At 69.0% G+C, this 57,431-nt stretch carries 53 protein-coding genes (2 of these 53 cut by a window edge); 32 read left to right on the plus strand and 21 right to left on the minus strand.

The window, feature by feature from the left end:
* The 3 genes in view from KY500_RS05765 to csrA are tightly spaced (at most 19 nt apart) and all read left to right on the plus strand, a layout consistent with a single transcriptional unit that may run on beyond the window.
* Positions 1–603, plus strand: the 3' end of a protein-coding gene (locus KY500_RS05765; protein ID WP_255579920.1) for a flagellar biosynthesis protein FlhA. Its footprint begins 1,395 nt before the window's first position; the window shows 603 of its 1,998 coding nt (coding positions 1,396–1,998); the start codon falls outside the window, past its left edge; the stop codon is at positions 601–603.
* Positions 604–622: 19 nt separating this feature from the next.
* Positions 623–1,948 carry a hypothetical protein gene (locus KY500_RS05770; protein WP_219902714.1) on the plus strand — a complete coding sequence of 442 codons (1,326 nt, stop codon included), beginning with the start codon at positions 623–625 and terminating at the stop codon, positions 1,946–1,948.
* A 4-nt stretch (positions 1,949–1,952) separates the two neighbouring features.
* On the plus strand, positions 1,953–2,216 hold the full coding sequence (csrA, locus tag KY500_RS05775) for a carbon storage regulator CsrA (RefSeq protein WP_219902715.1): 264 nt from the start codon (positions 1,953–1,955) through the stop codon (positions 2,214–2,216).
* 62 nt (positions 2,217–2,278) lie between these two features.
* On the opposite strand, the gene KY500_RS05780 is transcribed toward csrA, so the two are convergent.
* From KY500_RS05780 to KY500_RS05800, 5 genes are all read right to left on the minus strand, one after another.
* Complete coding sequence (locus tag KY500_RS05780; protein WP_219902716.1) at positions 2,279–3,355, minus strand: glycosidase; 1,077 nt, start codon at positions 3,353–3,355, stop codon at positions 2,279–2,281.
* A gap of 2 nt (positions 3,356–3,357) precedes the next feature.
* Complete coding sequence (locus KY500_RS05785; protein ID WP_219903309.1) at positions 3,358–4,191, minus strand: carbohydrate ABC transporter permease; 834 nt, start codon at positions 4,189–4,191, stop codon at positions 3,358–3,360.
* Between the two features lie 65 nt (positions 4,192–4,256).
* Positions 4,257–5,216: a carbohydrate ABC transporter permease gene (locus KY500_RS05790; protein WP_219902717.1), complete on the minus strand. Its 960-nt coding sequence runs from the start codon at positions 5,214–5,216 to the stop codon at positions 4,257–4,259.
* Between the two features lie 5 nt (positions 5,217–5,221).
* Positions 5,222–6,556 (minus strand): extracellular solute-binding protein, encoded by a 1,335-nt coding sequence (locus tag KY500_RS05795; protein WP_219902718.1) that lies wholly within the window; start codon positions 6,554–6,556, stop codon positions 5,222–5,224.
* A 76-nt stretch (positions 6,557–6,632) separates the two neighbouring features.
* Positions 6,633–7,703: a LacI family DNA-binding transcriptional regulator gene (locus KY500_RS05800; RefSeq protein ID WP_219902719.1), complete on the minus strand. Its 1,071-nt coding sequence runs from the start codon at positions 7,701–7,703 to the stop codon at positions 6,633–6,635.
* A gap of 142 nt (positions 7,704–7,845) precedes the next feature.
* On the opposite strand from KY500_RS05800, the gene KY500_RS05805 reads away from it, so the two are divergent.
* A complete protein-coding gene (locus tag KY500_RS05805; RefSeq protein ID WP_219902720.1) occupies positions 7,846–9,345 on the plus strand; it encodes a lipase maturation factor family protein in 1,500 nt (499 codons plus the stop codon).
* On the opposite strand, the gene KY500_RS05810 is transcribed toward KY500_RS05805, so the two are convergent.
* The 8 genes from KY500_RS05810 to idi are packed head-to-tail and all read right to left on the minus strand — an operon-like array spanning position 9,339 to position 15,452.
* Positions 9,339–9,707, minus strand: coding sequence for an RNA-binding S4 domain-containing protein (locus KY500_RS05810; protein ID WP_219902721.1), 369 nt, complete (start codon positions 9,705–9,707; stop codon positions 9,339–9,341). The two genes, KY500_RS05805 and KY500_RS05810, sit on opposite strands and share 7 nt — an antisense overlap.
* A gap of 44 nt (positions 9,708–9,751) precedes the next feature.
* A complete protein-coding gene (locus tag KY500_RS05815) occupies positions 9,752–10,663 on the minus strand; it encodes a prenyltransferase (protein WP_219902722.1) in 912 nt (303 codons plus the stop codon).
* Positions 10,660–11,010, minus strand: a complete 351-nt coding sequence (locus KY500_RS05820; protein WP_219902723.1) for a lycopene cyclase domain-containing protein — start codon at positions 11,008–11,010, stop codon at positions 10,660–10,662. Before KY500_RS05820 ends, KY500_RS05815 begins: the two co-directional genes overlap by 4 nt.
* Positions 11,007–11,333, minus strand: a complete 327-nt coding sequence (locus tag KY500_RS05825) for a lycopene cyclase domain-containing protein (protein ID WP_219902724.1) — start codon at positions 11,331–11,333, stop codon at positions 11,007–11,009. The genes KY500_RS05820 and KY500_RS05825 overlap by 4 nt, the downstream gene beginning before the upstream one ends.
* A gap of 7 nt (positions 11,334–11,340) precedes the next feature.
* Positions 11,341–12,960 (minus strand): phytoene desaturase family protein, encoded by a 1,620-nt coding sequence (gene crtI / locus KY500_RS05830; protein ID WP_219902725.1) that lies wholly within the window; start codon positions 12,958–12,960, stop codon positions 11,341–11,343.
* Positions 12,957–13,865, minus strand: coding sequence for a squalene/phytoene synthase family protein (locus tag KY500_RS05835; RefSeq protein ID WP_219902726.1), 909 nt, complete (start codon positions 13,863–13,865; stop codon positions 12,957–12,959). Before KY500_RS05835 ends, crtI begins: the two co-directional genes overlap by 4 nt.
* A complete protein-coding gene (locus KY500_RS05840; protein ID WP_219902727.1) occupies positions 13,862–14,908 on the minus strand; it encodes a polyprenyl synthetase family protein in 1,047 nt (348 codons plus the stop codon). Before KY500_RS05840 ends, KY500_RS05835 begins: the two co-directional genes overlap by 4 nt.
* A complete protein-coding gene (gene idi / locus KY500_RS05845; protein WP_370626898.1) occupies positions 14,901–15,452 on the minus strand; it encodes an isopentenyl-diphosphate Delta-isomerase in 552 nt (183 codons plus the stop codon). The genes KY500_RS05840 and idi overlap by 8 nt, the downstream gene beginning before the upstream one ends.
* 83 nt (positions 15,453–15,535) lie before the next feature.
* Between idi and KY500_RS05850 the strand changes: the two genes are divergently transcribed.
* Both KY500_RS05850 and KY500_RS05855 read left to right on the plus strand, forming a co-directional pair.
* Positions 15,536–16,132 carry a MarR family winged helix-turn-helix transcriptional regulator gene (locus KY500_RS05850; RefSeq protein WP_219902728.1) on the plus strand — a complete coding sequence of 199 codons (597 nt, stop codon included), beginning with the start codon at positions 15,536–15,538 and terminating at the stop codon, positions 16,130–16,132.
* Between the two features lie 22 nt (positions 16,133–16,154).
* Positions 16,155–16,682: an adenine phosphoribosyltransferase gene (locus tag KY500_RS05855; protein ID WP_255579830.1), complete on the plus strand. Its 528-nt coding sequence runs from the start codon at positions 16,155–16,157 to the stop codon at positions 16,680–16,682.
* Between the two features lie 122 nt (positions 16,683–16,804).
* Here the strand turns inward: KY500_RS05855 and deoC are convergent, their stop codons facing one another.
* Entirely contained in the window at positions 16,805–17,518 is a 714-nt protein-coding gene (gene deoC, locus KY500_RS05860; protein ID WP_219902730.1) for a deoxyribose-phosphate aldolase, read from the minus strand.
* Positions 17,519–17,617: 99 nt separating this feature from the next.
* Here deoC and KY500_RS05865 point away from each other — a divergent pair, with 99 nt between their 5' ends.
* Complete coding sequence (locus tag KY500_RS05865) at positions 17,618–18,082, plus strand: NUDIX domain-containing protein (RefSeq protein ID WP_219902731.1); 465 nt, start codon at positions 17,618–17,620, stop codon at positions 18,080–18,082.
* On the opposite strand, the gene KY500_RS05870 is transcribed toward KY500_RS05865, so the two are convergent.
* A complete protein-coding gene (locus KY500_RS05870; RefSeq protein WP_219902732.1) occupies positions 18,063–18,929 on the minus strand; it encodes a DUF1295 domain-containing protein in 867 nt (288 codons plus the stop codon). The genes KY500_RS05865 and KY500_RS05870 overlap by 20 nt on opposite strands.
* Positions 18,926–21,550, minus strand: a complete 2,625-nt coding sequence (locus KY500_RS05875; RefSeq protein ID WP_219902733.1) for an ATP-dependent DNA ligase — start codon at positions 21,548–21,550, stop codon at positions 18,926–18,928. The genes KY500_RS05870 and KY500_RS05875 overlap by 4 nt, the downstream gene beginning before the upstream one ends.
* 101 nt (positions 21,551–21,651) lie before the next feature.
* Here KY500_RS05875 and KY500_RS05880 point away from each other — a divergent pair, with 101 nt between their 5' ends.
* The 5 genes from KY500_RS05880 (at position 21,652) to KY500_RS05900 (ending at position 25,250) form a co-directional block, all read left to right on the plus strand.
* A complete protein-coding gene (locus KY500_RS05880) occupies positions 21,652–22,590 on the plus strand; it encodes a Ku protein (protein ID WP_219902734.1) in 939 nt (312 codons plus the stop codon).
* A gap of 61 nt (positions 22,591–22,651) precedes the next feature.
* Positions 22,652–23,230 (plus strand): CDP-alcohol phosphatidyltransferase family protein, encoded by a 579-nt coding sequence (locus tag KY500_RS05885; protein WP_255579831.1) that lies wholly within the window; start codon positions 22,652–22,654, stop codon positions 23,228–23,230.
* 146 nt (positions 23,231–23,376) lie between these two features.
* The gene (locus KY500_RS05890; protein ID WP_084021395.1) at positions 23,377–23,790 is read left to right on the plus strand and encodes an FHA domain-containing protein; all 414 of its coding nucleotides are present in this window, start codon (positions 23,377–23,379) and stop codon (positions 23,788–23,790) included.
* Complete coding sequence (locus KY500_RS05895) at positions 23,790–24,488, plus strand: MerR family transcriptional regulator (RefSeq protein ID WP_066595048.1); 699 nt, start codon at positions 23,790–23,792, stop codon at positions 24,486–24,488. The genes KY500_RS05890 and KY500_RS05895 overlap by 1 nt, the downstream gene beginning before the upstream one ends.
* 210 nt (positions 24,489–24,698) lie before the next feature.
* Positions 24,699–25,250 (plus strand): MerR family transcriptional regulator, encoded by a 552-nt coding sequence (locus KY500_RS05900; protein ID WP_066595049.1) that lies wholly within the window; start codon positions 24,699–24,701, stop codon positions 25,248–25,250.
* A 105-nt stretch (positions 25,251–25,355) separates the two neighbouring features.
* Here KY500_RS05900 and KY500_RS05905 read toward each other — a convergent pair whose 3' ends face one another.
* Positions 25,356–26,168 carry a ParA family protein gene (locus tag KY500_RS05905; protein WP_219902735.1) on the minus strand — a complete coding sequence of 271 codons (813 nt, stop codon included), beginning with the start codon at positions 26,166–26,168 and terminating at the stop codon, positions 25,356–25,358.
* A gap of 77 nt (positions 26,169–26,245) precedes the next feature.
* Between KY500_RS05905 and KY500_RS05910 the strand changes: the two genes are divergently transcribed.
* From KY500_RS05910 to def, 3 genes are all read left to right on the plus strand, one after another.
* Positions 26,246–29,650, plus strand: a complete 3,405-nt coding sequence (locus KY500_RS05910; protein ID WP_219902736.1) for a pyruvate carboxylase — start codon at positions 26,246–26,248, stop codon at positions 29,648–29,650.
* Positions 29,651–29,705: 55 nt separating this feature from the next.
* The gene (locus KY500_RS05915) at positions 29,706–31,130 is read left to right on the plus strand and encodes a MinD/ParA family protein (protein ID WP_255579832.1); all 1,425 of its coding nucleotides are present in this window, start codon (positions 29,706–29,708) and stop codon (positions 31,128–31,130) included.
* Between the two features lie 105 nt (positions 31,131–31,235).
* Entirely contained in the window at positions 31,236–31,727 is a 492-nt protein-coding gene (gene def / locus KY500_RS05920; protein WP_066595054.1) for a peptide deformylase, read from the plus strand.
* A gap of 51 nt (positions 31,728–31,778) precedes the next feature.
* Here def and KY500_RS05925 read toward each other — a convergent pair whose 3' ends face one another.
* The gene (locus tag KY500_RS05925) at positions 31,779–33,623 is read right to left on the minus strand and encodes a long-chain fatty acid--CoA ligase (RefSeq protein WP_219902737.1); all 1,845 of its coding nucleotides are present in this window, start codon (positions 33,621–33,623) and stop codon (positions 31,779–31,781) included.
* 202 nt (positions 33,624–33,825) lie between these two features.
* Here KY500_RS05925 and KY500_RS05930 point away from each other — a divergent pair, with 202 nt between their 5' ends.
* The 3 genes from KY500_RS05930 (at position 33,826) to KY500_RS05940 (ending at position 36,989) form a co-directional block, all read left to right on the plus strand.
* On the plus strand, positions 33,826–34,773 hold the full coding sequence (locus KY500_RS05930) for an ROK family glucokinase (protein WP_219902738.1): 948 nt from the start codon (positions 33,826–33,828) through the stop codon (positions 34,771–34,773).
* Between the two features lie 54 nt (positions 34,774–34,827).
* Positions 34,828–35,517 (plus strand): 1-acyl-sn-glycerol-3-phosphate acyltransferase, encoded by a 690-nt coding sequence (locus KY500_RS05935; protein ID WP_066595060.1) that lies wholly within the window; start codon positions 34,828–34,830, stop codon positions 35,515–35,517.
* A 101-nt stretch (positions 35,518–35,618) separates the two neighbouring features.
* Positions 35,619–36,989 carry a class II 3-deoxy-7-phosphoheptulonate synthase gene (locus KY500_RS05940; RefSeq protein ID WP_219902739.1) on the plus strand — a complete coding sequence of 457 codons (1,371 nt, stop codon included), beginning with the start codon at positions 35,619–35,621 and terminating at the stop codon, positions 36,987–36,989.
* Positions 36,990–37,114: 125 nt separating this feature from the next.
* Here KY500_RS05940 and pknB read toward each other — a convergent pair whose 3' ends face one another.
* Together pknB and KY500_RS05950 are read right to left on the minus strand one after the other, a co-directional pair.
* Positions 37,115–39,061, minus strand: a complete 1,947-nt coding sequence (pknB, locus tag KY500_RS05945) for a Stk1 family PASTA domain-containing Ser/Thr kinase (protein ID WP_255579833.1) — start codon at positions 39,059–39,061, stop codon at positions 37,115–37,117.
* A 122-nt stretch (positions 39,062–39,183) separates the two neighbouring features.
* Positions 39,184–40,539, minus strand: coding sequence for a LysM peptidoglycan-binding domain-containing protein (locus KY500_RS05950; RefSeq protein WP_219902740.1), 1,356 nt, complete (start codon positions 40,537–40,539; stop codon positions 39,184–39,186).
* A 149-nt stretch (positions 40,540–40,688) separates the two neighbouring features.
* Between KY500_RS05950 and KY500_RS05955 the strand changes: the two genes are divergently transcribed.
* Positions 40,689–41,057, plus strand: a complete 369-nt coding sequence (locus tag KY500_RS05955) for an Rv2175c family DNA-binding protein (RefSeq protein WP_219902741.1) — start codon at positions 40,689–40,691, stop codon at positions 41,055–41,057.
* Positions 41,058–41,079: 22 nt separating this feature from the next.
* Here KY500_RS05955 and KY500_RS05960 read toward each other — a convergent pair whose 3' ends face one another.
* Positions 41,080–42,189, minus strand: coding sequence for a polyprenyl synthetase family protein (locus tag KY500_RS05960; RefSeq protein WP_219902742.1), 1,110 nt, complete (start codon positions 42,187–42,189; stop codon positions 41,080–41,082).
* A 73-nt stretch (positions 42,190–42,262) separates the two neighbouring features.
* On the opposite strand from KY500_RS05960, the gene KY500_RS05965 reads away from it, so the two are divergent.
* From KY500_RS05965 to KY500_RS06025, 13 genes are all read left to right on the plus strand, one after another.
* Positions 42,263–42,643: a DUF3040 domain-containing protein gene (locus tag KY500_RS05965; protein WP_066595074.1), complete on the plus strand. Its 381-nt coding sequence runs from the start codon at positions 42,263–42,265 to the stop codon at positions 42,641–42,643.
* A gap of 380 nt (positions 42,644–43,023) precedes the next feature.
* Positions 43,024–43,455, plus strand: coding sequence for a division/cell wall cluster transcriptional repressor MraZ (mraZ, locus tag KY500_RS05970; protein WP_066595076.1), 432 nt, complete (start codon positions 43,024–43,026; stop codon positions 43,453–43,455).
* A 163-nt stretch (positions 43,456–43,618) separates the two neighbouring features.
* Complete coding sequence (gene rsmH, locus KY500_RS05975) at positions 43,619–44,611, plus strand: 16S rRNA (cytosine(1402)-N(4))-methyltransferase RsmH (protein ID WP_219903314.1); 993 nt, start codon at positions 43,619–43,621, stop codon at positions 44,609–44,611.
* A complete protein-coding gene (locus KY500_RS05980) occupies positions 44,608–45,204 on the plus strand; it encodes a hypothetical protein (RefSeq protein WP_219902743.1) in 597 nt (198 codons plus the stop codon). Before rsmH ends, KY500_RS05980 begins: the two co-directional genes overlap by 4 nt.
* 48 nt (positions 45,205–45,252) lie before the next feature.
* Positions 45,253–47,016, plus strand: a complete 1,764-nt coding sequence (locus KY500_RS05985; protein ID WP_219902744.1) for a penicillin-binding protein 2 — start codon at positions 45,253–45,255, stop codon at positions 47,014–47,016.
* A 13-nt stretch (positions 47,017–47,029) separates the two neighbouring features.
* Positions 47,030–48,598 carry a Mur ligase family protein gene (locus KY500_RS05990; RefSeq protein ID WP_219902745.1) on the plus strand — a complete coding sequence of 523 codons (1,569 nt, stop codon included), beginning with the start codon at positions 47,030–47,032 and terminating at the stop codon, positions 48,596–48,598.
* Positions 48,599–50,026, plus strand: a complete 1,428-nt coding sequence (gene murF / locus KY500_RS05995) for a UDP-N-acetylmuramoyl-tripeptide--D-alanyl-D-alanine ligase (protein ID WP_219902746.1) — start codon at positions 48,599–48,601, stop codon at positions 50,024–50,026. It begins immediately after the preceding gene.
* Positions 50,020–51,114, plus strand: a complete 1,095-nt coding sequence (gene mraY / locus KY500_RS06000; RefSeq protein WP_219902747.1) for a phospho-N-acetylmuramoyl-pentapeptide-transferase — start codon at positions 50,020–50,022, stop codon at positions 51,112–51,114. The genes murF and mraY overlap by 7 nt, the downstream gene beginning before the upstream one ends.
* The gene (gene murD, locus KY500_RS06005; protein ID WP_219902748.1) at positions 51,099–52,655 is read left to right on the plus strand and encodes a UDP-N-acetylmuramoyl-L-alanine--D-glutamate ligase; all 1,557 of its coding nucleotides are present in this window, start codon (positions 51,099–51,101) and stop codon (positions 52,653–52,655) included. Before mraY ends, murD begins: the two co-directional genes overlap by 16 nt.
* Positions 52,624–53,928 carry a putative lipid II flippase FtsW gene (ftsW, locus tag KY500_RS06010; RefSeq protein ID WP_219902749.1) on the plus strand — a complete coding sequence of 435 codons (1,305 nt, stop codon included), beginning with the start codon at positions 52,624–52,626 and terminating at the stop codon, positions 53,926–53,928. The genes murD and ftsW overlap by 32 nt, the downstream gene beginning before the upstream one ends.
* Positions 53,925–55,010 (plus strand): glycosyltransferase, encoded by a 1,086-nt coding sequence (locus tag KY500_RS06015; protein ID WP_219902750.1) that lies wholly within the window; start codon positions 53,925–53,927, stop codon positions 55,008–55,010. The genes ftsW and KY500_RS06015 overlap by 4 nt, the downstream gene beginning before the upstream one ends.
* 173 nt (positions 55,011–55,183) lie before the next feature.
* Positions 55,184–56,593, plus strand: a complete 1,410-nt coding sequence (gene murC / locus KY500_RS06020; RefSeq protein WP_219902751.1) for a UDP-N-acetylmuramate--L-alanine ligase — start codon at positions 55,184–55,186, stop codon at positions 56,591–56,593.
* A gap of 25 nt (positions 56,594–56,618) precedes the next feature.
* Positions 56,619–57,431, plus strand: the 5' portion of a protein-coding gene (locus KY500_RS06025; protein ID WP_219902752.1) for an FtsQ-type POTRA domain-containing protein. The gene runs 282 nt beyond the window's last position; the window shows 813 of its 1,095 coding nt (coding positions 1–813); the start codon lies at positions 56,619–56,621; the stop codon falls past the right edge of the window.

Here is a 57,431-nt window from a genome sequence, read left to right on the forward strand (position 1 = left end):
CTGCTCACCCGCGAAGACGTGCGGGTGCTCACGGATGGTGTGCGCCAGGTGAGTCCCTCCGCCGTCGACGACCTGGTGCCCGCCCTGCTCTCCCTGGCCGAGGTTCAGCGGGTGCTGCAGGGCCTGCTCGGCGAGCAGATCCCGATCAACGACCTGCCGCGCATCTATGAGGCCCTCTCGGTGCGGGCCAAGGTGTCCGTGGACCAGGAGGGGCTGGTCGAGGCGGCCAGGCAGGCGCTGGGCCCCGCGCTGACCGCCCTGTATGTCGACGGCGGGGTGCTCCGGGTGATCATGATCGAACCGGGGCTCGAGCAGTCCATGCTCGAGGGTATGCGGCCGAGCGACCAAGGCAGCCAGATCCTCCTGGACCCGGTGCGGATCGACGCCATCCTCGGCTCACTGCAGAGCGCCATAGCCACCGTCGAGGCCAGCGGACGCACGGCGGTGCTGGTCTGCGCGCCGGCCTTGCGCCCCGCCATCCGGCGCCTGGTCTCGGCGCAGTCCGGCGGCCTGCCGGTGCTGTCCTACGAAGAGGTCACCTCCGCCCGCGTGGCCATCGAAACCGTGGGGGTGGTCCGTGGAACCGCGACGATTCCGGCTTGAGGGTGCGTCGCTTCCGAAGTTGCGGGAACGTGTACGCGCCGAGCACGGGCGGGATGCCCGCATCGTGCGGGCCGAACAGATCACCGTCGGCGGTATCCGCGGCTATTTCGCCAAACGGCACGTGGAGGTGACGGTCGAGGTTCCCGTCGAGGTATTCGTGGAGGTGCCGTCCGCCGGCCGGCGCCGCGGCAGGGATGAGCTCACCACCAGGCTCGGCATCGCGGCCCTGCTCGACGACGCCGACGCGGCCGAGTCCGAGTTGATCGGCATCGGGACAGGCCCAGACCGGGCGGGCGCGGGGGCGACCGGTGCCGGTTCCGCGGGCGCCGGCACGAGTGGCGCCGGCTCTGCCGGCAGCGGTCCGGCGGGCAGCGGTGCGAACGGAGTGGGGTCGACCGGAGTGGGCCACGGAGCCGCCGGCGCGACGGGTGCCGGCGGGGCGGATGCCGCATCGAGCGGTGCCGCACAGCCGGGGGAGACCGAGAGTCCCGTGGACGTCGATCCTGCCGGACAGGCCGCGCCGCGCCGCGCCGCATCCGCGCGTGAGAGGCGGCCGGAAGCGGTGTCCACCGGCACGCCCGACTTCGCCCGGCTGATGGACGACCTCACCTTCGCCACCTCACCCGGCCGCGGCGGGCCGGGTCAGACGGCCCCGAAGGTCGCATCCGGGCCCGGTACCGGCTCCGGTACGGCCTCGTCGGGCATCGAGGCACCTGAGCTCCCTCTCGAACTCAGTGTTGCGGCCCCTGCACTGCTCGCCGGCCCGGGCGACCTGGTGCTGCTGGTCGGGATACCTGACGACGTGCTCGAGGTCGTGCGACTGCTCTCGACAGCTCCAGGCGCGCCGATCTTCGCCGCCAGTGACCGGATCATCGACCGGCGCGGCGCGCTGGCCGCCCGGGCCAGGGGAGTGGAGCAGGGGCGGAGCATCATGGTCGCCTGCCCGGCACCCGGCCCGTTCGCGCTGTCCGGTCCCGGTGGTGCGACCGGAGCGTCCGGCGCCGACGTCGCCGCCCTGGCAGCGCTGGGCGCAGACCAGGCCTGGGCCGTCGTGCATGCCGGACGGAAGGCCGCCGACACCGCCCGGTGGGTGAGTGCCGCGCGGGCCACCCTGGACATAGACGCCCTCGCGGTGGTGGGCGCCGAGTCCACGGCCACCCCGGGCACGGTGCGCCGGCTCGGCCTTCCGATCGGGTGGATCGCCCCGGCCCAGCGATCTCCGTCGGGCCCGGTGGGCACGCAGCAGCAGGCCAGGACCCCGGTGCAGGAGCGGCCCGGCACGCCCGCCGACTCACGTCTGCAACACGGCCCCGAGGGGCCGAACGACCCGTTCGCGATAGGCTGAGCGGATGCTGGTTCTCACGCGCAAACAGGGGGAAAAGATCCTCATCGGTGACGATATCGTCATCACCGTGCTCGACGTCCGCGGCGACAGCATCCGCATCGGGGTGGACGCCCCGCGCGGTATCTCGATCCAGCGGGCCGAGATCCTCACGGCCGTCACCGAGGCCAACCTCGAGGCGAACATGGCCGCCGGCCGGTCCGACGAGGCCGCCGCCGACCAGCTCAGGTCCAGCCTCGGCCTGCCTGCCCCGGTGACGCCCGCCCCGTAATCACCGGCCCGACGGCCCCGTCCCAATTGTCCGGTTCGGGACCAGTTCTGGGTGGGGGCGGCTCAGTCGAGCGGGCGGCGGTCCATCCGGGCCACGCCGATCTTGGAGTCGGCCATACCGTAGAACACGTAGAGCTGACCCTCGATCTCCTCGATCGCGGTGGGGAAGACCACATTGGGCACGATCCCGCTGGTCTCATCGGGCGTCTCGGCCTTCAGCAGCGGTTCCTCGGTGCGTGCCAGCACGATCGTGGGGTCGTCCGCGTCTAGGATCATGGCGCCGGCGGCATAGTTCACCTTCTGCTGCTGGTCGAACGCGCTGTTGATCACCCCGGTCACACCGTGGTGCAGCAGCAGCCAGCCCTCCGGAACCCGCATCGGAGCGGGGCCGCCGCCGATCTTGAGCTCTTCGAAGGCAAACTCCGGTCCGGCCAGGAACCGGTGCCCGCGCCACATCGTGAGGGCGGAGACATCCGCCAGCACCTCGGACACCGGGATGTAGCTGATCCAGATGCTCTGGCGCTGGTCGGTCACCCCGGCCGGCACCCGGATACCCTCGCCGGGGCGGGTCTCGCCCAGGTCCCACATGGGCCGGTGCAGCACCGCGAAGCTGGCCACGCCGTCCGGGGCGGTCACCGGCTCCGGGAAGAAGACGGTGTCCTTGTTGTGGAACAGGTTGAGGTCCATGTCGAGGGCGTCATCGTAGGCGAACAGGGCCGGGCCCAGTCGCCGCCATTCGCGGAGATCCTCCGACACGGCCACCGCGGTGCGCGGACCGAGCGGCCCGTAGGCCACGTAGGTCATCACGTGCAGCCCGAGGAACGGCACGAAGGTCACCCGGGGATCCTCCACGCCGGCATTGTTGGCGCCGCGTTCCCAGCCACGGTCGGGGGCGAGGACGACGCCCTCGCGTTCGACGCCGGTGGGTACACCGTCCTCGATGATCAGGCGCGCCAAGCCGACCCTGGAGACGTTGCCGGTGGCGACCAGGCGGGGGAGAAGGTACAGGGTGCCGTCTGGCGTGCGGCCGGTCGCCGGGTTGAGCACGCCCTCGGCCTCGAGCTCATTGCCGTCTTCCGGCGTCATGATGACGCCCATCCGGGTGAGGGTGTACGGGAATGCGGTGCTGACGGTGTGCATGGCTAACCTTTCACGCCCGAGCCGATATTGCTCGAGACGAAGTGACGCTGGAACAGGATGAACAGGAGCACTGCCGGGCCGGCCAGAACACAGGCGCCGGCCAGGATGGCTCCGAAGGGGTTGGCCGCCGTGGCGGCGACATTGCTGAGGTAGTTCGCCAGGGAGACGGCGAGCGGTTGCAGCGAGGCTTCCTTGGTGATCAGGAACGGCCAGAGGAACTCGTTCCACGGGCCGATGAAGGTCAACAGCACCACAGTGAGCAGCGCGGGCCGCACGAGCGGCAACGCGATCCGGCGCAGGATCCGCAGCTCCCCGGCACCGTCGATGCGGGCCGCATCGAAGAGTTCCTTGGGGATCTGCAGGAAGTACTGCCGGAAGATGATCACCGCGGTCGAGTTGATGGCGAACGGCAGGATCATTCCCAGGTAGTTGTCGGCGAGGCCGTAGTCCCTGGCGATCATCACGTAGAGCGGGATCATCAGGAGCTGGAATGGCACCACCTGCACCAGCAGCGCCAGCGCAAAGGTCACTCCGCGGCCGCGCCATTGCAACTGCGCAAGGGCGTACCCCACCAGGACACCGAACACGACGGTGCACAGGATCACGCCGCCGGTGAAGATGCCCGAGTTGAGAAGCCCCTGCAGCAGGTTGATCCGACCGTTGATGTCGGCGTAGTTGTCGAGAGTCAGGTTGGCCGGGTTGGGGAAGGCCCCCGCGATGGTCGAGTCCGGCTTGGTCTGGAGCGATCCGATGACCATGTAGTAGAACGGGAACAGGAACACCAGTGCGCCGACCAGCAGCACGACGCCGCGCAGGATGTTCTGGCCGCGGCTCATACCGTCCGCCCGGTGGGTGCGGTCGGGTGCCTCAGCGGTGCTGGGCCGCTCGGTGCGTGTGCGGCTCATGATTCGTCACCCCCGGCGAGCTTCCGCTGGATGAAGGCGAGGATGAGGACACCGATCACGAGGATCACTCCGATCGCGGCCGCCGTGTCCGGCGAGCCCTGTTCGATACCGCGCTGGTACATGATCAGCACAGGGGAGGTGGAAGCGCCGTTCGGGCCGCCGCCGCCGGTGAGCAGGTACGGCTCGGTGAAGAGGTTGGCGCCGGTCACGGTCGACAGCAGCAGCACGAGCACCGTCGCCGGGCGCACACCGGGCACGGTGACCGAGAAGAAGCTGCGGATCTTGCCCGCACCATCCGTCGCGGCTGCCTCGTAGAGCTCCTCGGACACGTTCTGCAGCGCGGCCAGGTAGAGCAGGATGAAGAACCCCAGGCCCTTCCAGGTGACGAAGATCGCGATGGTGGGCATGGCCCACTGCTCGTTGATCAGCCAGGCCGGATCGGGGGCCAGTGGGCCCAGGATCTGGTTCACCAGCCCGTTGCCGCTGAACAGGAAGATCCACACGCCCACGACCGCCACGGATGCGGTGACATACGGCACGTAATACGACACGCGCAGGAAGGTGCGGAAACGCACCGCCTTGTTCAGGGCGCTGGCGAGAACGAGCGAGAGCACCACGGTGAGCGGCACGTTGATCAGCAGGAAGATCCCCACGTTGCCGAATGACCGGATGACGGCGGGATCGCTGAGCACCTCTTGGAAGTTGGCCAGCCCCACGAAGGGCCGGTCGACCTGGGCACCGGGAGCGGCAAAGAAGTAATCGTGGAACGACATCCAGAAGGCGAACACCAGGGGATAGGCGAAGACCGCGAGCACGAAGATCAGGTACGGTGCGCTGAGCAGGAGCCCGAACGGGTTCTTGCCCAGCCACTGGCGCTTGCGGCCCGGGCGGGCGCCCCCGCCGGCAGGCGTTGCAGGCCTGGCGGCGAGGGGTCGTTTCGGGGTGACGGTGGACATGATGGCTACGGCTGCGTGATCAGGTCGTTGATCTTTGTGGCCGCGTCATCCAGGGAACCGGCCACATCACCGTCTCCGGTGATCACCGACTTGGTGTACGCGTCGCGGAAGGCCTGCCACACGGCGACCGAGTTGGCGACGCTGGGCACCTCGACCGTGCGGGACGCCTGGTCACCGAACTGCTGGTACGCGGGGTTGGCCGTGAAGTAGTCCGGGTACACCGTGGTGAGGTCGGCTCGCAGCGGCATCTGGCCGGTCAATTCGAGGAGCTGGCCGTCCTGCTCCTCGCTGGTGGCGAACTTCAGCACATCCCAGGCCGTGGCCTGGTTCTCGCAGGCGGTGAACATGCCCACGTTCTTGGCGTCGCTGAAGGTGTAGGTGTCCTCGGCCGGGATGCCGGCGCTGGTGGGGACGGGAACCGCTCCCCAGTTCACGGCGTCCTTGTAGACCGACACCGCCCACGGGCCGACGATCGACATGGCCGCCTGGCCGTCGGCGAACGAGTCACCCTGGTACTGCTCCTTGCCGGCGAGGCCCTCCGAGTACAGGGTCTTCCAGAACTCGGCCACCGCGGCACCGTCGGCGTCGTTGAAGGTGGCTTCGCTGTCCTCGACGAGCTGTGTGCCGCCGGTCTCGGCCGCGTAGAGCGGGTAGAAGTCGAACCAGCTCTGGAAGAACTGGCTGGTGGGGGCCGGATAGATGGCGTTGGGGGCTGCGCCGCTGGCGACCAGGGTGCGCGAGGTGGCGAGGAAGTCATCATAGGTGGACAGCTGCGGGTTCTCGGGGTCGAGCCCGGCCGCGGCGAACATGTCCTTGTTGTAGAAGATCATGACGGGGTTCGACTTCCAGGGCATCTGGTAGTAGTCCCCGTCGGCGTCCTGGTACTGCGACGACGCCTCTCCGGTGCGTTCCTCGATGTAGCTGGCGCCGTCCTCGAAGCTGCTCAGATCGACCAGACCGCCCTGCTTCTGGAACTGTGGCACCGCGACGGGGGCGGTGTTGAAGACCAGGCAGGGCGCGTTGCCGGCCGTGATGGCGGCTCCGATGACCTCTTCACTGCTCTTGCCGGCGGGGATCTCCTGGGCCTTGACCTGCTCATCGGGATGGTCGGCGTTCCAGGCCGAGACCATCTGCTTGCCCCAGGCGATCTCGGTCTCGTTGTTGGAGTACCAGATGGTGATGTCGCCGCGGGAGTCCGAGCCGCCGGAAGAGGCGCCTCCGCTCGAGCAGGCGCCCAGGGCGACGATCATGGCGGCGGAGGTGGCTGCCGCGGCGAGGAGCCTGGCGTTGCGGCGCCTGCTCTGGCGGTTCGTGCTGGTGATGCGGGTGCGGGTATGCATGCGATTCTCCATTCATGAATCCGCAGCGGCTCTGCTGCGGAACGGTAGTGCGGGGCATGTCCGGCGGGACACGTCCCTAGTAGGACGGTGGGGCGGATGCCGATCCCCGCACGATCAGGCGGGCAGCGGGCAGCTCGACATCCTCGGCGCTGCCGGTGCGGATCAGCCCGAGAAGCGTGCTCGCCGCGGCTCGGCCCCAGACCATGGGGGTGGCGCCGACGGTGGTCAGGGCCGGGTAGACATACCGGGCGAACTCGATGTCGTCGAAGCCGGTGATGGACAGGTCGTCGGGGACCCGCACGCCGAGCTCCTGGGCGACACCGATGCCGGCAATGGCCATCGGGTCGTTGGCGAAGACGATGGCGGTGGGCCGTTCACTCTGGCTCAGCAGCCGCCGAGTGGCATCCGCGCCGGCCGCGATCGAGAAGTCAGTTTCGACGACCTGCCCCTGGCCGAGCCCGGCGGCCTTCATGGCCTGCGTGAACGCATCCCGCCGCCGACTCCCGTGCAGCATGGCCGGGCTGCCGGCGACATGGGCGATGCGGCGGTGGCCGAGGGAGCTGAGATGCCGAACGGACTCGGCGATGCCCTGGGTGTCGTCGATGGACACCGCGGGAAACGGGCTCGGCTGGTCCGGCCGGCCCAGGGTCACGGTCGGCAGGGCGAGCTCGGTCAGGCAGGGGATGCGCGCATCGTCCCGGCGGAGGTCGCTGACGAAGACGCCGTCGACCCGGCCGTCGGCGACGAGGGTGCGGTAGGTGGCCAGCTCGGTCTTCTCATCGGGAACGACGCTGAGGACGAGGGCCAGCCCTTCCGGGGCCAGGATGGTTTCGACGCCGGCGATGAAGGAGGTGAAGAAGGGGTCGGAGCCGAGGACCTCGGGGTCCCTGGCGATGACCAGGCCCAGGGCGAACGACCGCTGCGAGGAGAGCGACCGGGCCCGGAGCGACGGCGTCCAGCCGAGCCGGCCGGCGACGGAGAGGATACGGGCCCGCGTCTCGGCGGAGACTCCCGGTCGGTCGTTGAGGGCGAACGACACCAGCCCCTTGCTGACCCCGGCCTGACGGGCGACGTCGGCGATGGTCACCTTGGCCGCGTCCTTCGACGCTGACGCAGCGGGTGTGCTGGAATCCGGGTGGGAATCCATGCGGAGCCTCCTCGTTGATGGCGTTCCCGGTTCGGCGGACTGCTGTGCTGAACCGGTTTAGAGTCAAACTATACCGGTTTAGCCGATGACGTCAAGGGTCTCCTTGTCGGGCAACGCGGGTGCGCCTAGGGTGGGCAGCACCATGGAGTGGTTCGGGACCGGCGACTACGACATCGCCCGCGAGGTGCTGCAACGGGGGATCGCCGCGATCTTCCTGATCGCCTTCGTTTCCGCGCTCGCCCAGTTCCCGGCTTTGTTGGGCGACAACGGCCTGCTGCCCGTCCGCCGGTTCACCCAGGTGGTGAGCATGCGCCGGGCGCCCAGCCTGTTCCAGTGGCGGTATTCAGACAGGTTGCTGCGCCTGGTCGCCTCGGGGTGCGTCCTGCTGGCCGCGTCGGTGCTCCTCGGCCTGCCGCAGGCCGGTCCGGCCTGGCTGCCGATGCTCGTCTTCCTGGTGCTCTTCGGGGCCTACCTCTCCATCGTCAACGTGGGGCAGACGTTTTACGCCTTCGGCTGGGAGAGCCTCCTGGTCGAGGCGGGCTTCATCGTCGCGTTCCTCGGCTCCGATGCCGTGGCCACACCGCTGCCGATCCTGCTCTTCCTGCGCTGGCTGGTGTTCCGGCTCGAGTTCGGCGCCGGACTGATCAAGATCCGCGGCGGCCGGGAGTGGCGGGACCTCACCGCGCTGTTCTACCACCACGAGACCCAGCCGATGCCCAATCCGGTCAGCTGGTTCGTGCACCACCTGCCCCGGTGGTTCCACCGCGGCGAGGTGTTGGCCAACCACGCCGTTCAGCTGGTGTTGCCGTTCCTGCTCTTCGCTCCGCAGCCCGTGGCGTCTGTCGCCGCGGGCATCATCGTGCTCAGCCAGCTCTGGCTGGTGCTCACGGGCAATTTCGCCTGGTTGAACTGGATCACGATAGTTCTGGCCGCCTCCGCGATCAACGACGCGTCGTTCCGCTGGCTCGGCGGATGGGTCGTGCCGGCCCTGCGGGAGCCGGCACCGTTGGAGGCGCAGGGGGAGCAGCCCCAGTGGTTCGTCGTGGTGGTGCTGGCCGTGACGACCCTGCTGCTGGTGCTCAGTTACTGGCCGGCCCGCAACCTGTTCCGGCGGCGGCAGCTCATGAACGCGAGCTTCAACCCTTTCCACCTGGTGAACGCCTATGGGGCCTTCGGCACGGTCACCAAGGAACGCTTCGAGGTGGTGGTCGAGGGCAGCGCGAACGAGGATCCCCGCACCGAGGACGGGTGGCTGGCCTACGAGTTCCGTGGCAAGCCAGGCGCAATCGGCCGGGTACCCGGGCAGTTCGCCCCGTACCACCTGCGGTTGGACTGGCTGATGTGGTTCCTGGCCCTTGGCGCCCGTGACACTGGCTGGTTCGAAGTCTTCCTGGCCCGACTGCTGCAGGGAGATCGGGCCACCCTGCGCCTTCTGGCCGGCAACCCGTTCCCGGGAGCGCCGCCGCGCTTCGTGCGGGCGCGGGTGTTCCGCTACCGGTTCAGCACCCCGGCCGAGCGCCGTGCCGGGCAGGTGTGGTGGGTGCGCACAGAGGCCGGCGTGCTGGTGCCGCCGGTGACCCTGCCTCCCCAGGGGCCGCCCTCGGCCTCCCCGTCCGCACCGCCGCAGGCTAGCGGTCAGTAGCCGCGCAGCTCCTCGATGTCCCGGCGCTCGCGCTTGGTGGGCCGGCCGGCGCCCCGGTCGCGCATCGGCACCAGGGCCACCTCCTCGCGGGGCGGCGGCGGCGGGGTGTTGTCCACGAAGCACTCCGCGGCCACGCTCGGCCCCACGCGCTTGACGATGATCCGCGACACCACGAGCACCCGGTCGAACCCATTGGACCTGATGCGCACCTCGTCGCCCGGTTTGACCGCCTGAGCGGACTTGGCCCGCTCGCCGTTCACCCGCACGTGCCCGGCCCGGCAGGCCGCGGTGGCCTGGGAGCGGGTCTTGTACATCCGCACCGCCCAGGCCCAGCTGTCGACGCGGGCGCTCTGCAGTTCCATGCCTCGACTCTACGCGGCGGCGGCGGCCGCAGGACGACGCCGGCTCAGCGCACCACGACCCAGACGATCAGCAACATGGTCACCAGGAACCCCGTGAAGAAGTTCAATCGGAGGAACCGCTTCCAGCCGTTGTTGGCCCGTTCGGAATCGGCGTCGCTGATCGACCGGTACGGCCACGCGGCGAGCACGTAGGGGATCACGAGCAGTGCGGCGAGGGGCCCCGGCCAATCCGTCACGAGCATCAACAGGCCCGCCAGCACCCAGAAACCGATCGCCAGGCGCACGGTCTGGGCAGCGCCGAACGCCGTGGCGATCGAGCTGATGCCACCCTGGCGGTCGGGTTCGACATCCTGCACGGCGCCGAACGCGTGGCTGGCGATACCCCAGAAGAAGAACGCCGTGAGCAGCGCCACGAGGTCGGGGGTGATCAGGGCGCCGGCCACGGCGAGGCCGTACACCGCCGGGCTGACGAAGTGGATGCTCGAGGTCACCGAGTCCAGCACCGGGCGTTCCTTGAACCGCAGGCCGGGGGCCGAGTAGGCCACCACCGCGAACAGGCTGAGCGCCAGCACGACCCACGACCAGGGGTTCACGCCGGCGAGCAGCACCATGGCGAGCAGCACCGGCAGGGCCGTGGCTACGCCGGAGACCAGCACCGTGCGGTGCATGCTCCGGTCGAGCATGGCTCCCTCGACGCCGCCCTTCCGGGGATTGCGCAGGTCGGACTCGTAGTCGAAGACGTCGTTGATGCCGTACATGAGCAGGTTGTACGGAATGAGGAAGAACAGGGTGCCCACCACGAGCAGGGCGTCGACCCGTCCGGTGCTGACGATATAGGCGGCCGCGAAGGGAAACGCCGTGTTGATCCAACTGAGCGGGCGCGACGAGAGCAGCACCTGGCGTGCGGTGTGGCCGAGGCCCGTCGCCGGTCGTGGTCGGGGTGCCGATTCGGTCATTGTCTGCCTTCCGATCGTGACGGACCCCGGCCCCTCGAGCTCCGCCGGGAGTCACCGCCGAGCAGCGACCAGACCGCGGGCAGCAGGAGCGCCGCCGCCACGGGATAGGCGAAGTCCTCCAGGGGAGCGATCCCCACGAAGAATCCGGAGATCAGGGCCGGGTCGTAGTCGACCAGTCCCACTCCGATCATGATGTTATCGAACACCGCGGTCAGCAGGAGCACGGCCACCAGGGCGAGTCCCGCCGCCGGGACCATTCGGCGGTACCCCGGCCGGCGCAGGAACGCCACGGCGGCCACGATGGCGGCCAGGCCGAGGAACAGGATATTGAGCAGGGTGTAGGTCACGCGGTGCGCCTCGTCTCCAGCAGCATCCGCACGCCCTGCAGCGCGTTCATGAACAGGTAGCAGAGGAAGGTCAGGAAGAAGAACTCCTCGACGGGCAGCTCGGGCGCCAGCTGCAGCCCGGTCATGAAGTCGGTCTCGCCGCGGTAGAAGATGCCGGCGCCGATGCCCCAGAGGTCCCAGGCCAGGAAGAAGCCAACCCCGATAGCCAGAACGGCGGCCGCCGCTACGGGCGCGCGCCAGAAGAACAGCCCGAACCGCCGGTCGAGCACGACCATGCCGGTCAGTGAGACGAGCAGGGCCAGCAGGTACAGCACACCCGGCATCGAGGTGTCACCGCACCCTGGCGCCGGCCGGACCGCTCGGCAGGGGCTCGGGTAGCGGACCTGTGCTCACGTCACCGCGGATGCGCTTGAGCAGGATCTCGGCGCTGATCAGGCACATCGGCAGACCGATGCCCGGGATGGTGCTGCCGCCGGCGTAGTACAGGCCGTCGATGTGCCGTGACACATTGGTGCCGCGGAAGAACGCGCTCTGCTTGAGCGTGTGCGCCGGGCCCAGGGCCCCGCCCTTCCAGGAGTTGAGGTCGTCGGCGAAGTCGGCCGGGCCGATCGTGCGACGCACCACGATGCGTTCGGCCAGGTCGGGGATACCGGCCCACTCGGCGAGCTGGCCGATCGCGGCGTCCGCGATGCCCTCGACCGTGTCGGAGCCGGCGCCGTTGACACCGCCGTGGCCGAGGCCGGTGTCGGCGGGCACGGGGATGAGCAGGAACAGGTTGCTCGCACCGTCCGGGGCGACCCCGGGATCGGTCGCGCTGGGCATGCAGGCGTAGAACGACGCCGGGTTCGGCACCGAGGTCTCTTGACCGAAGATGCGGTCGAAGTTGTCGGCCCAGTCTTTCGTGAAGAACAGGGTGTGGTGGGTGAGCTTGGGCAGGTCACCCGTCACACCGAGCAGAACGAGCACCGCGCCGGGCCCGGAGGTGCGCTTCTGCCACCAGCGCTCGGGGTAGGTCTGCTTGGCCGGCTCCACGAGCTCGGTCTCGGTGTGGTGCAGGTCGGCGGCGGAGACGACGATGTCGGCATCCAGCGTCACGGTCGCTCCGGCCGCAGTGGTGTAGCGCACGCCCTCCACGGCGGCCTTGGCAGAACGGCCGGCCGGGGTGGCGCCCGAACGGATGGCTTGGACCCGGGCGCCGGTCTCGATCGTGACGCCCTGGGCGCGGGCGAGGTCGGCGATGCTGTCGATCAGGCGGGTGAAACCGCCCTGCGGGTACAGCACGCCGTCGGCGAGGTCGAGGTGGCTCATCAGGTGGTACATGGACGGGGTGCGGTCGGGCGAGGAGCCGAGGAACACGGCGGGGTAGCCGAGGATCTGCCGGATCCGGGGGTCGCGGAAGTAGCCGGCCACGAACCTGTCCAGGGGCTGCAGCAGCAGTCGGCCGAGCCGACCCATCCGGGAGAGCACATCGCGCACCAGCAGGGGCTTGAACGAGGCGAAGCTGGTGTACAGGAACCTGTCGACGGCCATGTCGTACGTCTCCCGCGCCGAGGCGAGATAAGTCTCCAACCGGGCGCCGGCGCCGGGCTCGAGGCTCTCGAAGAGCCGAATGTTGTCGGCGCGGTCGGCGCGCACGTCCACGGGCTCGGCGTCGGACTCGAAGTAGACCCGGTAGCCGGGGTCGAGGCGGGTGAGCTCGAGCTGTTCGGCCGCGCTCGTGCCCATCAGGCGGTAGAAGTGCTCGAACACCTGCGGCATGAGGTACCACGACGGCCCGGTCTCGAACCTGAACCCGTCGGCCTCCCAGAACCCGGCCCGGCCGCCGAGGGTGTCGTGCGCCTCGAGAAGCGTGACCTCGTGGCCCTCCTTGGCCAGCAGGGCGGCGCTGGCCAGCCCGGCGATGCCGCCGCCGATCACGACGGTGCGGATGGGTGTTGTCGGGCGGCTCATCGGCGCCACGCCTGCGGGCCGAGCGAGGACGACAGGGCGATCATCAGTTTCTCCGGATCCGGCACTCGCACGCGGGTGCTCATCAATTCGTGGGCGGGGGTCTCCCGCAGTCTCGCAGACAGCCTGGCGAACAGGTGGTGTGCGGCCGTCACGGCGCGTCGGCTGCCGGTCGGCAGCAGCGGAAGGACCCGCTCGGCGGCCTCGAGGTCGGCGTCCATGTCGTCGAGCAGGAGGTCTTTCTGCGGGTCGGTGAGCCGGGCCAGGTCGATTCCGGGGAAGTAGTTCCGGCCGAGCGCATCGCGGTCGGCGGCCAGATCGCGGAGGAAGTTGACCTTCTGGAAGGCCGCGCCGAGGCTGCGGGCACCGTGGACCAGCTCGGCCCGCTCAGCGGGGGTGCGGGGGGAGTCCTGCAGGAAGCTCTGCAGGCACATCAGCCCCACGACCTCCGCCGAGCCGTAGATGTACTCCGCGACGCTTGCGGCCGTGAAGGGCGCCGGGTCGAGGTCGCGGCGCATCGACGCGAAGAACGGGCGGGTGAGTGCGGGCTCGATCCCCACGCGGCGGGCGGTGAGGGCGAAAGCGTGCACCACCAGGTTGGTGCTGAAGCCCCGGGTCATGGCGCGCTCGGTCTCCTGCTCCAGGTCGTCCAGCAGCTCGCGCTGGCCGGCCAAGTCGATGCCGGCCTCGGCGGCGGCGCCGTCGACGATCTCGTCGGCGATCCGCACGAGAGCGTAGATGGTGCGCACATCCTCGCGCACACCGGGCGCCAGGAGGCGGGCGGCGAGTCCGAACGACGTCGAGTAGTGCCCGATCACCGTGGCGGAACTGGCGAGGGCGGCGGCATTGTAGGTACCGAGAGTGGTGGGCAGGGCGCTGGTGCGGGTCCCCGCGGTGTCGCGGCTCATTTGCGGCGGGTCACGGCGCTGCGCGCCAGCTGGGTCAGGGTGGTGCGCAGGTCTTCGGGCATCAGCGGCACGGCAAGGGCCTCCACGGCGCGGCCGGCGTATTCGCGGGCCAGCGCATCCGTGGTTTCGAGGGCTCCGCACTCGCGCAGATGCGTGCGAACGGACTCTGCCTCGGGTTCGGTCAGATCGTCTTTGCCCAGGAACGGCGCGATCAGCGGCCACCGGTCGGTGGCGCCGGCGTGCGCGATCAGGGCGGTCTGCTTGCCCTCCCGCAGGTCGGCGAGCACGCTCTTTCCGGTGGTGTCCGGGTCGCCGAACACACCGAGCAGGTCGTCGGTGAGCTGGAAGGCCACGCCGATCAGACGACCGAACCGGCCGAGGGCGTCGATGGCTTCCTCTGGTGCGCCGGCCAGCACGGCGCCGGCCTGCAACGGTGCCTCGAACGAGTAGATCGCCGTCTTGTGCTCGAGTGTGGCGATGACCTGATCGATGGTGAGCGGCACCCGGCTGACCGTGTTGGTCACATCTGCCAGCTCGCCCGCGGCCGACACGAACACGGCCCGGTCGAGGAGGTCGAGCAGGCGGGCGCGCACGGTGGTCTCCACCGGGAGCAGGGCGAGGGCGCGGTGGGCCTCGCTCAGGGCCAGGTCACCGGCCAGGATGGCGGCGGTGGCTGCCCAGGCCTCGGCCTGACCGGTGCCCGCACCGTGCGCGATGGCGCGCTCGGTGAACCGTCCGGCGATGTTGGCCATGCCGCGGCGGGAGAGGTCACGGTCGATCACGTCGTCGTGGATCAGGAACGCGGTGTGCAGCAGCTCGAAGCTGACCGCCACGGGGGTGGACAGGGTGTGATCGGTGCCGCCGAAACCGTCGTACGCGGCCAGAACCAGTGCCGGGCGTACCCGCTTGCCGCCACGGCTGGCCAGATCGAGGGCGTCCCAGAGCGCCACGTAGTGCTCGCCGTAGTCACTGGCACGCAGCCGCGCGGCCGCGAAGAAGCGGTGCAGTTCGGTCTCGACGCCCAGCGTCGCGATCTCATGCACCGAAGTTCTCCAATTCACGCATCTGCAGGACCATCCAGGGGCTGAAGGCGAAGGGGCTGGCCAGGACGGAGCGCCGCAGCACCTCAGGGTCGGTCCAGGTGAACTCCATCACCTCGTCCGCGTTGGCCGTCAGGTCGCCCACGGCGCGGGCGAGATAAACCGGGCACACCTCGTTCTCGACGATTCCGCTGCTGTCGGTGGCACGGTAGCGGAACAGCGGGAGGGCGAGCTCGATGTTCTCGATCCGCAGACCGAGCTCGAAGTCGGCGCGGCGGTGTACGGCGTCGGTAAGGGTCTCGGCCGGAGCCGGGTGGCCGCAGAAGGAGTTCGTCCAGACGCCGGGCCAGGTCTTCTTGCCCAATGCCCTGCGGGTGAGCAGGACCTCGCCACGCTCGTTGAAGACGTAGCAGGAGAATGCCAGGTGCAACGATGTATCGGCGCCGTGCACACTGCTCTTGGGCGCGGTGCCGATCTCGAGGCCATCCTCGTCGAGCAGAACGACCCAGTCGTCTACCCGGTCCATGGTGTTTTCTGCTGTGTGCATCACGGCACTCCCTCTCGTGCAGCCAAGATACCCGAAAAAATTACCTAACCGAGTTAGCGATATTCGAGGCTAGCATGGTGCCTATGCCCACCGACGCCCAACCTGCCGGGCAAGCTGAAGCCGACCGTTCGGGCGGCTTCTGGTACCCGGCCTCCGGCGGCGCTCCCTTGAGCGCCGTGGACGTCCTACGCGCCGTCCGGCGGTTCCGGGCAGCCGATCTCGCCATGCGCAACCGGGCGCGGACGGGTATGGACATGCACGATACCGACCTCGTCGCCGTGCGGCACCTGATCGCGGCGGAGGAGCGCGGCGAACCCATCGGGCCCAAGGACCTGACCCGGCATCTGGGGATCTCCACCGCCGCCACGGCCAAACTGCTCACCCGTCTCGAGGCCGCCGGCCGGTTGCGCCGGGAACCGCACCCGAGCGATCGCCGGGCACAGGTGCTGCACGCCACCGGCGCCGCGCACGAGGAGGTACGCCGGGCTCTCGGGTCGGCGCATCAGCGTATGCTCGCCGCCGCAGAGAAACTCAGTCAGTCGGAGCAGCTCGCGGTGGTGAGTTTCCTCGACGAGCTCAGCGGGGCCATGGATGAACCGCCCGAGCCGAAGGAGCCGACGAACGACGAAGAGGCGGCTGCCGGGACCTCCGGCCTACCGGGGGCGCCGCGGCGGCCGTGACCGCGACGGTACCCTGGAGGACGTGATTGTTCCCGCAGCCCAGCACGTGCACACCCTCCTCGCCTCCTACCCCGACTTCCCGCTTCCCGGCATCCTGTTCCGCGATCTCAACCCGGTCTTCGCGGATGCCGTGGCGTTCCGGGCCATCATCGACGAGCTGACCGAGCGCTATCGGGGCCAGTTCGACGCCGTCGCCGGGATCGAGGCCCGCGGCTTCCTGCTCGCGGCCGGCATCGGCTACGCCGCCGGATGCGCCGTGCTCGCCGTGCGGAAGGGCGGCAAGCTGCCCGGCACGGTCCTGGCCGAGGAGTACGACCTGGAGTACGGTTCTGCCCGGCTCGAGCTCGAGGTAGGCCAGCTGCCCGCCGGCACCCGGGTGCTCATCGTGGACGATGTGCTCGCAACGGGCGGCACCGTCGCGGCGACGGCACGACTGGTCGAGCGCGCCGGCTACACCATGGTGGGTGTGGGCGTGGTGCTCGAGCTGGCGGACCTCGACGGCCGCAGCCGCATCGGCGACACGCCAGTGCACACCATCATCGCGCTGTAGCGCTGAACCGAGCCGCCGTCCCTGGCGGCAACTCCACCCGCTACGGACACGTGCACCCGGAACGCCGGGTGCAGTTGTCCGCAACGGGTGCGAAAAGCCCGCCAGGGCAGCTCGGGCGGCGCCTAGTAAGCCGCGGGGTTGGCCGGGGCGGCGACGGCTGCGCCGGAGAGCACGGCCCTCGTGCCCGAGACACCCAGTCGCGTGGCGCCCGCGTCGATCATGGCGAGGGCGTCGGCATTGCTGCGCACCCCGCCGGAGGCCTTCACGCCCAGGGCGCCGGCAACGGTGTGGGCCATCAGTCGCACGGCGTGCACGGTCGCTCCGCCGGCCGGGTGGAAGCCCGTGGAGGTCTTGACGAAGTCGGCGCCGGCGGCGACGGCCGCCCGGCAGGCGCCCACGATCTCGTCGTCGGTGAGGGCGGCGGATTCGATGATGACCTTGAGCACCAGGGGCGCGGGGATCTCTGCGCGCACGGCGCTGATGTCGGCCTCGACGAGGTCGAACCGACCGGCCTTGGCTGCTCCGATGTCGATGACCATGTCCACCTCGTCGGTGCCCTGGGCGACGGCCAGTGCGGCCTCTGCGGCCTTGATCGCGCTGGCGTGCTTGCCGCTCGGGAACCCGCACACCACGGCGATCTTGAGGTCGGCATCCGCGGGCAGGGTGAGCGGCAGCATCGACGGCGACACGCAGACGGAGTAGGCGCCGAGCTCCACGGCCTCCGCGATGAGGGCCGCCACGTCGGCCTGGGTGGCCTCGGGCTTGAGCAGGGTGTGGTCGATGTAGCGGGCCAGTCCTGCGGCGTCGAGGGCGCTGGCGGGGGTGGAAGAGGTCATGCTCGTCAAGTCCTTTGGGAGGGGCGGGAAGGTCGCCGCCGGGCTCGATCTTACCCGGCCCGGCAGAACAGGCCCCGGCCGGTGCGGCATGCTTAAGCGATGAGCGGCAGCGTGAGTGCACACAGTGGGGACGCCTGGGTCTTCGGCCCGGACGGTTCCCGGTTCTGGGGTCGATACGGCGCGGCCGGATTACTCGTGCACCATGCCGAGCGAGGGGTGCTCCTGCAGCACCGGGCCGTGTGGAGCCATCACGGTGACACCTGGGGTGTCCCGGGCGGCGCCAGGCACGAGAACGAGAGCGCACTCGACGCCGCGATCCGGGAGGCCGGGGAAGAGGCCGGTGTGCCGGCGCACCTGCTCCGGTTCAGCTTCAGCTCGGTGGTCGACCTCGGATTCTGGTCCTATACGACCGTGGTGGTGGAGGCCCGTGAGGCCTTCGACGCGGTCATCAGCGACTCCGAGAGCATCGCGCTGCGCTGGGTGCCGCCGGCCGACGTCGACCTGCTGCCCCTGCATCCGGGCTTCGCCGCCAGCTGGCCCGCACTCAGGGCGCGCCTGGCCTGAACGGGTCCTCGGCCCCCGGCACGCGGATGTCAGCGTGGCGCCTGGGGAACCACGGCACCAGAGGCCACACCTCGCGCCGGTAGCCGGCATAGCCGGGATGCCGCGCCAACGAGATGCTCTCGGTGAGGGCGATCGAGCCCACAAAGAGCAGGGTCAACAGCACCGCCCCCAGCGTGCCTGGCTGCAGGAGCGTGCCCGCCGCGAGGGCGCCGAAAACGGCGACGGTCCACCACTGGGCGATCTCGAAGAAGTAGTTCGGATGGCGGGAGAACCGGAACAGCCCGCTCCGCAGGAAGCCCGGATCCGCCGCACCCTCGGCCTGAAGCCTGCGCCGCTTCTGCTGGAACCTCCACTGCTGCTGATCGGCCACGCTCTCGCCGGCCAGGAAGGCCAGGAACAGGGCCGTCGCGGCGAGCTCAGGGACGCCGAACCGGCCCGGGTGCTGCAGCACGATCCAGCCGGGCAGGGCGATCATGAGCAGCAGGAGGTTTTGGGTCACCGAGATGAATACCAGGTTGACGACGGCGAAGCGGCGCGGCGACATCCGCCGGCGCAGTTCGGCCCAGCGGTAGTCCTCGCCGCCGGGCCGGTAGCCGCCCTTGCGCGCGAAGTTCAGGGTGAGCCGCACGCCCCACAGGGTGCCAAGCGCCGCCAGGACGAGCAGGCGCGCATCCGGCGGGTCGGCGGCGAGGGCGAAGATCCAGAGATAGACGGCCGGCAGGATGGACCAGGCCCTGTCGGCCCAGGAGTAGTCGCGGGTGGCCAGCGACAGCAGCCACGCGGCGGCCGAGGCCAGCCCCGCGATCACCAGGCAGATGAGCAGGGCGGATGCGGCCGGTTCGGTCATCGGGAATCACCGGCCTCAACCACGCCGGCCTCCCGCACTGGTTCTTCCCGCACCACATCGGCGGGGTCCTTGTCGGCCCGCAGCCCCCGCCAGCTGGGGTGCCGCAGCCGGCCGGCCGGCGTCCAGGCCGAGAAGTCCACCTCGCCGACCAGCACCGGCTCCACCCAGACGGCGTCCGCCGCGTCCGCCGCCGGCACGTCCTGGAACGGGGTGTCCGTCATCGAAAGCTCGTCGAGGCGCCGTCGGAGAGCAGTGAGGTCCCGGTCGCGGAAGCCCGTGCCGACCCGCCCGGCGTAGAGCAGCCGCCGGGGTGCGTCCGGGGCGGCTTCGGGCCCCGCCGGCGTGGGGATCCCCACCAGGAGCGAGCCCAGGGTCGAGGATCGATGGCCGGCGCCGGGACGCCAGCCGCCGATGACGACCTCCTGGCTGGTCACATGCTTGATCTTTACCCAGCGGTCGGCGCGGCGTCCGGTGAGGTAACCGCTGCGGGTGTCCTTGGCGATGATCCCCTCCAGGCCCAGCCTGGAGCTGGTGGCCAGCACCGTGGCCGCATCCTGGTCGTCGAACGCCGGCGGCACCTGAACGGTGCCCGTTCCCTGCACCCACCGTTCCAAGCCCTGCCGGCGCTCGGCATAGGGCAGCTCGACGAGGGGGCGCCAGTCGTGCTCGAGGAGGTCGAAGACGAAGTAGTGCACCGGCGCGCCCTGGCGGGCTCGGCGCACAGCGGTCGGGTCGGTGAGCCCGAGCCGGGTCTGCAACAGGGAGAAATCGGGCCGGTTGCGACGGTCCAGCGCGACGACCTCGCCGTCGAGCACTGCGGCCCGGGCGGCCAGGGCCGCGCGCAGGTCGTCAACGAGTTCGGGGAACGCGGCCGTGACGTCGTTGCCGTTGCGGGTGAGGAAACGCACGGCTCCGTCGGCGCCCGCTCCGACCGTGGCGATCATGCGGATGCCGTCCCATTTCATCTCATACGCCCAGTCGGTCTCGGCCGAGAGGTCGCGCAGGCTGCCAGGCCGGGCGAGCATGGGGGAGTATGCCGCGGCGCGAGGTGGGGCGCTGGTGACACGGGCGTCCTGGGCCGAGCCGCCTTGGCCGGCACCGGGTGTCTCCGCGGCCGGCGGGCGCCGGGGCTTCATGAGGTGGATCAACCAGTTGCGGGAGCCGGCGCCCCCGGTGCGGATGAGGGCGAAGGTGCGCCCGGACTCGTCCCCACCCGCCGTGAGCGGGCCGCCGGGACTGCCGTGCACGGTCATGATGATCTCGTCGTCCCGCCACTTCTCCACGCTGTATTCGCCCCGGTCCCAGATCGACATCGTCCCTGCACCGTATTCACCGGCTGGAATGTCACCTTCGAACCCGAGGTACTCGAGCGGGTGGTCCTCGGTCTGCACGGCCAGGTGGTTGTGGGTCGGGTCGGTGGGCACCCCCTTCGGCAGCGCCCAGGAGGCCAGAACGCCCTCGTGCTCCAAGCGCAGATCGAAGTGCAGGGCCCGTGCGTGGTGTTCCTGGATCACGAAGGCCGCTCCGCCGGCGGCCGGCGAGCCGTCCAGCGTGCCCTCCGGCATGGGTTCGGGCGTGCGCCGGGCGTCCCGCTTGCTCCGGTAGGTGTGCAGGCGGTCCTCGTCCGGCCCTGCGGCGGCCCCGGAGGCCGACACTGCGCCTGCCACGGCGCCGGAGTGCGCCTCGACGGCGTCGGCCACGGCCGCCAGCGGGTCCGGCGTCCTGGAGAGCCGTTTGAGCACCTGGTGGTAGTCCAACTGCTCCAGCCCCGGTGCCTCCAGCTCGCGCCAGGTGCGCGGAGCCGCCACGAACGGCCGCAGCAGGCCGCGCAGGCTGTACGGAGCGATGGTGGTCTTGGCCGCGCTGTTCTGGCTCCAGTCCACAAAGACCTTGCCCGGTCGCATCGACCGGGTCATGGTGCTGATCACCTCGCCCGGATGATCGGCTTCGAGCACCCGGGCCAGCTCCCTGGCCACCTGGCTCACCTGCTCAGAACTGGTGCGGCCGTCCAACGCCGCATAGAGGTGGATGCCCTTGCTCCCGCTCGTCACCGGTCGGGCTTCCAGGCCCATGTCCAGCAGCAGCGCCCGTGCCCAGCGCGCCACCTCGGCGCATTCGGACAGGGCCACCCCGTCGCCGGGGTCGAGGTCGAGCACCAGCCGGTCCGGAGGGCTCTGGGCGCCCCGGGCATCGAACCGCCACTGCGGAACATGGATCTCGAGGGTGCCGATCTGCGCCAGCCAGGTGAGTGTGGCCAGGTCGTTCACGAGCGGGTACACGGTGCTGCGCTCCTTGTGCTCCAGCTCGCGTCGCTCGACCCACTCGGGTGTGCCGTCGCCCAGGTTCTTCTGGAAGAACACCTGGCCGGGTTCGGCAGCGGTGCCCACGCCGTGCACCCAGCGCTTGCGGGTGGCCGGCCGTTCTCGCGTGTGCCGGATGAGCGTATCCGCCACGGCCGCGTAGTAGCCGAGGACATCGGCCTTGGTCGTGCCGGTGGCCGGATACATCACCTTCTCGAGATTGGTGAGGGTGACCCGGCGGCCGCCCACCGTCACGACCTCGCGGTGGGCCCCGGCGGCGTCCGCCGGGTTGTGTCCCGCACCTTCTGCACCATGTGCCATGAGGCCAGCTTGCTCCTGGCGGCGCTTCCGGTCTAGCCGGGGCGGGCCAACACGGTGTGTACTGGAAGCGTCAACCGGCCCACGAGCGTTCAGGAGGCGCGATGAGATCGATCTGGAAGGGCGCCATCACCTTCGGCCTCGTCAACGTACCGGTGAAGGTCTACAGCGCGACCGAAGACCACGATGTCGAGTTGCACCAGGTGCACGACGCGGATGGCGGCCGCATCCGCTACCAGCGCCGCTGCGAGGTGTGTGGCAACATCGTGGACTACGCCCATATCGACAAGGCTTTCACCGACGGCGACAAGACCGTCATCATCACCGATACCGACCTCAAGTCCCTCCCGGAGGAACGCAGCCGGGAGATCGACGTGCTCGAGTTCGTGCCCAGCGACCAGCTCAACCCGATCATGTTCGACCGGAGCTATTTCCTCGAGCCCGACGGGAGCTCGCCCAAGGCCTACGTGCTGTTGCGCCGCACGCTCGAACAATCCGATCGCACCGCCATCGTGCACTTCTCGCTCCGGCAGAAGACTCGGCTGGCGGCGCTCCGGGTGCAGGGTGACGTGCTGATGCTGCAGACCCTGCTCTGGAACGACGAAGTGCGCACCGCCGACTTCCCGGTCCTGGACGACACGGTGACGATCTCCGACCGAGAGCTGGACCTCTCGGCGGCCCTGGTCGAGTCCTTCGCGGCCGACTTCAGCCCCGGCGCCTACACCGACGAATATCAGGCCCAGCTGCGCCGGCTCATCGAGGAGAAGCTCGATAAGGGCGACGCCATCGACACGGAGGCCACCTTCGGTGCCGCGGAGGACGAGGGCGGGGGAGAGGTGCTCGACCTCATGGAGGCATTGCGCCGGAGTGTGGACCGCAGCCGGACGGGCACCGCCGCGGCGGCGGACCCTGCCCCGGCACCGTCGGGGGCGAAGGCATCACGGGCGAAAAAGGCGGCTAAGAAACCGGCGGAGCAGAAGTCGTCGGCGGCGGACAAGAAGAAGAGCACGGCGAAGAGCGTCTCTGACCGGCACACCGCCTGATAGGACCGCCTGAGAGGGACGTGCCCGACCGGAACCGTGGGCGCGTCGATAGACTCGACACGTGACAGGGCCCGAGTCGAGTGTGGTGAGCTCCCGGGTGATCACCGTGCCCAATCTGCTCAGTTTCCTGCGCCTGGGGCTCGTGCCGGTCTTCCTCGCACTGCTCGTCAACGGTGCCGATGCGTGGGCGCTGCTGGTGCTGGCGGTGTCCAGCCTCACCGACTTCCTGGACGGCTGGATCGCCCGCCGGTTCAATCAGATCACCCGGCTCGGCCAGCTGCTCGATCCGGCAGCCGACAGGCTCTACATCTTCGCCGCACTGATCGGGCTGGCCTGGCGCGACCTCGTCCCCTGGTGGATCGTGGCCGTCGTCGTCGGCCGGGACGTCTTCCTGCTCGGCCTCGGAGTTGTGCTGGCCAACCACGGTTTCGGTCCGCTTCCGGTGCATCAGCTGGGCAAGATCGCCACCTTCTGCCTGTTCTACGCCCTTCCGATGATCATGCTCGGGCAGGCGTTCCCCGAGCTGTCCTGGTGGTCGCTGCCCGTCGGCTGGGCCTTCGGGCTCTGGGGCGCGTACCTCTACTGGTGGGCCGGAGTCATCTACGCGATTGAAACGGTTCGGGTGATTCGGCTGCCGTAGCAAATGTTGGCCGGTTCCATCCGATACGATTTACCGGTAGGAGGTGCACGGTGGTCGATTCCGACGATAAGAAAGAACCCGAGCAGACGGTGTCGCCGGGGAAGACGGTAGCGCCCGAGAACGCCAGGGGGAACGTCGACACGACGATGACGTTCAGCCAGGAGTTCGCGGCGTCGTTGGCCGCCCTCGACTCGAACGTCACGGTCGAGGAGCAGGAAGCCATCGCCGCGTTGCCCTCCGGCTCGGCCCTTCTGGTGGTGCGCCGCGGGCCCAACTCCGGTGCGCGCTTCCTCCTGGACGCCGATGTCACCACGGTCGGCCGGCACCCCAACGCCGACATCTTCCTCGACGACGTCACGGTCTCCAGGCGTCACGCCGAGTTCCTGCGTTCAGGCCGCACCTTCCAGGTCAAGGACCTCGGATCGCTCAACGGCACCTACTTCGATGGCGAACGCATCGACCTGGCCGTCCTCACCGACGGGTCCGAAGTGCAGGTCGGAAAATTCCGTCTGACGTTCTACGCCTCGCGGCTCGACCTCGTACACCTGGCGAGCGACTAGTGCCGGCGTCCTCCGCCCAGGCCAGGCTGCCGGGCGCGACGTCACTACTGAGTATCGGCCAGGTCCTCGCCCGGCTCACGCCGGAATTCCCCGACCTCACCCCGTCGAAGCTGCGCTTCCTCGAGGAGCAGGGGCTGGTCTCCCCGGCCCGCACCGAGTCGGGCTACCGCAAGTTCAACGGCGGCGACCTGGATCGGTTGCGCTTGATCCTGTCGATGCAGCGTGATCACTACCTACCGCTGAAGGTCATCCGCTCCTACCTCGACGACCTCGACGCCGGTCTGTCCCCGTCCCTGCCCGGCGGAGGGGCTCCGGGGCCGAGCATGCTCGTCGTGGCCCGCCGTTTCAGCCGTGACGAACTGTTGCGCGAGTCCGGCGCCCCCGCAGCCCTCCTGCACGACGCCGTCTCATCGTCGATCATCCTGCCGGCCGAGCACTACGGTGAAGACGCCCTGCAGGTGCTCCGTGCCCTCGTCGACCTGCAGAAGAGCGGCATCGAACCTCGGCACCTGCGCGGGTTCCGCGGTGCGGCCGAACGCGAGCTAGGCCTGATCGAGAGCGCGCTCGTGCCGCTCGCGCGCCGCAAGGACGCCTCCAGCCGGGCCAAGGCCGCCGAGATGGCCGTGGAGATCGCCGGCCAGCTCGAAGTGATCCGCGGTAGCCTCATCCGCTCCGCCCTGGGTCGCCTGACCAAATAGGTCGTAGACTGCAAGTTCAACGTATGCCAGCGTGCTCGACTCCTCGTGGCACGCAACTGGTGGGTGCGCGCGGAGCACAATCCGCGCACGCGTCACCGTTCCCAAGACACGCCGGGGCCTTTGCACCGGATGTCACGGGTTGGGGCCGTCGGCCTCGCTAACGTTGAAGTGCGGCCTGAAGGTTCGCATCCACCCCCGAGAGGCGATCGTATGAGTGAGCTCAATCCCCGAGACGATTCGTCTCGCTACGGTCAGGGACTGCTCTTCACCGACGGCATGCCCGAGCTGGACGAAAACTCCGGGTACCGCGGAGCCGTCGCGGCCCGCGCCGCCGGCATCAGCTACCGCCAGCTCGACTACTGGGCCCGCACCGAACTCGTCGAACCCACCGTGCGCGGCGCGGCCGGCTCCGGCTCCCAGCGCCTCTACGGCTTCCGCGACATCCTCGTGCTCAAGCTCGTCAAGCGCCTCCTCGACACCGGCATCTCTCTGCAGCAGATCCGAACCGCTGTGAACCAGCTCCGCGAGTCCGGCGTGAACGACCTGGCCCAGACCACCCTCATGAGCGACGGCGCCAGCGTCTATCTCTGCACGTCCAACGACGAGGTCATCGACCTCGTCAGCCGCGGCCAGGGCGTCTTCGGTATCGCCGTGGGCAAGGTCCTCCGCGAGGTCGAGACCACCCTGGTCGAACTCGACACCCAGGCTAACGACCCCTCGGACGAGCTCGCCGCCCGTCGCGTCTCCCGCAAGGTCTCCTAGGATCTCGACAGGCTCGATCAACCATCCCTCGCGAACTGTGAGAAAAGCACCCAAAACGCAAGCGTTTGGGTGCTTTTCTCACAGCTCGCGGGGGTGTGAACCCTTCTAGCGCGCTGTCGCCTCGGCGTACTCGCCGATGCGGGCGGTGCGCAGCACGCGGTCAAGCAGCTGGTCGAAGTAGTGCGCCATCTCCTGGGCGCTGTCGCCGGGCCAGGTGTGCAGGGGCTTCGCCGCACCCTGGGCCTGCTGCAGGCTGGTGCGCTCGGGAAGCTGCGGGGTGAGTACGAGAGGTCCGAACATGTCGCGGAGTTCCTTGATGCGGAACTGGTGCTCGAGCGAGGCCGTGCGGGCCCGGTTCACGATGATTCCCAGAGGCTGCAGCCGGGGGCTGAGGCCACGACGGATCTCCTCGATCGCGCGCAGGGCGCGGTCGGCGGCGGCCACCGAGAACAGGCCGGGCTCGGTGACCACGGCAACTCGGTCGCTGGCGGCCCACGCGGTGCGGGTGAGCGCGTTCAGCGAGGGCGCGCAGTCGATGAGCACGAGGTCGTAGTCCTTCTCCACTGTGGAGAGGGCCTCCTCGAGCTTCCAGATGTCCCGGATGCTGGGGTGCGGGCCGTCGAAATTGATGGCGGAGGGGCTGCCGATCATGACGTCGATGGTGCCGGGGCGGCCGCGGGTCCAGCCGCTGGGCGCGATGGCGGCCCGCACGACTTTCTCCTTCGGTGAGGCCAGCACATCGGCCACGTTGAGGTGGCCGGCGAGTTGGATGTCGAGCCCGGTAGAGACATCCGATTGCGGATCGAGGTCGACCACGAGGGTCCGAACACCGCGGGCGAAGGCAGCAGAAGCCAGACCAAGGGTCACCGTGGTCTTGCCTACCCCTCCCTTGAGGGAGCTAACGCTAAGTACGTGCACAAGTAGATACGTTACCTTCACTAGTCTTAGAGAACCTAACCGTCAGCTGTGTGCCGCTCCCGGATCGAAAGGTCTCTATGTTCACCAAAATCCTCGTCGCCAACCGCGGAGAGATAGCAATCCGCGCCTTCCGCGCCGCCTATGAATTGGGAGCAAAGACAGTCGCCGTCTTCCCGTTCGAAGACCGCAATTCGCTGCACCGGCTCAAGGCCGATGAGGCGTACGAGATCGGCGAGCCGGGTCACCCCGTGCGCGCCTACCTCGACGTGGCCGAGATCATCCGGGTGGCCAAGGAGAGTGGCGCAGACGCCATTTATCCCGGCTACGGATTCCTCTCCGAAAACCCCGAGCTGGCCGAAGCGGCCACGGCCGCCGGAATCACCTTCATCGGGCCGGGATCGCACGTGCTCGAAATGGCCGGTAACAAGGTCACCGCCAAGGAACACGCAATCGCCGCCGGTGTCCCCGTGCTCAAGTCCAGCGCACCGTCGCGCGACGTCGAGGAACTCATCGCGGCCGCCGAGGACATCGGCTTCCCCATCTTCGCCAAGGCCGTCGCCGGAGGCGGCGGACGCGGCATGCGCCGGGTCGCCACCATGGCCGACCTGCGCGGCTCACTCGAAGAAGCAATGCGGGAGGCCAACAGCGCCTTCGGCGACCCCACCATGTTCCTCGAGCAGGCCGTGCTCCGCCCGCGTCACATCGAGGTTCAGATCCTCGCGGATGCCACGGGCGAGACCGTGCACCTGTTCGAGCGGGACTGCTCCGTGCAGCGCCGCCACCAGAAGGTCATCGAGATCGCGCCCGCGCCCAACCTGCCCGAGGAGATCCGCCAGCGTCTGCACAAGGACGCCGTGGCCTTCGCTCGGTCGATCGGCTACGTCAACGCCGGCACCGTCGAGTTCCTGCTCGACACCGTGGGCGAACGCGCCGGCCAGCACGTGTTCATTGAGATGAACCCGCGCATCCAGGTGGAGCACACCGTCACAGAAGAGGTCACCGACGTCGACCTGGTGCAGTCGCAGATCCGGATCGCCGCGGGGGAGACCCTCGCCGACCTGGGCCTGAGCCAGGACTCGATCAAGTTGCGCGGTTTCGCCCTGCAGTGCCGCATCACCACGGAGGACCCGACCGCGGGTTTCCGGCCCGACACCGGCAAGATCACCACCTACCGCTCACCCGGCGGCGCCGGTATCCGCCTGGACGGCGGCACCATCAACCCGGGCGCGCAGATCAGCCCGCACTTCGACTCGATGCTGGCCAAGCTCACCTGCCGCGGCCGCGACTACGCCTCCGCCGTCACCCGGTCCAAGCGCGCTCTGGCGGAGTTCCGCATCCGCGGCGTCTCCACCAACATCGCCTTCCTGCAGGCCGTGCTCGAAGACCCCGACTTCGCCAACGGCGACCTGAGCACCTCGTTTATCGACGAGCGCCCGCAGCTGCTGCGCGGCCGCGCCTCGAAGGACCGCGGCACGAAGATCCTCAACTGGCTGGCCGACGTCACAGTCAACCAGCCCAACGGGGTGCCGATCACGCTGATGAACCCGGCGGAGAAGCTCCCGAAGATCGACCTCTCGCTGCCGGCGCCCGAGGGCTCCCGCCAGAAGCTGCAGCTGCTCGGCCCGGTCGGTTTCGCGAGCGCCCTGCGCGCCCAGACCGCGTTGGCCGTCACCGACACCACCTTCCGCGACGCCCACCAGTCCCTGCTGGCCACCCGGGTGCGCACCAAGGACCTTGTCGCCGTGGCCCCGCACGTGGCCAGGCTCACCCCGGAGCTGCTCTCGGTCGAGGCCTGGGGCGGCGCCACCTACGACGTCGCGCTGCGCTTTCTCGGCGAAGACCCCTGGGAGCGCCTCGGCGCCCTCCGCGAGGCGCTGCCCAACATCAACATCCAGATGCTCCTGCGCGGTCGAAACACCGTCGGCTACACGCCGTACCCCACCGAGGTGACGGATGCGTTCGTGCGCGAGGCCAGCGACACCGGCGTCGACATCTTCCGCATCTTCGACGCCCTCAACGACGTCAACCAGATGCGCCCGGCCATCGATGCCGTGCTGAACACCGGCAGCAGCGTGGCCGAAGTTGCGGTCTGCTACACGGGCGACCTGCTCGACCCGGCCGAGGACCTTTACACGCTGGACTACTACCTGCGCCTGGCCGACCAGATCGTCGCCTCCGGCGCACACATCCTGGCCATCAAGGACATGGCCGGGCTGCTGCGTCCGGCCGCAGCGGAGAAGCTCGTCGCGGCGTTCCGCGAACGGTTCGACCTGCCGGTGCACGTGCACACTCACGACACTCCGGGCGGCCAGCTCGCCACACTGCTCGCGGCCTCCCGCGCCGGCGCCGACGCCGTCGACGTGGCCAGCGCGCCCATGGGCGGCACCACCAGCCAGCCCTCCGCCTCGTCGCTCGTCGCGGCCCTCGCGCACACCGAGCGCGACACGGGTATCTCGCTGCAGAACGTCTGCGACCTCGAGCCCTACTGGGAGGACGTGCGCCGGGTCTACCACCCCTTCGAATCCGGCCTCCGCGCCCCCACCGGCCGGGTCTACAAGCACGAGATCCCGGGCGGACAGCTCTCCAACCTGCGCACGCAGGCCGTGGCGTTGGGCCTCGCCGACGACTTCGAGCTCATCGAGGACATGTACGCGGCGGCCAACACCATCCTGGGCCGGGTGCCCAAGGTGACGCCGTCGTCCAAGGTGGTCGGCGACCTCGCCCTCTACCTCGCCGCCGTGAACGCCGACCCCGCCGACTTCGAGGCCAACCCGTCCAAGTACGACGTGCCGGACTCCGTGGTGGGTTTCATGGCCGGCGAGCTGGGCGACCTGCCCGGCGGCTGGCCGGAGCCCTTCCGCAGCAAGGTCCTCGAGGGCCGGAACGTGCGCGTGAGCACCACCGAGCTGACCGCGGACGAGAAAGAAGCCCTGGGCGGCGACAGCGACACCCGGCGCGGCATGCTCAACCAGCTGCTCTTTCCCGCGCCCACCCGGCACTTCCAGCAGATCCGCGAGCTGTTCGGCGACCTGTCCGTCGTGGACACCGTCGACTACCTCTACGGCCTGCGCCAGGGTACCGAGCACTCGGTCGAGATCGACAAGGGCGTACGACTCTACGTCGGCCTGGAGGCGATCGGCGAGGCCGACGACAAGGGCATGCGCACCGTCATGACCATCCTCAACGGCCAGCTGCGTCCGGTGTTCGTGCGCGACCGCAGCATCGCCGTCGTGACCAAGGCCGCCGAGAAGGCGGATGCCAACCAGCCCGGCCAGATCGCCGCCCCGTTCTCCGGAGTGGTCACCCTGCAGGTCGCCGACGGCGATCATGTCGTGGCCGGCCAGAGCGTGGCGTCCATCGAAGCCATGAAGATGGAAGCGGCCATCACCTCGCCCATCGCGGGCGTGGTGGAGCGGGTGGCGATTCCCACCACCCAGCAGGTTGACGCCGGTGACCTGCTCGTGGTGGTGCGACCACGCTAGGCTGAGGCCTGATTTGGGCCTCATTCGTGGCCCGCTGAGGAACGAGGAGTCTGCTGTGACAGATAAACGGACAGACGATACCTATCCGCACGACGAGGGTGACGGCGAGCTGACCCCGGCTCCGGCTTCGGCCAGGGCCGTGGGCGCCGCCGGCACCTCGGTGCGGGCCGGCGACGAGTATCACAGCGAACTCCCGCCGCATACCTTCGACAACCTCGCGGCGGCACTGCCCGAGAGCCTGGGGGTGCCACTGGGCGACGGGTCGCGGGCCGTGTCGGCGGCCTCTGCGCCGTCGTCCGCACTGACCCGCGGATCCGGGCGGCCCGCAGGAGCGGGCCGGACGGCCGGCGACCCGTCGGCTCATGCCCACCCCGGCACGCACACCATCGAGATCGTCACCCCTCAGCCCGCGCGCGAGCTGGCCGTTCCCGTCGGAGCCAGCGGCACCGCCGCCGCCGCGCTCTCGCTCGGCACCGGTCCGACCGGTGCGCCCACCGGCAGCCGGCGCGAACGCACCCGCACCGACACCGTCGCCCCGGAGTCCGCCTCGATGCTCACCTCCGACCGGCTGCTCGAGGTCAACCGGCGCACCCGGCGGGCGCCCAAGGGCGGCTGGAACCGGTTCGTCTACAGCGCCTCCTTCCACCTGATCAACCTCGGCGACTCTGCCGCCGTGCGCGCTCACCAGGCCATGGACGAACGCATCCGCAAGCAGTTCGAGGGCGGCGCCCGCTTCGTGCCGGTCCTCACCCGCAAGGGCGGGGTGGGCAAGACCACGGTCACCGCGCTCATGGGAATGGCCCTCGCCGACGCCCGCGAGGACCGGATCATCGCCGTCGACGCCAACCCCGACCGCGGCACGCTCTCCGAACGTGTGACCAAGCAGACCAGGTCGACCGTGCGCGACGTCGTCACCAAGGCCGCCTCCATCGGCGGTTTCACCGACTTCTCCGCCCTGGTCTCCCGGGACGAGACCCGGCTGGACATCCTCGCCAGCGACACCGACCCGCTGCTCTCCGAGGCGTTCGACGAGAACGACTACAACGTCGTCGCCGACCTCGCGGCCCGGTTCTACTCGATCGTGCTCACCGACTGCGGCACCGGTATCGTGCACTCGGTCATGCGGGCGACCCTGCAGCGGGCCGACTCAATCGTCATCGTCTCCGGCGGCAGCGTCGACGAGGCGCGGCTGGCGTCGGAGACGCTCACCTGGCTGGAAGCCAATGGCTACGGCGAGCTCGTGCGCAACGCCGTCGTCGCCCTGAACACGGCCACGCAGGGCACCAACCTGGTCAAGCTCGAGGAGATCGAGTCGCACTTCAGGTCTCGCGTGCGCGAGATCGTGCGGATCCCGTACGACCCGCAGCTGGCCGCCGGCAGTGTCGTGTCCTACAAAGATCTCAAGCCGATCACGCGCCTGGCCGCGCGCACCCTGGCCGCCCTCGTCGTGGAAGGCCTGCCCGCCGAGCGACGCGCCTGAGCGCCGGCACATCCGCTGCACTCCACCACCCGAACCCGTATTCCTCCCATCTGTACCGCGACCGACGCCGAACCGGCCGCCGCTGAACCCGAAGAGAGTCACCCCGTGCCCGAACGCCAGATCCGCCTGCTGGGCGATCCCGTCCTCAAGACCCGCTCCGAGCCGATCGGCACGATCGACGCACGGGTGCGGAGCCTCGTGGAGGACCTCGTCGACAGCGTGAAGCTGCCGGGACGCGCGGGAGTCGCTGCGTCGCAGATCGGCGTCAACCTGCGTGCGTTCAGCTACAACATCGACGGCGATATCGGCTACATCCTCAACCCGGTCATCGTCGAGCTCTCGGGCGAGCCGGAGCTGGTCGATGAGGGCTGCCTGTCGGTGCCCGGACTGTGGTACCCCACTCGGCGGTTCCCGTTCGCCCGGGTCACCGGCATCGACCTCGACGGGAACGCGGTCGAGTTGGCCGGCGAAGGCCTGCTGGCCCAGGCCCTGCAGCACGAGACCGACCACCTGGATGGCTTGCTCTATCTCGACAGACTCGACAAGGAGAGCCGGCGGGCGGCCATGAAGGAAGTCCGCGAGTCGGACTGGTTCTAGGCCAGGCCCTCCCAGCTCAGGGCCGGCAGCGCACGGCCCTGAGCTTCGGCGCTAGTCCTCGGCGCTCGTGCGCACCGGCACGGCCGCGGTGACCGGATTGGCGCCGTAGAGGTTTTGGATCTCTGCGGCGAAGTCGCGCAGGATCACGTCGCGCTTGATGCTCATCTTGGGGGTGAGGTAGCCGGCGGCCTCGGTGAGCTCGACCGGCAGCACCACGAACTTCCGGATCGACTCGGCCCGGGAGACCGTCTCATTGGCGTGGTCGATGGCGCGCTGCACCTCGGCGAGCACTTTCGGGTGCACCGACGCGTCCATGAGCGACAGACCGGCGTCCTCGTGGTTGTTGTTCAGCCACACCGGCAGCATCTCCGGGTCGAGGGTCACCAGGGCGGCGATGAACGGCTTCTGGTCGCCGACAACGACAACCTGGCCGACCAGCGGGTTGGAGCGGATGGGGTCTTCCAGCGCGGCCGGGGCGACGTTCTTGCCGCCGGCGGTCACGATGATTTCCTTCTTACGCCCGGTGATCGAGAGGAAACCCTCGGCGTCGAGGGCGCCGATGTCCCCGGTTTTCAGCCAGCCGTCGTCGAAGGCGGCGGCCGTGGCCTCGGCATTCTGCCAGTACTCGGTGAAGACGTTGACGCCCTTGACCTCGATCTCACCGTCGTCCATGACCCGCACCGACACACCGGGCAGCGCCGGTCCGACAGTGCCGATCTTTGACTTTGTGGCCAGGTTCACGGTCGCGGGCGCCGTGGTCTCGGTGAGGCCGTAGCCCTCGAGGATGACGATTCCCAGGCTGTGGAAGAAGTGGCCCAGGTGGGCGCCGAGCGGTGCTGAGCCCGACACGGCGTACTTCACCTTGCCGCCCATGGCGGCGCGCAGCTTGCTGTAGACGAGCCTGTCGAAGAGGGCGAACTTGATCTTCATGGCCAGCGGGATCCGTTCCCCGGCCTCGATGAGCTTCGAGTGCTCGACGGCGACATCCGACGCGGCCTCGAAGATCTTGCCCTTGCCGCCGGATTCAGCCTTCTGTTCGGCGGAGTTGTAGACCTTCTCGAACACCCGCGGAACGGCCAGCAGGAAGGTGGGCTTGAAGCTCCCCAGGGACGGCAGCAACTGCCGGGTGTCCGGCTGGTGGCCGACCCGCACGCCGCCGTGCACGCAGAGCACGGAGATGAAGCGGGCGAAGACGTGGGCGGTGGTGATGAAGAGCAGCGTGGATGCGCCCTCCGGGTCGGTGAGAACCGGCTTGAGCGCGATCCCGGCGTTACGGCTGGTCTCCACGAAATTGCTGTGGCTGAGCACGCAACCCTTGGGGCGCCCGGTGGAGCCCGAGGTGTAGATGAGGGTGGCCATGTCCGAGCCGACCGCCAGGCTGCGGCGGCGTTCGATCTCGGCATCCGGAACGTCGACCCCGCGGGAGGCGAGTTTGTCGAGGTCGCCGAGGTCGATCTGCCAGACCGTCTCGACGCCGGGCAGGTCAGGGTGCACTTCGTCGAACCGGGCGAAGTGGTCCGCAGTCTCCACGATGAGCGCCGTTGCTCCCGAGTCGCTGAGGATCCACTGGATCTGGCTGGGTGAGCTGGTCTCGTAGACCGGGACCAGGATCGCACCGGCGAACCAGACGGCGAAGTCGATCAGCGTCCATTCGTACCGGGTCTTGCAGGTCAAGCCGATCTTGTCGCCCGGTTGGACACCGGAGGCGACAAGGCCCTTGGCCAGTGCGACGACCTCGGCGTGGAACTCCGTGGTGGTGACCGGCAGCCACCCACCCTGGTCCGGTCGTGAGAACAGAACGGAGTGCGGGGTCAGGGCGAGGCGGTCGACCAGCAGGTCGGTGACGTTCGCGTTCGGGTCGGCGGGGACGACGGCAGGCTCGTCGAACTGTTTCACGGTAACTCCTTTGGCACCGGACGGGTAAGTGCGACCACTCTAGCCGTGAAACGACTTGAGCCTCGCGATTCTCCCGGCGGCATACTCGTTTACTACACTCTAGGGGGTGCCTCCGTGGTCGTTCAGGTCGCTCTCGCGCCCAGGTCGGTGTGCAACCGACGCAAGATCCTCCCTGAAGCTCCACCAACGAAAGGTGTCAGTCGTGCACGCCATTGGGATTGACATCGGCGGGACCAAGATCGCCGGTGCCCTCGTCGACGAATTCGGAACCATCATCAAGTCGGACCGCCGCCCCACCGAGGCCGCGGATCCGCGTGAGATCGAGGACGCCGTCGTCGAGATGATCGAAGGACTCTCCGCGGGTCAAGAGGTCGTCGCCGCGGGTGTGGCCGCCGCCGGGTTCATCGACGCCGCTCAGTCGACCGTCTACTACGCCCCCAACATCAACTGGCGCAACGAGCCGTTGCGCGAGAAGCTCGAGTCCCGCCTGTCGGTGCCCATCATCATCGAGAACGACGCCAACGCGGCCGGCTGGGCCGAGTTCTGCTTCGGCGCCGGCCGGCTCTACAGCGACATGGTGACTCTCACCATCGGCACCGGCGTCGGCGGCGCCATCGTCTCCCGCGACAAGCTGTTCCGTGGCGGCTTCGGTGTGGGTGCCGAGCTGGGCCACCTGCGCGTCGTGCCCGACGGACTGCCCTGCGGCTGCGGCGCGCACGGCTGCATCGAACAGTACGGCTCCGGACGTGCCCTGCTGCGCATCGCCAACGAATTCGCGGATGCCGGCGGCATCGGGCTGGGCCTGGCCGCGTCGCGCGCCAAGCGCGGCAAGCTCACCGGGAAGGATGTCGGCCGCTTCATCCAGGACGGCGACCCCGGTGCCCTGGCGGCGCTCCGCCAGCTCGGCGCCTCGCTCGGCCAGGCCTGCGCGAGCCTGGCCGCGGTGCTCGACCCGCAGGTCTTCGTCTTCGGCGGCGGTGTGGCCGCGGCCGGCGAATTGCTTCTCGAGCCCATCCGCAGCGCCTACCTCGACAACCTGCCGGCCCGTGGCTACCACCCAGAGGCCGAGTTCGCCATCGCCGAGTTGGTCAACGATGCCGGCGTCGTCGGCGCCGCCGATCTCGCCCGCCGACACGTCACCGGTGAGTAGGCTGGCTGTGCTCGAGGGCAGCGCAGTGCAGAGCACCGTCAGGTAAGGACACCGATGTTCTACTGGTTCATGAAGAATATTGTCGCGGGCCCGCTCCTGCTCGGCCTGTTCCGGCCCTGGGTGATCGGGCTCGACAACATCCCCAAAGAGGGCGGCGTGGTGCTGGCGAGCAATCACCTCTCCTTCATCGACTCGGTCTTCCTGCCGCTTGTCGTGCCGCGCCGGGTCGTGTTCCTGGCCAAGAGCGAGTACTTCACGGGCACGGGCCTGAAGGGATGGGCCACCCGGCAGTTCTTCAAAGCCACCGGGCAGCTGCCCATCGACCGGTCCGGCGGCAAGGCCTCCGAAGACTCCCTCAATACCGGGCTCGCGGTCCTGAACGCCGGGGGAGCCCTCGGCATCTACCCCGAGGGCACTCGCAGCCCGGACGCCCGCATGTACCGCGGTCGCACGGGCGTGGCCCGGATGGTGCTCGAGGCGGGCGTCCCCGTCGTGCCCGTTGCCATGATCGACACCGAGAAGGCCATGCCCACCGGCACCCGGATCCCCAAGGTCCGACGTATCGGAATCGTGATCGGGAAGCCGCTGGACTTCAGCCGGTTCGAGGGAATGGAGGGCGACAGGTTCGTGTTGCGCTCTGTGACGGACGAGCTGATGTATGAGCTGCGCCGCCTCAGCACGCAGGAATATGTCGACGTCTATGCCACCAGTGTCAAGGAGAAGCGCGCCAGCCTTTCACGCTAGGCTCGAATATCCCTCACGGGCCGTGTGCGCTTGCCGCGCCCGTGACGTTCACCCCAGGCCCGCACCGAGCGGGCCGAAGAAGAGAAAACAGGCTCAGTCCCGTGGTAGACCCCACCGAACCGGTTGTACTGGCAGACACATCTGTAATCAACGGGCTGGACTATTGGCGCACCCTTCCCATCAAGCAGCAGCCGGCCTGGCCTGATGCCGACGCCGTGGCCGCCGCCTCCGCCGAGCTGGCCACCCAGCCGCCATTGGTCTTCGCCGGCGAGGTCGACATCCTGCGCGACCGCCTGGCCCAGGCTGCCCGTGGCGAGGCCTTCCTGCTGCAGGGCGGCGACTGTGCCGAGACCTTCAGCGGCGCCACGGCCGAGCAGATCCGCAACCGGGTCAAGACCGTACTGCAGATGGCCGTCGTCCTCACCTACGGCGCCTCCATGCCCGTCGTGAAGATGGGCCGTATGGCCGGCCAGTTCGCCAAGCCGCGCTCGAGCGACTTCGAGACCCGCGGCGACGTGACCCTGCCCGCCTACCGCGGCGACATCGTGAACGGGTACGACTTCACGCCGGAGTCCCGCGAGGCCGACCCCGACCGGTTGGTCAAGGCCTACCACACGAGCGCCTCCACCCTCAATCTGATCCGTGCGTTCACGCAGGGCGGCTTCGCCGACCTCCGCCAGGTGCACAGCTGGAATCAGGGCTTCGCGAAGAACCCGGCCAACCAGCGCTACGAGGGCCTGGCCAAGGACATCGACCGCGCCATCAAGTTCATGATCGCCTGTGGCGCCGACTTCGAGGCCATGCGCCGCACGGAGTTCTACACCAGCCACGAGGGTCTGCTGATGGACTACGAGCGCCCCATGACGCGCATCGATTCCCGCACCGGCACGCCGTACAACACCTCGGCGCACTTCGTCTGGATCGGGGAGCGCACCCGCGAGATCGACGGCGCCCACGTGGACTTCCTCTCCCGCGTGCGCAACCCCATCGGCGTCAAACTCGGCCCGAGCACATCGATCGACGACATGCTGCGCCTGATCGACAAGCTCGACCCCGACCGCGAACCCGGCCGACTGACCTTCATCACCCGGATGGGTGCCGGCAAGATCCGCGACGCTCTGCCGCCGCTGCTCGAGGCCATCAAGGCCAGCGACGCGACACCGCTGTGGGTCACCGACCCCATGCACGGTAACGGCGTCACCACGCCCACCGGGTACAAGACCCGTCGCTTCGACGACGTGGTCGACGAGGTCAAGGGCTTCTTCGAGGCGCACCGCTCGGTGGGCACTCACCCGGGCGGCATCCACGTCGAGCTCACGGGAGACGACGTCACCGAGTGCCTCGGTGGCTCCGAGCACATCGACGAGGCCGCCCTGGCGACCCGGTACGAGTCGCTCTGCGACCCGCGCCTGAACCACATGCAGTCCCTGGAGCTCGCGTTCCTGGTGGCCGAGGAGCTGGCCGCCCGCTAGCAGTCCGCGGGCACACCCGCAGTCCGGCCGAACGCGGCCCCGATCATCCGGGGCCGCGTTTGCTGTACATGCCGGAGCGAGCATGCAGGTGGGCGACCGTGTGACGGGCCCGTGCTGCGGGCTAGCTAGCCGAACGGGTTCGTCGGCTTGAGGGTGATGGTGCTGCCCTTGGGCAGCGAGGTGCCGGCGACCGGGTCGGTCGAGGCCACGCTCAGCAGGGCAGCGATGGCGTCCGCGCCGGGGTTGTAGCTCAGCTTGAAGCCGAGGTCGCTCAACGTGGTCTTGGCTTCGGACCACCCCTGTCCGACCACGTCGGGGACCTCGACGGGTTCCGGACCGCGGGAGACCGTGAGCGTGATGACCGAGCCCTTCCGGAGCGGCCCGCCACTGGCCGGCGCGGCCGAGATGACCTTGCCCTGCGCCACGGTCTCGCTGTAGGTCTCCGGCCCCGAGCGGCCCTCGAGGTCCTGGTCGGCCAGCGTGCCGATGGCGTCCGCGAGGGTCTTGCCGGTGACGTCGGTGACGTCGCCCAGGGAGACCGCGTAGTTGATCGTGGCGCCCTCGAACGAGTCGCCGCCCTGCGAGACGTCGCCGCCGTCGCTGTCACGGGTGGCCGAGATGACCAGGCCCTTCTTGACGGTGTTGGAGAAGATCTCGTCCACCGTGCCCGGCACCGCACGGGAGTCGCTGATCGCCGTCGCGGCGGCGTCAGGGGTCAGACCGGCCAGGGTCGGGAGCACGATCGGGGCTGGTCCCTGTGACACGTTGACGGTCACCGTGCTGCCCTTGGCCACGCGGGTGCCGTCGCCGGGGTCGGTGCCGACAACGAGCCCGGCGGGGATCTCGGTGCTGTACGCCGTGCCGGGGGCGGCGACCAGGCCGAGCGCCTCCAGCTGGGCGGTAGCGTCCTCCGGCGAGGCCGAGGTCAGGCTGGGCACGGCGATCTCGGAACCGGGGCCGACCCCGAAGTACCAGCCGGCGCCGCCGGCGAGGGCGGCCAACAGCACGATCAGGGTGAAGAGCCAGTAGCCGCGGCGGCGACGCTTCTGCGTCGTGCCGGCCAGTTGATCGGTGCTGTCCACCTCGCCCGTCTCGGGGTCGGGGGCGATCAGGGTCGCCGCGGCCGCCAGGGGAGCACGACCGAGGATCTGCGTCTCGGCGTCGGCCGAGGCGGCCACGACGCTCCGGGGCAGCACCATGGTGGCCTGCATGGCGGTCTGGTCGTTCGGACGCACCAGTTTTTCCACGTCGAGGAGCTGGTCGAGCATCACCCGGGCGTCTCGCGGGCGTTCCTCTGGGTCGCGGGCCGTGGCCCACAGCACGAGCTCGTCGAGTTCCTGGGGCACGCCGGCGGCCACCAGGCTGGGCATCGGAACGGTGTCGTTGGCGTGCTGGTAGGCCACCTGCATGGGCGCCTCACCGACATAGGGCTGCTCGCCGGTGAGCATCTCGTAGGTCATGATGCCGAGGGCGTAGATATCGCTGCGGGCATCCGCGATCCCACGGGTGACGAGTTCGGGGGAGAGATAGGCGACAGTGCCCAGAAGGGCCTGGCCGGTGGCGGTGTTGTTGTTCACGGCACGGGCCAGGCCGAAGTCGCCGATCTTGATGCGGCCGTCGTCGGCGAGCAGCACGTTCTCCGGCTTGACGTCGCGGTGCACGATGCCGGCCTTGTGGGCGGCGGCGAGGCCGGACAGCACGGCCTCGAGGATGTCCATGGTCTGTTCGGGGGTGAGCCGTCCGTAGTCCTTGAGCAGGTCGCGCAGCGTGATGCCGGGCAGGTGCTCCATCACCAGGTACGCGATATCGGCGTCCTGGCCCTGGTCGAAGACGTTCACCACGTTCGGGTGCGCCAGGCGCGCCGCCGAGCGGGCCTCCTGGATGAACCGGCTGCGGAACGCGTTGTCATCGGCCAGGTGGCCGTGCATGATCTTGATCGCCACCCGACGCTCGAGGCGCAGGTCGGTGGCGAGGTACACGGTGGCCATACCGCCGCGGGCGATCCGGGAGCGCACCTGATAGCGGCCGTCGATGAGACGGCCGATCATGGGGTCAGTGGGGCTTTCGGTCACCCGTCGAGTCTACGGAATACTCGCGCGTTCCTCGGGATCGACCACCAGCGCGGCGGGACACGATTCGATCACTGTCTCCAGCGTCGACAGGGTGTCAGGCGTGGGCGACGAGTCAGGGCCGGTCAGCCGAGTTCGGCGAGCCAGCTCCTGGCAGAAGCCTCCCAATTGGCGTAGAGGTCGGGGTAGGCGGAGATCTGCACGGCCTGGGCGGCCTGCGTGACCGTCATGCTCTGCCAGTTCGGGATGTCCAACAGCCCGCGGGTGACACCGGCGTTGGGGTTGACCGGGCCGCCGAAGAAGGCACGGCTGGCGCGCTCGGCATCCATGACCTGCTCGGCGGTTCCCCAGCCGGAGCTCGGCCGCTGCTGGAAGAGTCCGAGCGAGTCGCGGTCGCCGTAGTCGATGTTGCGCAGGCCGGACTCCTGGGCGGCCGCGGCCAGGGCGACGACCAGGGCGGCGTCGTTGGCTCCGGCCTGGCGTCCGACGGCGATGATCAGCCGCGCGTTCGCGGCCATCTCCGAGGTCAGAGCGGTGACGGTATCGCGCACGGCCGTCGCTGCAGGCGCCGCCGTCACGGTCGGGGTGACGACAACGGCGGGTGCGGCGTCCAGCACGGGCGCCGAACCGGGGATCTTCAGGACCTGGCCGGGGTGGATGACGCTCGACCAGCCCAGGCCGTTGGCCTCGAGGACCGCCTGCACCGAGACGCCGGCGGCGCCGGCCACCTTGTCGACGGTGTCGCCGGAGACCACGGTGTGGGTGCCGGACGACGCCGACGTGGTCGACGCGAGCGAGACCTGGGGTCCACCGGCCACGACCGAGGATCCGGCGGCCGGCAGCACGATGGTCTGGCCGGGGAAGATGATGCTGTCGCGGCCCAGACCGTTGGCACGGAAGACGGCGTCGGCGCTCACGCCGTTGGCGGCCGCGATCCCGCTGAGGGTGTCGCCGGAACGGATCGTGTAGCGGGTGAGTTCGCTGGCCACCGCCGCTGGGGCGGCCGCTGCCGTCACCGGGGAGGTCGAGAGGGTGAGGACCTGGCCGGGGAAGATGACCGCGCTCCAGCCCAGGCCGTTGAGTGCGAGGACCGACGCCGTCGAGAGGCCGAACGTGCCCGCGATGGCGCTGATGGTGTCGCCGTCGACGACCGTGTACTGGGTCGGCGCCGGGGTCGACGTCGCCGGGCGCACGGTCTGGACCGGCTTCACCGTCGCTTGGGGCAGCGTCGTGCGGGTCTTCAGCGGCTTCTTCAGTGCAGTGGCCGCCTGGGCGGGTGACGCCAGGTTGAAGACGATGGCCACGGTGCTCACGAGAACCAGGGGGATGCTCGCCACCGCCGACCAGGAGCGCCGCGCGCCGGTCTTCGCCGGGCGGCGCCGTGCCGCGGGGCGCACGACCGCCGACGCGATGGGGGAGTCAGCACCGTGGGAGTCGGCGGTGACCGTCCCCGATTCGATCTTGCTGGCTCTGACCGGCATTGCACGTCCTATCGATAGATGATGTGTCCTCAACGCTCACACAGAAGCGAGTCCGAGTCAATTAACCACGCGGCAACCACCCAGATCGCCCGTGTGACCGGGGCTGATAGGGGTTTGTCGCCCGTGCTGAATCGTGGGAGGCTTGGAAGGTGACCGATTCGTCTTCCGCTCCGCAGCAGTCCGTTCCTTCCTCCACCCCCGAGTGGTATTCCATCCCCGACCTCGTCGAGGTCCTCGGGATCAGCCACAGCCGGGTGCGCCAGCTCATCGAAGACAAGCACCTCCTCGCGATCCGTCGCGACGGCAAGGTCAGCGTCCCGGTGTCCTTCATCCGCGAGGGAGCACCGGTGGGTGAGCTCCGCGGCACCCTGATCGTGCTCTCCGATGACGGCTTCACCGACGAGCAGGCCATGGAATGGTTGCTCGAGGTGGACGACAGCCTCGGCGTCCCCCCGATCGACGCACTCCTGGCCGGACGCAAGGCCGAGGTTCGCCGAGTGGCGCAGGCCCTGGCCTGATCGAGCCCGGCCGCTCGAACGCCTAGAAGACCCGCCGGGTCACCGTGCCGGCGAAGTCGGTGAGCGCGACCAGCACGCTCTGCTCCACGAGCGAACCGTCCAGGGCGGCAAGAGCCTGAGCCACGTTCTCCTGGATCAGGGTCTCGACCCTGTCGACGGCGCCGCTGTCGACGATGATCTGCTGCAGCTCGGAGATCTGCTCCGACGTGAGGTCGGGGCGCCCGAGCAGCCTGTCGACGGTACCCCGGGACGCCGTGTCGAGGCGTTCCCTGGCAAGGGCGATCAGAACGGTGCGCTTGCCCTCGCGCAGGTCGTCGCCACTGGGCTTGCCCGTGACGCTTGCATCGCCGAACACACCGAGCAGGTCGTCGCGCAACTGGTAGGCGATCCCCAGCGGCAGCCCGAACGCCCGCAGGATGTCGAGCTGGTCGTCATCGGCGCCGGCCAGGGCCGCGCCGATCACCAGCGGTGCCTGCACGCTGTACTTGGCCGACTTGAAGATGATGACCCGCACGGCGCGGTCGAGCAGCTCCGCTTCCGGCTGGGTGAGCCAGGCCCGCTCCTCGAGGATGTCGAGATACTGGCCGGCCGTGACCTCCGTGCGCATGAGGTTGAACTCGGTGCGGGCGCGCCGTGCGCTGACCCGGTCGGCGGCGGCGTCGAGGCCCTCGTCGAGCAGCTCGTCGCTCCAGCCGAGCAGGAGGTCGCCGAGCAGGATCGCCGAGGCGCGGCCGAAGTCGGCGGGGCTTCCGGCCCAGCCGTTGGCACCGTGCAGGCTCTCGAAGCGTCGGTGCGCCGAGGGCGCTCCCCGGCGGGTATCCGAATTGTCGATGATGTCGTCGTGGACGAGCGCCGCGGCATGGAAGACCTCCAGTGCGCTGGCCGCAGACACCAGCCCGGCCAGGCCCGCCGGCACCCCGTCGGAGGACGTCGGCACGGTCGCCGGAACGCTCTGCCAGCCGAGGTGTGCGAACTGGGCCCGGAAGCGCTTCCCGCCGCTGAGAAACTGCCGTGAGAAGTCCACCAGCACAGTGAGGTCCGGGCTGATGGTCGTCACAATTGATTCACGCGTATTGATGAATTCGTCGATGCGAGAATGAACCAGATCGACCAGTCGAGTGCTTTGAGCCACGTGCCTAGCCTAGCCATCTCGGCTGGACTAGAATTAGGGTCTAATCCGCTCGATCCCCAATTGGAGGAATGAGATGCCGCTTTCAGAACAAGAGCAGCGACTCCTCGAAGAGATGGAGCGCAGTCTCTATCACAACGATGCCGAATTCGTGGCGAGCGTCGGGGGCACGCGTCTCCGCCCCAATTACCGATCCATCGTCCTCGGGGTTCTCGCCGGCGTCGTGGGGATCGCGACTCTTGTCGCCGGTGTTGCGGTGCAGCAGCTCTGGCTGGGCATCATCGGATTCATCATCATGTTCGGCGGGGTGCTTCTGGCCATCACGCCGGGTCGCACGGCCCGGGCGACGAGGCCGTCGTCCTCCCAGACCCGCCGCCCCGCGCAGGCGCGCACCCAGCAGGGCTTCATGGACAAGCTCAACGACCGCTGGGACCGCCGCCAGGACGGGCAGCAGTAGCCAACGGATGGGCTCCACGAGCCCGTCACGCAGACCCGCCGGTTCACCCATCCGGTCTGCCGGAATAACGCCCGCCCCTGGCGCACCCAGGATGGCGGGCGTTTTCGTTGCCAGCCCCTTCCCGCTCGCCCCACGAGCCTCCCTTTTGCCCCACTAGCCGGAACCCGCACGGGCCGACCACACGGTCGGCCCTTTTTCATGCCCAAAAACGAGCAAAAGTGCTCCAAAATGTGGGATTTCCCTCCACCCAGTGATTCCCTGTGAAATCGGGGAATAAATCAGCGAATAAACGGTAAAACACCCTGATTTCCAGACAAAGTGGTTGATAGTGGAGTAAAGTGGAGCAACACCTGACCTTGGCCGGAAGAGAGGGGTGACGAATGTTCCTCGGGACCTATGCCCCCAAGCTCGACGACAAAGGACGCGTCATCCTGCCGGCCAAATTCCGCGACGAGCTCTCGACCGGCATCGTTATGACTCGCGGTCAGGAACGCTGCCTCTACGTCTTCACCTCGCGTGACTTCGACGAGGTGCACGAGAAGATCCGCCAGGCGCCCATCACGAGCAAGGAGGGGCGGGACTTCTTTCGCGTCTTCCTGTCGGGAGCCAGCGCCGAAACCCCCGACAAGCAGAACCGCGTCACCATCCCGGCCAACCTCAGGGCGTACGCGGGACTCGACCGCGACCTCACGGTCATCGGCGTGGGCAACCGCGTGGAGATCTGGGACACCGAGGTCTGGGACACCTACCTCGCCGAACAGGAAACCTCGTTCGCCAACATCACGGAGGAGGTGATTCCGGGACTCTTCTAGCTCCTGGTGCTCGACTCCCAGCCGTCGCCCTCCTGACACACTTCCCCGGTGCCAGGCGGAACGGATGGGGATCCGGCCCCAGGATCCAGCCCGGGTAGCTATGACCAACGACAGCAACGGCACCAACATCAACGACAACACGAACAACACACCGAACGACGAGATGACCACCGACACCACCTCAGCCATCCCGGGCGACCGGCCCCAGCTGAGCGAGATCCACACCCCGGTGCTGCTGGAACGCAGCATCGAGCTCCTGGGCCCCGTTCTGGACAAGCCCGGCGCGATCCTCGTCGACGCCACCCTCGGCATGGGCGGCCACGCCGAAGCCATGCTCAGCCGCTTCCCCGGCCTCACCCTGGTGGGGTTGGACCGCGACCTCGACGCGCTGGCCATCGCCGAGGAGCGCCTCAAGCCGTTCCACGACCGCATCCACCTGGTCCACACGGTCTACGACGGCATCCTCGACGCCCTCGCCGGTCTCGGCATCAGCGAGGTCCAGGGCATCCTGTTCGACCTGGGCGTCTCCAGCATGCAACTCGACCAGGTCGAGCGCGGCTTCTCCTATTCCAAGGACGCTCCGCTGGATATGCGTATGGACAGCACCTCGCCGCTCACCGCCGAACGCATCCTCGCCGACTACAGCGAGGCCGAACTGCGTCGCATCTTCCAGGAGTACGGCGAGGAGAAACTCGCCGGACGCTACGCCACGGCGATCGTTGAGGCTCGCGAGAGAGCGCCGTTCGTCCGGTCGGCCCAGCTGGTCGATGTCATCACCAAGGTCACCCCCGTCGCCGTGCAGCGGATGGGACACCCCGCCAAGCGGGTGTTCCAGGCGCTGCGCATCGAGGTCAACCAGGAACTGGCCGTCCTCGAACGCGCCGTCCCCGCCGCGATGGAAGCTGTCGCCGTCGGCGGCCGCATCGTGACGATGGCCTACCAGTCGCTCGAGGACCGCATCGTCAAGCGGATGTTCGCCGCCGCCTCCACGTCCAGCGCCCCCGCCGGACTTCCCGTCGAACTGCCGGAGCACAAGCCGCTGTTCACCCTTCTCATCCGCGGCGCCGAGCAGGCGTCCGAGGACGAGAAAGCCATCAACCCCCGTGCAACGTCGGTTCGCCTGCGTGCCGCTGAACGACTGAGGAGAGCCGAATGAGCGACAACCTGGCCCGGGCATTTGAATCGGCACCGCTGCGTCCGGATCACGCGCCGCACACCGGGGCGGAGGAACGTCGCCACATCGAGATCGTCAGCCCGAGCGCTCACAAGCGGCCGCGCGTGGTCTACGCGCTGTCGGCCGTCGCCTGCGTCGGGGCCGTCATCGTCGCCCAGCTCCTCTTGAGCGTCGGAATCTCCCAGGGCGCCTACGAGATCTCGGCACTGCGCGCGAGCCAGGTCGAACTCGGCCGCACGGCCAGCAGTGTGAGCGAGGACCTCATCCGGGTGTCCTCGCCGCAGAGCCTGGCCGCCAACGCCGAGGCTCTGGGCATGGTCAGTAATTCCAGCCCCGCCTACCTCCGACTCTCCGACGGCGCCGTCCTCGGTGCGCCGAGCTCGGCCAGCGGCAGCCAGGCCGGCGCCGCGAGCCTGGTGCCCAACGCCCTGCTCGCCGGGGTGCCGCTGGTGACTCAGCTGCCCGCAGGCGGCCAGGGGACCAGCGTCGCGGCCGCGGCCGCCGCGCCCGTCGGCGGATCGGCTCCGCTGGCAGTTGCCGTGACCGACGGCCTGCCGTCGCCGACCACTCGCTAAACGCCGGTACAGTCCGGTACAGGAGGACCACACGTGGCGAAAAGAAGCATGTCCAGCAAGCGCAGGGTGGCGGCGACGATTCTTGTCCTCGTCGCGATCATCGGACTCTTCGTGGTACGCCTCGTGGATATCCAGGTGGTGCGCGCCGACTCCCTCAGCGCCGACTCCCTCGGTAATCGCTCGGTGGAGAAGACGGTCTACGGCTCCCGCGGCGAGATCCTCGACGCCAACGGGGTCGTGCTGGCCGGAACGGTCATGCGCTACGACGTCGTTGTCTCGCCCAAGAACACCAGCACCTTCACCCGCACCGTCAACGGCAAGGATGTTTCGGTGCCGGTGGCCCAGGCCGCGGCCGAGATCGGGGCCATCACCGGCCAGACCGCCGACGCCGTGCAGGGCATTGTCACGGACTCCCTGACCGAGAATCCCAAGTCCGATTTCGCCTACATCATCAAGCAGGTCGATGTCGATGCCTTCCGCGCCCTCGACGCCCTCGACATCCCCTGGCTGTACCTCTACCAGAACCCCAGCCGGGTCTACCCCAACGGCGCCGTCGCCGGCAACCTCGTCGGCTTCGTCTCCGGTGAGGGCGAGGCGCAGGCCGGCCTCGAGCTGGGTCAGGACTCCTGCCTGGCCAGCAACAACGGCATCGAGACCTACGAGCGCGGCGCCGACGGTGTGCGCCTGCCCGAAAGCACCGTCACCACGAAGGCCGCCGTGGACGGCAGCGATGTCGTCACCACCATCGACTCCGACCTGCAGTGGTTCGTCCAGCAGGTGCTCGCCAAGCAGGCCCAGGCCACCGGCGCCGCCTGGGGCAACGTCGTCGTACAGGAGGTCAAGACCGGCAAGCTCGTCGCCGTCGCCGACTATCCCGCGGTCGACCCCAACAATGTGAGCGCGACGACCAACCCGGACGACCGCGGCTCCCGCGCCTTCAGCGCCTCCTACGAGCCCGGCTCGACCTTCAAGGCCCTCACCGCGGCATCCGTCATCGACGCAGGCCTCGCCGACCCGAACTCCCAGGTCGTCGCCCCGTTCCGCTACCTACCCGCCAACGGAGCCAACATCAACGACAGCTCCGCGCACGGCGACCTGCGGTTGACCCTGACGGGTGTCCTCATCGAGTCGTCCAACACGGGAATGTCCAAGTTCGGCGAGCTCCTGAGTGACCAGCAGCGCTACGACTACATGACCAAGTTCGGTGTCGGCAGCGTCACCGAGAGCGGCTTCCCCGCCGAGGACTCCGGCATCCTGCACGCCGCGGAGAACTGGGACAACCAGACCTCCTACGCCACCATGTTCGGCCAGGGCCTGACCACGACGGCCCTGCAGGTGTCGAGTATCTACCAGACCATCGCCAACAACGGGGTGCGCATGCCCGTGCAGCTGGTGTCAGGCTGCAAGGCCGCAGACGGCACCGTGACCGAGGTTCCCTCCGTCGAGGGCGCCCAGGTCGTCTCGCCTACCGCGGCCCGCGAGACCGCCGACATGCTCGAAATGGTCTACCAGCAGGGCTGGCTCGCCGAGAAGTGGAAGATCCCCGGCTACCGGGTGGCCGCCAAGACCGGAACGGCCCAGATGCCCGACGGTAACGGCGGATACACCAAGGGCTATCTTGTGTCGGTGTCTGGCTTCGCCCCTGCCGACGATCCGCAGTACGTCGTTTCGGTGAGTCTGGCCGATCCTGTTAACATGAATTCTTCAGCAGCATCCGCTCCGGTCTTCCAGGAAGTCATGAGTCAGGTGCTGAAGAAGTACCGGGCAGTTCCCTCGGGCGCCGCCGCGCCTGATCTCTCCGGTACCTGGTAAGAAAGTGAGCCTCGTGACCGATTTGGCACCCTCGGCTCTGCGTCCTCAGCATCCGGTCCCGCGGTCGTTGTCGGGACTAGTCGATGAATTCAAGCTTGACCTCCGCGGCGACGCGGGTACCCGGGAGCTGACCGGCGTGAGCCTGAGCTCGCGCACCGTACAGCCCGGCGACCTCTACGTGGGGATGCCCGGGCGCCTCATCCATGGGGCCTCCTTCGCCGCCTCCGCCCGCGAGGCCGGCGCAGTGGCCGTACTCACCGACGAGGCCGGTGCGCTGCTGGCCGCCGAGTGCGGGCTCCCCGTGCTCGTCACGGCCGACGTGCGGTTGGCCCTCGGGGCGGTGTCCGCCTGGATCCACCGCACCGCCGACAACCCGGCCACGCTGTTCGCCGTCACCGGCACCAACGGCAAGACCAGCGTCGTCTACCTGCTCTTCGCGATCCTCAGCCAGCTCGGCGTGGTCGCCGGACTCACCTCCACCGCCGAACGCCGGATCGGCGACGTCGCCGTCACGAGCTCGCTGACCACCCCGGAGGCCAGCGAGCTGCACGCCCTCCTGGCGCGGATGCGCGAAGCCGAGGTTCGCGCCGTGGGCGTCGAGGTCTCGGCACAGGCGGTCAGCCGGCACCGGGTCGACGGCCTGGTCTTCGACCTCACCGGGTTCACCAATCTCTCGCACGACCACCTCGACGACTACGCGGACATGGAGGAGTACTTCCAGGCCAAACTGGAGCTCTTCCAGCCCGACCGATCTCGCCGCGGCGTCGTCACGGTCGACTCCGAATGGGGCCGTCGGATCGCCGCCGAGAGCCGCATCCCGGTCACCACCCTCGCCAACCACCCCCACATCGGTACCATGGACACCTCCGATCTCGAGGCAGACTGGCACATGCACGTCGTCGCGACCGGGGCACGCTCCACCGAGTTCACGCTCGAGGGTCCGGACGGTCGGCGCCTGCACACCCAGGTCCCGCTGCTGGGCTGGTACATGGCCGCCAACGCCGCCCTGGCCATCGTGATGCTCGTGGAGTCCGGTTTCGACCTCGCTGCCATCGAGCACGCCCTGGAGCGGGACGGCGGCATCACCGCGTACATTCCCGGTCGGGCCGAGCTGATCTCCGGGGACCGCGGGCCCCTCGTCTACATCGACTACGGGCACAGCCCCGACGCCTTCCTCAACACCTTGGCCGCGATCCGGGCCTCGACCACCGGCCGCATCATCATGGTGTTCGGCGCCGACGGCGACCGGGACAAGACCAAACGCGCCGACATGGGCGCCATCGCCGCCCGCGGCGCCGACGCCGTCGTCATTACCAACTTCCATCCGCGCTTCGAAGACGCCGCAAGCATCCGGGCCACCCTCCTTGACGCGGCCCGCGCCGCGGTCCCGGACGGCGAACTCTACGAGGTCCCCGACCCCGCGACGGCCTTCCGCCGTGCCCTGTCGCTGGCCGGAGAGGGCGATGTCGTGCTCTACGCCGGCCCCGGCCACGAGAACTATCAGGAGGTGGCGGGTGTGAAACTGCCTTATTCCGCACGGGACGATGCCCGCCTCGCTCTGCAGGAAGCCGGGTGGCTGTAGATGATCGCCCTGAGCCTGACCGAGATCGCGGCGGCCATGAACGGCGAGCTCCACCTCGCCGCGCCCGACGCATCCGACACGCTGACCGCCGACTCCCTCGTCAGCGGCGCGGTCCACACCGACTCCCGAGAGGTCGCCTCTGGCGACATCTTCGTCGCCAAGCCGGGGGAGGAGACCGACGGTCACCTCTTCGCACCGGCCGCCGTCGCCAACGGCGCCGTCCTCATCATCGTCGAACGCCTACTCGACCTTCCCGTCGCCCAGGTGCTCGTGCCGGACGCCGTGACCGGCCTGGGCGACCTGGCCACCGCGGTCATCGCCCGCGTGCGCGCCACCGGACCCCTCCGGGTCATCGGCATCACGGGCTCCAACGGCAAGACCACCACCAAGAACCTGCTCAAGGCGATCCTCGAGCAGGTCGGCCCCACGGTGGCGGCACGCGCCTCCTTCAACAACGAGGTTGGCGCCCCGCTGACCATGCTCGAGGTCACCGAGCAGACCGAATTCCTGGTCGCCGAGATGGGCGCGAGCGCCGAAGGCGAGATCCGGCGCCTGGTGCGGATGGCCAGGCCCGATATCGGCGTCGTGCTCAAGGTCGGCCTCGCCCATGCGGGCGGCTTCGGCGGCATCGACGCCACCGTGCGTGCCAAATCGGAGATGGTCACCGACCTGCTCCCGAGCGATGTGGCCGTGCTCAACGTGGACGACGACAGGGTGGCCGGCATGGCCGCTCTCACGGATGCGCGTGTCGTCTGGTTCGGTGAGGGAGAGAGCGCCTCCGTGCGGGCGTCCGACATCCACGGCACCCGCACCGGCACGAGCTTCACGCTGCACCTGCCCACCGGAGCGAGCCGGCCGGTCTCCTTCCGGGTGCTCGGCGAACACCACGTGATGAACGCCCTGGCCGCAGCCGCGGTCGCCGATGTTCTCGGCGTGCCCATCGACGACATTGTCACGGCCCTCGAATCCGTCACGGTAGCCGAACGGTGGCGCATGGAGGTCATGGGCGGACGCGATGACATCACCGTCATCAACGACGCCTACAACGCCAGCCCCGACTCCATGACGGCGGCCCTGAAGACCCTGGCCCAGATCCGCAAGCCCGACGGCCGCAGCATCGCCGTGCTGGGCGAGATGAGTGAACTGGGCGAACTGGCCGGCGACGAGCACGACCGGATCGGCCTGCTCGCCGTGCGCCTCAACATCTCCCAACTCGTCGTGGTCGGTCCCGCCGCCCGGCGAATGCACATCAGCACCATCAACGAAGGCTCGTGGGACGGCGAGTCGGCCTACGTCGACAACGCCGACGAGGCCTTCGCCCTGCTGAGCGACACCGTGAAGCCAGGCGACACTGTGCTCGTCAAATCATCGAATTCAGCCGGACTCCGTTTCCTCGGCGACCGACTGGGAAAGTTGTACTCGTGGTAGCCCTCCTGCTGGCTGGAGCGATGTCCCTCGTCTTCACGCTGCTCCTGACCCCGCTGTTCATCCGGCTCTTCCACAAGCTCGGCTGGGGCCAGTTCATCCGCGATGACGGACCCAAGAGTCACCACGCCAAACGCGGTACCGCCACCATGGGCGGCATCATCATCATCGTCGGCGTCCTGGTCAGCTACTTCCTCGCCATGTGGATGCAACAGCGGCCGCTGACGGCATCCCCGCTGCTCGTGCTGTTCATGATGGTCGGCCTCGGGCTGGTCGGCTTCCTCGACGACTACCTCAAGACCCGCAACCAGCGCAGCCTGGGCCTCGGCGGCTGGCAGAAGATCGCCGGACAGGTCGTCGTCGCCGGTGCCTTCGGCTGGATGGCGCTGCAGTTCCCCGACAAGAACGGCGAGACGCCGGCTTCCACGCACATCTCTTTCATTCGGGACCTGCCGCTGGACTTCATGAAGCTCGGCACCTTCATCGGGATCGCCGCGTTCATCGTCTGGATCTGCCTGATCGTGGCGGCGACCTCCAACGGCGTCAACGTCACCGACGGTCTCGACGGTCTCGCCACGGGCTCGCTGGTCTTCGCGATCGGGTCCTACATCATCATCGGATTCTGGCAGTCCAACCAGTCCTGCAACCCGGGCGGATCGGACATCGCCGACGTCTACAAGTGTTACGCCGGACCCGACTCCTTCGACCTCGCCATCGTGGCCGCCGCGATCGTGGGTGGGCTGATCGGCTTCCTCTGGTGGAACACCAGCCCGGCGAAGATCTTCCTCGGCGACACTGGCTCGCTCGGCCTGGGCGGCGCACTGGCCGCGCTGGCCATCCTCAGCCGCACCGAACTGCTCCTGGTCCTCATCGGCGGCCTCTTCGTCATCGAAGCCGGCTCCGTGATCGTCCAGCGTGCCTACTTCAAAGTCACCAGGGGCAAACGGATCTTCCTGATGAGCCCGATCCATCACCACTTCGAACTCAAGGGCTGGGCCGAGGTCACCGTGGTGGTGCGCTTCTGGATCATCGGCGGGTTGCTCGTGGCCGCTGGCGTCGGCACCTTCTACCTCGAATGGCTGGCCCGCTAGTGGGAGCCCACTCCGCAGACACCCCGTCCGACGACCGCCTGGAGCGTCTGACCAGCTGGCACTCGGACTGGACCGGGCTGCGCGTGGCCGTCCTCGGCCTGGGCATGACCGGGTTCGCCGCTGCCGACACCCTTGGTGAGCTCGGCTCCGACGTGCTGGTCGTGGCCGGCACCGCCCCGGACGACCGGGCCCGCCTGCTCGAGGTCCTCGGCATCCCGTTGCTGACCGCCGACCTGGACGGGGTGCCGGCCGGCCTCGCGGCACACGCCCCAGAACTCCTCATCGTGTCACCGGGGTTCCACCCCGACCACCCCGTATTGCTCTGGGCCCACTCCGAGTCGATCCCGGTGTGGGGCGACATCGAACTGGCCTGGCGGCTGCGCGACAAGGTCGGCCCGCCCGCGCCCTGGATCCTCGTCACCGGCACCAACGGCAAGACCACCACCGTGCAGCTTGCGGCGACCATGCTCGCGGCGGGCGGCCACCGGGTGGCGCCCTGCGGCAACATCGGCGTGCCCGTACTGGACGCCGTGCGAGACCCGCAGGGCTGGGACGTGCTCGTCGTCGAGCTGTCCAGCTACCAGCTGCACCACCTGCCCCTCACCGGCCCGGGCGCGTTGGTGCCCTGGTCCAGCGTCTGCCTCAACGTGGCCGACGACCACCTCGACTGGCACGGCTCGGCCGACGCCTACCGGGATGCCAAGGCCAAGGTCTACGCGAACACCACGGTGGCCTGCGTGTACAACAAGGCCGACCTCGCCACCATGCGCATGGTCGAGAACGCCGAGGTGGGCGACGGCGCCCGGGCCATCGGCTTCGGACTGGGCGTGCCCGGCCCCAGCGATCTGGGCATCGTCGACGGCATCGTCTGCGACCGCGCCTTCCTCGAGGACCGGTTCGACAGCGCCATCGAGCTGACCACAGTCACCGACCTCGTCGCGGCCGGCCTGGCCGCACCCCATGTCGTCGCCAACATCCTGGCCGCCGCGGCGCTCGCGCGATCGTTCGATGTCGCCCCCGCGGCCATCCGTGCCGCCCTGGAGACCTTCAGGCTCGACGCGCACCGGATCGAAGTGGTCGCGGTGCAGGACGGCATCAGCTGGGTCGACGACTCCAAGGCGACCAACCCGCACGCCGCCGACGCCTCGCTGGCGGCCTTCGACTCCGTCGTCTGGCTGGTCGGCGGGCTGCTCAAGGGCGTCGACATCGGTGATCTGGTGGCCCGGCACGTCGGTCGGTTGCGCGGAGCCGTGATCATCGGAGTCGAACGGGACGAAGTCCTTGCGGCATTCCGGCGACACGCCCCCGCCCTGCGGGTATTCGAGATCGACTCAGATGACACTGGTGAGGTCATGCCGTCAGCGGTCGGCCTGGCCGGCTCGCTGGCCGAGGCCGGAGACGTCGTCCTGCTGGCGCCGGCAGCGGCGTCCATGGACCAGTTCGCGAGCTACGCGGAACGCGGGGCGAAGTTCGCCCAGGCCGTTCACGATTATTTGGGAGGTGGGTCGCATGAAGACTCGTCCTCGTACCCGGGTGCCTGAGGCCGGCGGTAACACCTCCGCACCGCTCGGACAGGTACGCAGCTCACTGACCCGCATCAATCTCGGCCGGGTCTTCAGGGCAGAATCCACCAACTACCTCCTGCTTGTGGGAACCACGCTGTTCCTGGTGCTCTTCGGCCTGGTCATGGTGCTGTCCTCCTCGTCGGTCGACTCCTACCTCGAGGACGCGGGCTTCTACGGCGGCCTCTTCCGGCAGGGCATCTTCGCCGTCCTCGGCATCCCGCTGATGCTCGTGATCAGCCGGCTGCCCGTGCGGTTCTGGCAACGGGTCGCCTGGCCGGCCCTGCTGATCTCCTGCTTCTTCCAGTGCCTCGTCGTCTTCACCCCGCTGGGCATCACCGTGGCGGGCAACACCAACTGGCTCGCGATCGGGAGCGTGCAGTTCCAGCCCTCAGAGGCCATCAAGGTGGCCCTGGTGATCTGGCTGGGCGTGCTCCTGGCACAGAAGAAGGACAAGCTCGACGACTGGCGACACGTGTACATCCCCGTCTTCGGCGTCGGCGGCGGCTCGATCATGCTCGTCATGATCGGCGGGGACCTCGGAACCGTGATCATCATGGCGGGCATCCTCTTCGGCGCGCTGTTCTTTGCCGGCGTGCGCCTGCGTATGCTCGCCGCCCCGATGGGTGTCGGCATCCTCGTCGGCGGCCTGCTGGCCGTCACGAGCGAGAACCGGATGACCCGCATCCTCAGCTTCGCCGTCGACACCTGCCACGAACTCAACGGCACCATCTCAGCGGCCTGCTGGCAACCGCTGCACGGCACCTGGGCGCTGGCCAACGGGGGAGTGTTCGGCGTGGGGCTCGGTAACTCCAAGGCCAAGTGGTCCTGGCTGCCCGCCGCCGACAACGACTACATCTTCGCCATCATCGGGGAGGAGCTCGGCCTCATCGGCGCCATCGTCGTGCTCTTGATGTTCATCCTGCTCGCGTTCTCCTTCATCCGCATCATGCACAGCACCACCAACCTGCAGATCAGGGTGACCACGGCGGGCGTGATGGTCTGGATCATCGGCCAGGCCATGGTCAACATCGGCGTCGTGCTCGGGGTGCTCCCCGTGCTCGGGGTGCCGCTGCCCCTGATCTCCGCCGGCGGCACGGCGCTGCTCACCACCCTCGCCGCCATTGGCGTCGTGCTCTCCTTCGCACGCAGCGACCACAATCTGCAGCAGGATGCCCAGGCCCGCCCGGTCGCGGCTCCCGTCGCCGCCGGGCCCGTGCGCGCGGCACCGAAACGAGGAACGGTTCGATGACCACCTATCTGCTCGCCGGCGGCGGAACCGCCGGCCATGTGAATCCGCTGCTCGCGGTGGCTGACGCGCTCCGCGCGCGCGACCCCGACGCCACGGTGCTCGTGCTCGGAACGAGCGAGGGCCTGGAGTCCCGGCTGGTTCCCGAGCGCGGCTACGAACTGCTCATCGTGCCCCGCCTCCCGTTCCCGCGTCGGCCCAACCGCGCCGCCCTGCGTTTCCTGCCCCGGTTCAACCGGGCGATCAACGAGGTTGCCGCCACCCTGCGCCGTCGCCAGGTGGACGTCGTGGTGGGTTTCGGCGGCTACGTGGCCACACCGGCGTATCTCGCAGCCCGGCGCGCCGGAATCCCCATCGCCATCCACGAGGCCAACGCCAAGCCCGGCCTGGCCAACCGGCTCGGCTCGACCCTCACACACTCCGTGGGCGTCGCCTTCGCCGGGACCCGGCTCCGGCACGCCCGAGTCGTCGGCATGCCGCTTCGGCGCGAGATCGAGGTCCTCGACCGAGCCGGATCCCGCCCGGAGGGCCTGACCTTCTTCGGCCTGGCCGCCGACCTGCCCACACTGCTCGTGACAGGTGGGTCGCTCGGCGCACGCCGCATCAACCGCACCGTCGTGGACGCCGCCCCCGCGCTCGTCGCCGCCGGCTGGCAGGTGCTGCACATCACCGGAACCCAGGCAGAGGTCACCGACCCCGGACTGGACGGCTACCGGATGGTCGCCTACTGCGACCGGATGGACCTCGCGCTGTCGGTGGCCGACTTCGCGGTTTCGCGAGCCGGAGCCGCCACAGTGAGCGAACTGAGCGCCCTGGGCATTCCCGCAGCGTATGTGCCGTACCCGGTCGGCAACGGCGAACAGCGCTTCAACGCGGCCGATGTCGTGGCGGCTGGAGGCGGCATCCTCATCGACGATGCCCTGTTTCTGCCCGCGTGGATCGAATCGACCCTGCTGCCCCTGCTGCGGAAGCCGGGCAGTATCCAGGCGATGAGCGTCGCCGCCCGGTCCGTGGGCGTGCTCGACGGCACCCGGCGCACGGTGGAGCTCATCGACCAGGCCGCGCGACGGCCGAAGCCCCGCTGACCGGTTCCCCCACCCTTCCCGGTGCCACCCCGGCACCGCCCCACAGCGCCCGACCACAGCGCCCGACCACAGCGACACCGACAGCGAGACCGGGTTCGACCTCACGTCGAGCGCCGCGTAACGTGGAACCAGACCCGCGCCTCCCCAGCTCCGCCAGCCAGAAAGACCGTCACGTGATCAAGCCAGACCTCACCCTCATCGTTCCCGCAGACCTCGGAACCGTGCACTTCGTGGGCATCGGCGGTTCCGGGATGAGCGGCATCGCCCGCCTGTTCCTGGCCGCCGGGCACACCGTGACGGGCTCCGACGTGCGCGATTCCGACAACATCCAGGCGCTCCGCGCCCTGGGTGCGACCATCGCGATCGGACACGACGCCGCCAATGTCGGCGACGCCGACAGCCTCGTGGTCACCGGGGCCCTCTGGCAGGACAACCCGGAGTACGTCCTCGCGCTCGAACGCGGGCTGCCCGTGCTGCATCGCTCGCAGGCCCTCGCCTGGCTGATCCGCTCCCACCGGCTCGTCTCCGTGGCCGGCGCGCACGGCAAGACCACGTCGACGGGCATGATCGTCACCGGGCTGCTCGGGCTCGGCCAGGACCCCAGCTTCGTCAACGGCGGTGTCATCGAATCCCTCGGCGTGAGCGCGGGCAGCGGCGCCGACGACCTCTTTGTCGTCGAGGCCGACGAATCCGACGGGTCCTTCCTGCTCTACAACACCGGGATCGCCCTCATCACCAATGTGGACCCCGACCACCTCGACCACTACGGCTCGCTCGAGGCCTTCGAGGCGGCGTTCGTGCAGTTCGCCCAGAACGCCGGCGAGCTCGTGGTGGTCTCCTCCGACGACCCGGGTGCCGTGCATGTCACCGGCCGGCTCGAGGGCAAACGCATCATCACCTTCGGCGAGGCCGAGGACGCCACAGTGCGGGTGCACTCGATCGACACCAACGGCCCGGTCGGCTTCACGGTGACCTGGGCGGGCATCGACTATTCAGCGACCCTGCGCATCCCCGGCCGCCACAACGCCATCAACGCCGCGGGCGCCTTCGCGGTTCTCGTCGGACTCGGCTTCGAGCCGGCCGCGTCGCTGGAAGCCATCGCGGCCTTCGGCGGGACCGAGCGCCGGTTCGAGCTGCACGGCACCGTGCGCGGTGTGAGCGTCTACGACGACTACGCGCACCACCCCACCGAAGTCGCCGCCGCCCTGTCGGCCGCCCGGACCGTCGTGGGCACCGGACGCATCATCGCCGTTCACCAGCCGCACCTGTACAGCCGCACACGGCTGTTCGCGCAGGAATTCGCGGACACGCTGGAGAAGTACGCGGACGAGACCATCGTGCTGGCCGTCTACGGCGCCCGCGAGGACCCGGAGCCCGGCGTCACGGGCGCCCTCGTCTCCGACCGCTTCCAGGACCCGACCCACGTCGCCTACATTCCCGAGTGGCAGGATGCCGCAGACTACTTGGGCAGCATCGCCCAGGAGGGAGACTTCGTCGTGACCCTCGGTTGCGGTGACGTCTACCGCATCGTTCCCCAGCTGCTCGCGTCGCTCAGCGTCGACACAGCGGCCGGGGCGCGCTGATCATGCCCGCACGGATCTCGCGCGCATGAAACGTCCCCCAGGGATCACCCCGGCGGGCCGACCGGGTGCCGGGGTGCCGCCGGAGCCCGAACCGGCAGCGACCCGGAAGCCTGCCGCCGCCGCACCGCGGCGGAAGTCCGCATCCCCCACGGCCGCAACCCGGAAGGCCGCGCCCGGCGCGGCGGACCGAACGCGGGCAGAGCCTGACGCGACGACCGAACCGATCGCACTGCCGCCGCTTTCCGCGGCCGGCACCCAGCCCGGCTTCGGGTCCGGAAGCTCTGCCTCCGATGCCCAGACGGCACCGTCGGCCTGGTCCCGGTTGACCGGTTCCCGCGGCGCCGGAGTGTCCGGTGCCGGCTCCGATTCCGGCGCCAACCCGGACGCCGCCGGTGAGACGGCGGCCGAGCCCCCACTCACCGCCCGGAGCGCCCGAGCGCGGCTCCGCGCGGCCCGGCGCGCCCGCAAACAGTACGAACGCAGCGAGGTCCGCCGGTTCACCTCCAGGTCCCGCCGCCGTCGCAACCTCTGGATCGCCGCGGCCGGCACCGTCGCCGCCCTCGTCGCGTTCGTGCTGGTGGGAGTGTTCTCCCCGCTCATGGCACTGCGCACCATCGAGGTGACCGGCACCAACCGCATCCCCGCGTCCGACGTCATCCAGGCTCTCGACGGCCAGCTCGGCACCCCGCTGCCGCTCGTCGACCTCGCCGAGGTCAAACGTGAGCTCAGCGAATTCACCCTGATCCGCAGCTACGTCACGGAGAGCCGCCCACCGGACACCCTCGTCGTGCGCATCATCGAACGTGAACCCGTAGGAGCGATCGCCTCGGCGACCGGC

The sequence above is a fragment of the Cryobacterium sp. PAMC25264 genome, assembly GCF_019443325.1.
In the GTDB taxonomy this organism is placed as follows: domain Bacteria; phylum Actinomycetota; class Actinomycetes; order Actinomycetales; family Microbacteriaceae; genus Cryobacterium.

Excerpts from the sequence above, each read along its gene's own strand:
- csrA (WP_219902715.1), top strand. The coding sequence starts at position 1,953 with ATGCTGGTTCTCACGCGCAAACAGGGGGAAAAGATCCTCATCGGTGAC.
- KY500_RS05780 (WP_219902716.1), bottom strand. The coding sequence starts at position 3,355 with ATGCACACCGTCAGCACCGCATTCCCGTACACCCTCACCCGGATGGGC.
- KY500_RS05785 (WP_219903309.1), bottom strand. The coding sequence starts at position 4,191 with ATGAGCCGCGGCCAGAACATCCTGCGCGGCGTCGTGCTGCTGGTCGGC.
- KY500_RS05790 (WP_219902717.1), bottom strand. The coding sequence starts at position 5,216 with ATGTCCACCGTCACCCCGAAACGACCCCTCGCCGCCAGGCCTGCAACG.
- KY500_RS05795 (WP_219902718.1), bottom strand. The coding sequence starts at position 6,556 with ATGCATACCCGCACCCGCATCACCAGCACGAACCGCCAGAGCAGGCGC.
- KY500_RS05800 (WP_219902719.1), bottom strand. The coding sequence starts at position 7,703 with ATGGATTCCCACCCGGATTCCAGCACACCCGCTGCGTCAGCGTCGAAG.
- KY500_RS05805 (WP_219902720.1), top strand. The coding sequence starts at position 7,846 with ATGGAGTGGTTCGGGACCGGCGACTACGACATCGCCCGCGAGGTGCTG.
- KY500_RS05810 (WP_219902721.1), bottom strand. The coding sequence starts at position 9,707 with ATGGAACTGCAGAGCGCCCGCGTCGACAGCTGGGCCTGGGCGGTGCGG.
- KY500_RS05815 (WP_219902722.1), bottom strand. The coding sequence starts at position 10,663 with ATGACCGAATCGGCACCCCGACCACGACCGGCGACGGGCCTCGGCCAC.
- KY500_RS05825 (WP_219902724.1), bottom strand. The coding sequence starts at position 11,333 with ATGCCGGGTGTGCTGTACCTGCTGGCCCTGCTCGTCTCACTGACCGGC.
- crtI (WP_219902725.1), bottom strand. The coding sequence starts at position 12,960 with ATGAGCCGCCCGACAACACCCATCCGCACCGTCGTGATCGGCGGCGGC.
- KY500_RS05835 (WP_219902726.1), bottom strand. The coding sequence starts at position 13,865 with ATGAGCCGCGACACCGCGGGGACCCGCACCAGCGCCCTGCCCACCACT.
- idi (WP_370626898.1), bottom strand. The coding sequence starts at position 15,452 with ATGCACACAGCAGAAAACACCATGGACCGGGTAGACGACTGGGTCGTT.
- KY500_RS05850 (WP_219902728.1), top strand. The coding sequence starts at position 15,536 with ATGCCCACCGACGCCCAACCTGCCGGGCAAGCTGAAGCCGACCGTTCG.
- deoC (WP_219902730.1), bottom strand. The coding sequence starts at position 17,518 with ATGACCTCTTCCACCCCCGCCAGCGCCCTCGACGCCGCAGGACTGGCC.
- KY500_RS05865 (WP_219902731.1), top strand. The coding sequence starts at position 17,618 with ATGAGCGGCAGCGTGAGTGCACACAGTGGGGACGCCTGGGTCTTCGGC.
- KY500_RS05870 (WP_219902732.1), bottom strand. The coding sequence starts at position 18,929 with ATGACCGAACCGGCCGCATCCGCCCTGCTCATCTGCCTGGTGATCGCG.
- KY500_RS05875 (WP_219902733.1), bottom strand. The coding sequence starts at position 21,550 with ATGGCACATGGTGCAGAAGGTGCGGGACACAACCCGGCGGACGCCGCC.
- KY500_RS05880 (WP_219902734.1), top strand. The coding sequence starts at position 21,652 with ATGAGATCGATCTGGAAGGGCGCCATCACCTTCGGCCTCGTCAACGTA.
- KY500_RS05890 (WP_084021395.1), top strand. The coding sequence starts at position 23,377 with ATGACGTTCAGCCAGGAGTTCGCGGCGTCGTTGGCCGCCCTCGACTCG.
- KY500_RS05900 (WP_066595049.1), top strand. The coding sequence starts at position 24,699 with ATGAGTGAGCTCAATCCCCGAGACGATTCGTCTCGCTACGGTCAGGGA.
- KY500_RS05910 (WP_219902736.1), top strand. The coding sequence starts at position 26,246 with ATGTTCACCAAAATCCTCGTCGCCAACCGCGGAGAGATAGCAATCCGC.
- KY500_RS05935 (WP_066595060.1), top strand. The coding sequence starts at position 34,828 with ATGTTCTACTGGTTCATGAAGAATATTGTCGCGGGCCCGCTCCTGCTC.
- KY500_RS05950 (WP_219902740.1), bottom strand. The coding sequence starts at position 40,539 with ATGCCGGTCAGAGCCAGCAAGATCGAATCGGGGACGGTCACCGCCGAC.
- KY500_RS05965 (WP_066595074.1), top strand. The coding sequence starts at position 42,263 with ATGCCGCTTTCAGAACAAGAGCAGCGACTCCTCGAAGAGATGGAGCGC.
- mraZ (WP_066595076.1), top strand. The coding sequence starts at position 43,024 with ATGTTCCTCGGGACCTATGCCCCCAAGCTCGACGACAAAGGACGCGTC.
- rsmH (WP_219903314.1), top strand. The coding sequence starts at position 43,619 with ATGACCACCGACACCACCTCAGCCATCCCGGGCGACCGGCCCCAGCTG.
- KY500_RS05980 (WP_219902743.1), top strand. The coding sequence starts at position 44,608 with ATGAGCGACAACCTGGCCCGGGCATTTGAATCGGCACCGCTGCGTCCG.
- KY500_RS05985 (WP_219902744.1), top strand. The coding sequence starts at position 45,253 with ATGTCCAGCAAGCGCAGGGTGGCGGCGACGATTCTTGTCCTCGTCGCG.
- murF (WP_219902746.1), top strand. The coding sequence starts at position 48,599 with ATGATCGCCCTGAGCCTGACCGAGATCGCGGCGGCCATGAACGGCGAG.
- murD (WP_219902748.1), top strand. The coding sequence starts at position 51,099 with ATGGCTGGCCCGCTAGTGGGAGCCCACTCCGCAGACACCCCGTCCGAC.
- ftsW (WP_219902749.1), top strand. The coding sequence starts at position 52,624 with ATGAAGACTCGTCCTCGTACCCGGGTGCCTGAGGCCGGCGGTAACACC.
- KY500_RS06015 (WP_219902750.1), top strand. The coding sequence starts at position 53,925 with ATGACCACCTATCTGCTCGCCGGCGGCGGAACCGCCGGCCATGTGAAT.